Annotated in this window: 34 protein-coding genes; 13 read left to right on the top strand and 21 right to left on the bottom strand. The window is 61.6% G+C overall.

The features are described from left to right. From VJX68_RS00165 to VJX68_RS00100, 14 genes are all read right to left on the bottom strand, one after another. Positions 1 to 234, bottom strand: a 234-nt coding sequence (locus VJX68_RS00165; RefSeq protein ID WP_324093608.1) for an enoyl-CoA hydratase-related protein, incomplete at its 3' end; no start/stop codon positions are given. 32 nt (positions 235 to 266) lie between these two features. Beyond that, entirely contained in the window at positions 267 to 1181 is a 915-nt protein-coding gene (locus tag VJX68_RS00160; RefSeq protein ID WP_324093607.1) for a class I fructose-bisphosphate aldolase, read from the bottom strand. 48 nt (positions 1182 to 1229) lie between these two features. After that, a complete protein-coding gene (gene glk / locus VJX68_RS00155; RefSeq protein WP_324093606.1) occupies positions 1230 to 2216 on the bottom strand; it encodes a glucokinase in 987 nt (328 codons plus the stop codon). A gap of 16 nt (positions 2217 to 2232) precedes the next feature. Continuing rightward, entirely contained in the window at positions 2233 to 3231 is a 999-nt protein-coding gene (locus VJX68_RS00150; protein ID WP_324093605.1) for a class 1 fructose-bisphosphatase, read from the bottom strand. A gap of 10 nt (positions 3232 to 3241) precedes the next feature. Next, a complete protein-coding gene (gene zwf / locus VJX68_RS00145) occupies positions 3242 to 4780 on the bottom strand; it encodes a glucose-6-phosphate dehydrogenase (RefSeq protein WP_324093604.1) in 1539 nt (512 codons plus the stop codon). A gap of 17 nt (positions 4781 to 4797) precedes the next feature. After that, positions 4798 to 5703, bottom strand: a complete 906-nt coding sequence (gene gnd / locus VJX68_RS00140) for a phosphogluconate dehydrogenase (NAD(+)-dependent, decarboxylating) (protein ID WP_324093603.1) — start codon at positions 5701 to 5703, stop codon at positions 4798 to 4800. Between the two features lie 158 nt (positions 5704 to 5861). Further along, complete coding sequence (locus tag VJX68_RS00135) at positions 5862 to 6632, bottom strand: hypothetical protein (RefSeq protein ID WP_324093602.1); 771 nt, start codon at positions 6630 to 6632, stop codon at positions 5862 to 5864. A gap of 16 nt (positions 6633 to 6648) precedes the next feature. Continuing rightward, on the bottom strand, positions 6649 to 7518 hold the full coding sequence (locus tag VJX68_RS00130; protein WP_324093601.1) for an FHA domain-containing protein: 870 nt from the start codon (positions 7516 to 7518) through the stop codon (positions 6649 to 6651). 53 nt (positions 7519 to 7571) lie between these two features. Further along, the gene (locus tag VJX68_RS00125) at positions 7572 to 7958 is read right to left on the bottom strand and encodes a hypothetical protein (RefSeq protein ID WP_324093600.1); all 387 of its coding nucleotides are present in this window, start codon (positions 7956 to 7958) and stop codon (positions 7572 to 7574) included. A gap of 70 nt (positions 7959 to 8028) precedes the next feature. Further along, on the bottom strand, positions 8029 to 10410 hold the full coding sequence (locus VJX68_RS00120) for a protein kinase domain-containing protein (RefSeq protein ID WP_324093599.1): 2382 nt from the start codon (positions 10408 to 10410) through the stop codon (positions 8029 to 8031). A 35-nt stretch (positions 10411 to 10445) separates the two neighbouring features. Continuing rightward, entirely contained in the window at positions 10446 to 12503 is a 2058-nt protein-coding gene (locus tag VJX68_RS00115; RefSeq protein WP_324093598.1) for a Stp1/IreP family PP2C-type Ser/Thr phosphatase, read from the bottom strand. A gap of 6 nt (positions 12504 to 12509) precedes the next feature. Beyond that, entirely contained in the window at positions 12510 to 14240 is a 1731-nt protein-coding gene (locus tag VJX68_RS00110; protein ID WP_324093597.1) for a protein kinase domain-containing protein, read from the bottom strand. A gap of 73 nt (positions 14241 to 14313) precedes the next feature. Then, on the bottom strand, positions 14314 to 14937 hold the full coding sequence (locus tag VJX68_RS00105; protein ID WP_324093596.1) for an FHA domain-containing protein: 624 nt from the start codon (positions 14935 to 14937) through the stop codon (positions 14314 to 14316). A 59-nt stretch (positions 14938 to 14996) separates the two neighbouring features. Further along, entirely contained in the window at positions 14997 to 16307 is a 1311-nt protein-coding gene (locus tag VJX68_RS00100; protein WP_324093595.1) for a vWA domain-containing protein, read from the bottom strand. Positions 16308 to 16476: 169 nt separating this feature from the next. Here VJX68_RS00100 and VJX68_RS00095 point away from each other — a divergent pair, with 169 nt between their 5' ends. Continuing rightward, positions 16477 to 16860, top strand: coding sequence for a VOC family protein (locus tag VJX68_RS00095; protein ID WP_324093594.1), 384 nt, complete (start codon positions 16477 to 16479; stop codon positions 16858 to 16860). Positions 16861 to 16945: 85 nt separating this feature from the next. Here VJX68_RS00095 and VJX68_RS00090 read toward each other — a convergent pair whose 3' ends face one another. After that, the gene (locus VJX68_RS00090; protein ID WP_324093593.1) at positions 16946 to 17770 is read right to left on the bottom strand and encodes a hypothetical protein; all 825 of its coding nucleotides are present in this window, start codon (positions 17768 to 17770) and stop codon (positions 16946 to 16948) included. Positions 17771 to 18027: 257 nt separating this feature from the next. Between VJX68_RS00090 and VJX68_RS00085 the strand changes: the two genes are divergently transcribed. The 5 genes from VJX68_RS00085 to VJX68_RS00070 all read left to right on the top strand — a co-directional run bounded on the left by VJX68_RS00085 (position 18028) and on the right by VJX68_RS00070 (position 31703). After that, positions 18028 to 26766 carry a GH36-type glycosyl hydrolase domain-containing protein gene (locus tag VJX68_RS00085; RefSeq protein WP_324093592.1) on the top strand — a complete coding sequence of 2913 codons (8739 nt, stop codon included), beginning with the start codon at positions 18028 to 18030 and terminating at the stop codon, positions 26764 to 26766. Positions 26767 to 27025: 259 nt separating this feature from the next. Then, positions 27026 to 27157, top strand: coding sequence for a glycine zipper domain-containing protein (locus tag VJX68_RS19435; RefSeq protein ID WP_473965168.1), 132 nt, complete (start codon positions 27026 to 27028; stop codon positions 27155 to 27157). A gap of 32 nt (positions 27158 to 27189) precedes the next feature. Continuing rightward, positions 27190 to 28281 (top strand): hypothetical protein, encoded by a 1092-nt coding sequence (locus tag VJX68_RS00080; protein WP_324093591.1) that lies wholly within the window; start codon positions 27190 to 27192, stop codon positions 28279 to 28281. Positions 28282 to 28386: 105 nt separating this feature from the next. Next, entirely contained in the window at positions 28387 to 29751 is a 1365-nt protein-coding gene (locus VJX68_RS00075) for a VTT domain-containing protein (RefSeq protein ID WP_324093590.1), read from the top strand. Positions 29752 to 30488: 737 nt separating this feature from the next. Continuing rightward, positions 30489 to 31703: a CaiB/BaiF CoA transferase family protein gene (locus VJX68_RS00070; protein WP_324093589.1), complete on the top strand. Its 1215-nt coding sequence runs from the start codon at positions 30489 to 30491 to the stop codon at positions 31701 to 31703. Between the two features lie 2 nt (positions 31704 to 31705). Here VJX68_RS00070 and VJX68_RS00065 read toward each other — a convergent pair whose 3' ends face one another. Further along, complete coding sequence (locus tag VJX68_RS00065; protein ID WP_324093588.1) at positions 31706 to 32572, bottom strand: alpha/beta hydrolase; 867 nt, start codon at positions 32570 to 32572, stop codon at positions 31706 to 31708. A 137-nt stretch (positions 32573 to 32709) separates the two neighbouring features. On the opposite strand from VJX68_RS00065, the gene pcaC reads away from it, so the two are divergent. Genes pcaC through VJX68_RS00040 form a run of 5 tightly spaced genes read left to right on the top strand, consistent with a single transcriptional unit; the run spans position 32710 to position 36867 of the window. Beyond that, entirely contained in the window at positions 32710 to 33099 is a 390-nt protein-coding gene (pcaC, locus tag VJX68_RS00060; RefSeq protein WP_324093587.1) for a 4-carboxymuconolactone decarboxylase, read from the top strand. Beyond that, a complete protein-coding gene (gene pcaH, locus VJX68_RS00055) occupies positions 33096 to 33800 on the top strand; it encodes a protocatechuate 3,4-dioxygenase subunit beta (RefSeq protein ID WP_324093586.1) in 705 nt (234 codons plus the stop codon). Before pcaC ends, pcaH begins: the two co-directional genes overlap by 4 nt. Position 33801: 1 nt before the next feature. After that, positions 33802 to 34365, top strand: a complete 564-nt coding sequence (gene pcaG, locus VJX68_RS00050; protein ID WP_324093585.1) for a protocatechuate 3,4-dioxygenase subunit alpha — start codon at positions 33802 to 33804, stop codon at positions 34363 to 34365. Further along, positions 34362 to 35717 (top strand): 3-carboxy-cis,cis-muconate cycloisomerase, encoded by a 1356-nt coding sequence (gene pcaB / locus VJX68_RS00045; RefSeq protein ID WP_324093584.1) that lies wholly within the window; start codon positions 34362 to 34364, stop codon positions 35715 to 35717. Before pcaG ends, pcaB begins: the two co-directional genes overlap by 4 nt. Positions 35718 to 35733: 16 nt before the next feature. Then, positions 35734 to 36867 (top strand): 5-methyltetrahydropteroyltriglutamate--homocysteine S-methyltransferase, encoded by a 1134-nt coding sequence (locus VJX68_RS00040; protein WP_324093583.1) that lies wholly within the window; start codon positions 35734 to 35736, stop codon positions 36865 to 36867. Between the two features lie 12 nt (positions 36868 to 36879). On the opposite strand, the gene VJX68_RS00035 is transcribed toward VJX68_RS00040, so the two are convergent. Next, positions 36880 to 37611 carry an SDR family NAD(P)-dependent oxidoreductase gene (locus VJX68_RS00035; protein WP_324093582.1) on the bottom strand — a complete coding sequence of 244 codons (732 nt, stop codon included), beginning with the start codon at positions 37609 to 37611 and terminating at the stop codon, positions 36880 to 36882. 230 nt (positions 37612 to 37841) lie between these two features. Between VJX68_RS00035 and VJX68_RS00030 the strand changes: the two genes are divergently transcribed. Next, on the top strand, positions 37842 to 41225 hold the full coding sequence (locus tag VJX68_RS00030) for an ATP-binding protein (protein ID WP_324093581.1): 3384 nt from the start codon (positions 37842 to 37844) through the stop codon (positions 41223 to 41225). 19 nt (positions 41226 to 41244) lie between these two features. Then, positions 41245 to 42246: an NAD-dependent epimerase/dehydratase family protein gene (locus VJX68_RS00025; RefSeq protein WP_324093580.1), complete on the top strand. Its 1002-nt coding sequence runs from the start codon at positions 41245 to 41247 to the stop codon at positions 42244 to 42246. 22 nt (positions 42247 to 42268) lie between these two features. Here the strand turns inward: VJX68_RS00025 and VJX68_RS00020 are convergent, their stop codons facing one another. From VJX68_RS00020 to VJX68_RS00005, 4 genes are read right to left on the bottom strand one after another with little or no spacing between them, the layout of a single operon-like run. Further along, positions 42269 to 44581, bottom strand: coding sequence for a hypothetical protein (locus VJX68_RS00020; RefSeq protein WP_324093579.1), 2313 nt, complete (start codon positions 44579 to 44581; stop codon positions 42269 to 42271). Positions 44582 to 44591: 10 nt separating this feature from the next. Continuing rightward, positions 44592 to 45623 carry a polyprenyl synthetase family protein gene (locus VJX68_RS00015; protein WP_324093578.1) on the bottom strand — a complete coding sequence of 344 codons (1032 nt, stop codon included), beginning with the start codon at positions 45621 to 45623 and terminating at the stop codon, positions 44592 to 44594. Positions 45624 to 45627: 4 nt separating this feature from the next. Continuing rightward, a complete protein-coding gene (locus tag VJX68_RS00010; protein WP_324093577.1) occupies positions 45628 to 46368 on the bottom strand; it encodes a hypothetical protein in 741 nt (246 codons plus the stop codon). Positions 46369 to 46385: 17 nt separating this feature from the next. Further along, on the bottom strand, positions 46386 to 48626 hold the full coding sequence (locus VJX68_RS00005) for an FAD-dependent oxidoreductase (protein WP_324093576.1): 2241 nt from the start codon (positions 48624 to 48626) through the stop codon (positions 46386 to 46388). Positions 48627 to 48884: the final 258 nt, after the last annotated feature.

Below are 48884 nucleotides of genomic sequence, written 5' to 3'. Positions count from 1 at the left end.
CTGCTGGATCATGTCGAGGTCGCCGCCGGCTGAAAACGCGCTCCCCGCGCCGGTCACCACCACGACGTTGGTTGCGTCGTCGTCGGCAATGTCGAGCCACACGCGGCTCAACTCCCAATGGAGGCGGTTGTTGGTGGCGTTGAGAACCTCGGGACGATTAATCGTGATGAGCAGGATGCCGTCGTCCTTCCGCTCGAACAGGAGATGCTGATACTCGCTGTATTTTTTCACCATCCACCCGCATCGTCGTCCATCTGGACGGATTGCTAACTCCTGTAAATGTCGATGACCTTGCCGAGCAGTGCTATTGCTTCGGGCTTCGGGCGCTGAAAGCTGTTGCGGCCGATGATCGAGCCGTAGCCGCCGCCGGCGTGAATGCCGCGGACGGTGCTCAGCAGCGACTCGTCCGTTTCCTTCACGCCGCCCGAGAAAATGACGATTCGCCGGCCGGCGAATGCAGCCTGCATGACATGCTGAATGCGCGCCGAGAGCGGTTCGAGCGGAATCTTTTGGGCGTCGTAAACTTTTTTGGCCTCGGCTTGTTCGATGAAAGCAGTCGGCGGCTTGACCTTGATGATATTCGCGCCGAGCTGCGCCGCGATTTGCGCCGCGTATGCGACCACGTCGAGCGCGGTCTCGCCCTGCTTGCTCACGCCGGAGCCGCGCGGGTACGACCAGATGACAAGCGGCAGGCCGTTGGCCTTGGCCTCTTCGCCAATCGCGCGCGCCTCCTCGTACATCGATTTTTCCTTCGTCGAGCCCGGGTAGATCGTGAGACCAACCCCGGCGGCGCCGAGGCGCAGCGCGTCCTTGACGCTGGCGGTCATCGAAGGCGCGGGATCTTTTTCGTCGTTGAGAACGTCGTGGCTGTTGACCTTCAGGATGAGCGGAATCTGACCGGCATACTCGGCGACTCCCGCCTCGAGCAGTCCGAGCGGCGCTGCGAACGCGTTGCATCCCGCGTCGATTGCGAGCTGAAAGTGATAGCGCGGGTCGTACGCAGGCGGATTCATGGCGAAGCTGCGCGCGGGGCCATGCTCGAAGCCTTGGTCCACGGGCAGGATGACGAATTTGCCGGTGCCCGCGAGTTTGCCGTGGTTGAGCATCCGCGACAGGTTGTTGCGCACGCTGCCGTTGTCGGAATCGTAATAGCTGAGAATCTCTCGAACTCGCTTGGTCATATACCCCTGTCTCCCGTCGGGAGTTTCATTGCAGTTTGCATTCCTATATCACAACATCGCGGCGGCGCAGTGGGCCGCACCGAGCAGTCCGGCGGCGGGATTCAGCGACACGCGGACTTCGATCCGCTTCAAAATTTCGTTCAGCCTGCCCTTGGCCAAAAATCCTTTCACGAACGCACCACTCGTCAGTGTCGGCAAAATCTTCGGCGCGATGCCTCCGCCAAGATAGACACCGCCGAGCGCCAGGACTTTTAGCGCCAGGTTGGCGGCCTCTGAACCGTAAATATCGCAAAACATGGTGAGCGCGTGAACGCATACGGGGTCGCGTCCGGCCAATGCCGCGTCGCTCACGGCGGCGGCGGGGTCGCCCTTGCCAATTTCGTCGCTCAGCCAGGCCGGTTCTTCGGCGCGGCTCTCGCGCCGCAAGAATCGATAAATGTTCCAGAGACCCGGGCCCGAGAGGACGCGCTCGTAGCTGACGTGTCCGAATTCACCGGTGAGAAATCGCAACAACTCGATCTGCTCGGCGCCATGCGGTGCGAAATCGCTGTGCCCGCCCTCGGATGCGACCGCGTAATATTTGTCGCCCTCCCAGACCAGCGCCGACTCGCCGAGCCCCGTCCCCGCGGCGACGACCGCGATGTTGCCGTGCTTGGGTGGATTTTCCGCACGGTGCAGCACCGTGAACTCGGCGGGCTTCAGATAAACCATGCCGTAGGCCGTCGCGGTCAGATCGTTAATCAGTCGAACCGGCACACCATTCAGCGCGCTCGATAGCGAGGCGCTCGAGAGTTGCCATGCGACGTTGCTGGCGTGGGTGCCGCCGTCGATGATTGGACCGGGCACGCCCATGCAGACGGAATTCACCGCCGCGCCTGGGCCAAGGAAATCCGCGCAGACGGCTTCGAGGCTGCCGAAATCCGCGGTCGCGTAGCGACGCTCGCGCACGAGTTCAAGAGTTCCCGCTGAATGCTCGAAGAGCCCGAGATGAGTTTTGGTTCCGCCGACATCGCCGGCCAGGATGAGCCCATCCATAGGAACCCCGCCAGGTTCAGCCTTCGACGTTGAACGATTCGGCCAGCGCGACTTCCTCCGCGCTGCCGATGTAGATCGGATGGCGCTCGTGGATCGCGGTCGCAGCGATGTCGAGGATTCGTTGCTTGCCGGTCGAGCCGCGTCCGCCAGCCTGCTCCGCGAGCATCGAGAGCGGAGCGAGCTCGTACATCAGACGGAGCTTGCCCTTGGCCTTGCCGCCTTCGGCAACCTCGCCGGGGTACATGTATATTCCGCCCTCGAGCAGGCATCGATGGAAATCGGCGGCGAAGGCACCGCAGTATCGAAGTGAATAGCTGGTTCGTTTGTCTTTGCGACTGGTGATATGCGCGAGAAACTTACGCGCGCCGTCGTGCCACTTGCCGGCGTTGGCCTGGTTGACGGCATAGGTACCGCCGTGCGGCGGCATCTTCACGTTCTCTTGCCACAAAATGAACTCGCCGAGCGTGCGGTCGAGCGTGAAGATATCGACACCCGCGCCCGCGCTATATACGAGCTGAGTGGCAGGACCATATAGCACATAGCCCGCGATGACCTGCTGCGTTCCGGGGACGAGTATGTCGTCGATTCCCTTGCTGTGGCCGGGTGCGCGTTTTTTGACGGCGAAGATCGTGCCGAGCGAACCGTTTACGTCGGTGTTGGATGACCCGTCGATCGGATCATAGAGTATGCAGTAGCTATTGTCGCGGCAGTTGACTGAGTAATGATGCGGCTCGTCCATTTCCTCGGAAATGAGACTGCATACCGGGTATCCGTGCTCGAAGGCGTCGAGGAAAACCTGGTTGCCCCACTGGTCGAGCTTCTTGACTTTTTCGCCCTGCACGTTGGTCTCGCCGGTGTAGCCGAGCTCGCCGCTGAGACCCGCCGCCGCGAGCTCGCGCGTGATGCGCTTGGCGATCAGCTCGATGCGCTCCATGATGAGCGCGAGGTCCGCGACCGGAATCGCCGTCGCGGTTTTGGTCATGATATGACGCGTGAGAGTGATGCCGCCGCTCATCTCGCTGCTCCTACAAGGTCCGCCAGGTGCGCCCGTCGGCCGCGATCATCAGAGCGGCCTCGAGTGGTCCCCACGAGCCCGCCGCGTAGATGGGGGGATCCATCGGCGACTGATCCCACGCGTCGAGGATCGGTTGCACGAACGTCCACGCTTCTTCGACCGTGTCGCGGCGCATGAAGAGCGTCTGGTCGCCGACGATCACGTCGTTGAGCAGAGTCTCGTACGCTTCCGGCGTCGAAGTCACATAATGGAAATCGACTTTGACCTGCTGCAGCTTGGTCGCCGAGCCGGGAACCTTGGACATGATGTGCAGCGCGAGGCCTTCGTCGGGTTGAATTCTGATGGTCAGCATATTGGGCGCCAACGGGGCGCGTGGGTTTGCGTTATACAGGATTCGGGGCACGCTGTTGAAGTAGATCGCGATTTCGCTCGAGCGCTTGGGCAATCGCTTGCCGGTGCGCAGGTAGAACGGCACGCCGGCCCATCGCCAGTTGTCGATCCAGCATCGCAGCGCGACAAAGGATTCGACCTGCGAATCGGGTGCGATGTGCTCCTCGTCGCGGTAGGCCTTGACCGGCACGCCGCCGATTAGTCCCTCGCCGTACTGGCCGCGCACGACCCATTTCTCGATGTCCTCGTCGCCGAGCGGACGCAGCGCGCGCAGCACGTCGAGCTTCGCGTCGCGCATCGACTCGGCGCCGGTGGTGTTGGGCGGCTCGGTCGCGATCATGCAAAGCGTTTGCAGCAGGTGGCTCTGCACCATGTCGCGCAGCGCGCCGGCGTGATCGTAGTAGGCGGCGCGGGTGCCGACGCCCTCGGCCTCGGCGACGGTGATCTGCACGTGATCGACGAAGCGCGCGGTCCAAATCGGCTCGAAGATCGCGTTGGCGAAGCGCAACACCATCAGGTTCTCGACGGTTTCCTTGCCCAGGTAGTGGTCGATTCTGAAAATCTGGCTTTCGTCGAAATGGCGCGCAAGCTCGGCATTGATCTCCGACGCGCTGGCGAGATCGGACCCGATCGGCTTTTCGACCACGACGCGCGTGAACGGATGCCCCTTGCCGGGCGGATGAATCATTCCCGCCGCCGTCAATCCTTCCGAGCAGGTGTCGATGAAGGCCGGTGGAATCGCGAAGTAGTAGGCGCGATTGCCCTCGGTGCCGTACTCGGCGTCGATCGCCTCGCATCGCTTGCGCAGGTTCTGGTAGTCGGCGGCCTCGGTGAACGAGCCGCGATTGAAATGGATCAGCGGGGCAAACTTCGCCCAGTGCTCTTTCTCGACTTTGCGGCGCGAGAACTGCTCGATGCCGCTGAGCGCGAACGCACGATACTTGTCGTCGTCGAGATCCTCCATCGAGAAGCCGAGGATCGCGAACTTGTCAGGCAATTCGCCGTCGAGGGAAAGGTTGTACAGCGCGGGAATCAGCTTGCGATGGCTCAAGTCGCCAGCACCGCCGAAAATTACCACGATGCATGGATCGTAGTGATTGCGTTCCTTCACAGGATGCATGTGAGTGAGATCAACAGTCCTATTGGCAGTCACAGCCATAAATGACCCTCTCGCACTTATTCCTTAACGACACCGTGGCCGCCGAACTCGTCGCGAAGCGCGGCGAGCAATTTCTCGCCGAACGTTCCTTCGCCCTTGTCAGCGCGCGAACGAAAGCGCGTGAACAGCGCCATCGTGATCACCGGCATCGAGATGTTTTTGTCGATTGCGTCCTGCACGGCCAAGCGCCCTTCGCCCGAATCCTCGACGTAGCCGCGGATTCGCTTGAGGCCAGGATCTTTCGCGAGCGCGTCGGCCGTCAGCTCCAGCAGCCATGAGCGCACGACGCTGCCCTGCCGCCACAGGTTGGCGATCTTAAGCAGGTCGAGCTTGTAGTCCGACTTGTGCATCGCCTCGAAGCCCTCCGCGTACGCCTGCATCAGCCCGTACTCGATTCCGTTGTGGACCATCTTTACGTAATGGCCCGCGCCGTGGCCGCCGACGTGCTCGTAGCCGTCGGGAGGCGCGAGCGTTTGAAAAATCGGCTCGTAGCGTCTGAAAATTTCCACGTCGCCGCCAATCATCAGGCAGTAACCGAGCTTGAGGCCCCAGATGCCGCCGCTGGTGCCAGCATCGACGAGGTGCAGCTTCTTGCCGGCCAGCACAGCGGCGCGGCGGGCGTCGTCGTGAAAGTTGGTGTTGCCGCCGTCGATGATCGCGTCGCCGGGCTCGAGCAGTTCCGCCAGCTGGTTAATCGTGCTCTCGGTCGGCTCGCCCGCCGGCACCATCACCCACACGCCGCGCGGCGGCGCGAGCTTGGCGACCAGGTCCTTCAGCGAACTGACGCCGTCGGCGCCGAAGGTCGAGACTTCCTTGAGTTTTGCATCGTCGAGGTCGAAGGCCACGATCTGATGGTTGTCGCGGCGCAGCCGCTCGACCATGTTCATGCCCATTTTGCCGAGACCAACGAATCCGATTTCCATCGAGCGTGCTTCCTCTTGGCTGACGACGATGCGATCCGGATTTGCGGCCGCGCGGCGGAGATACGCACCCGCACACGCCTCGGCATTTGACTATCCGGCGCTCGGTCTAGGCTATTCCAACATGCCGTTTGTTCAAAGACCGCGCTGGAACCGCGCGGCTAGTGGGATTTTACATCGTCTTCGAGCATTAGATCGCGCAAGTCCTGGCGCTGGAATATCGCCGCGACCGAGCGCGTCAGCGCGACCGACAGCACCTGCCCCGGCTCGTCGTAGATGCCGGCTTCGTCCTCGGAGCCGAGGCCGAACGACCCCACCGGCGGGTCGAAGTAGGTATCGTTGCTGGTCCCGGTCCAGAACGGGACACTGAACGGCGGCTTATAGATCGAGACGTCGAGAGAGAAATCGGCCATCGTCTTCCAAACGGGACCGTACTGGCCGTTGGCGGCGCGAGCCTTCTTCACCCAGCATAGGCGAATCTTGCTCTCGAGCACGTACTCGGTGTGCCCGACGCCCGGTTTGTAGGCAACACCGGTGGACGACGACGCGCTCATGCCGGCCTCATCTGCAGACCGCCCAATCGCCTGTTGCACGATCGGGCCGAGCGGCGAGCTGTACAGACGTTCGGTAACGCTTCCTGATTGGTCGTCAACGACTCCGATCGCTGGATTGCCGTTGAGCGGCGCCGCGTCGCCAGTCACATCGCGCGCGTCGGCGGGTATCAGGATCTGAATGGTCTTTTTGGGATAACTGTTTTGGTATCCCTTGACCTGGTACGGGTAGTACTCGAGCGTCTGCATCGAGGTCGAAGGCGCCGCGGCCGTACCTCCGCCTTCGTTAACAGTCGAACATCCCGAAAGCGCCGCCATGAACGTCGAAATGATCGTAATGAGGAGCGCGATTCGGATTCTGAAGGTCGGCTGGCTCGCCACGATCCCCGCCAGCCTCCTATCGCTGCGCCGCCTGGGTCCGCTCGCGGAAGAGAAACAGCGTGCCGCCCACCTCGAGCCGATCGCCGCTCTTGAGCGCATAGCGGCCGGCCACCGGCTGCCGATTCACGAATATCTGCCCGCCGGTCGGGCTGATGATGAAATTTTTGCCCTCGCGCCGAATGATCGCATGACTGCCGAGCACCGACTGATCGCCGAACAGCCCGATATCGCTTTCCTCTGCGCGGCCGATGATCGTCACGCCTTTGAGCAGCGGATATTCGCGGCCCTCGCGCGCGTTGCGGCTCTGGCTGCGCACAACCATCAGCCAGCCGCGCTTGAGCAGCTCGCCGACGAGTCCGATGAAAAATCCAATAAGCGCGCCCAGGATGATGATCGCGATGGCTCGTCCGAACGCCTGCGGAAAAGTGGTCGTCAAGCTCTGGTAAAAGAATCCGCCGAGCGCTCCGCCGAGCACACCGCCGATCGCGCCATTGCGCCGCCGCGCCGCCGATCCCGAGGCCGATCCAACTCCGAGTCCGACCGCGATTCCAAGCATGCCCCATCCGAGGATTCGGCCGTTGAGCCCGCCCAGTACGTCGAACGCGAGTTCGCCGACGATCAATCCCAGTGCTCCGCCCGCCGCGCCGATAGCTCCGCCGACCGCGAATCTGCGCGCCGCCTGGCGCACCTGGCCGACGCTCAGCGTTTCGATCGAGGCGAGGAACGCGCTGATTAGCGCGCCGATCAGCGCGCCGAACAGGATATCGCGGCCATAGACCCAGCGGATGCCGAGGATTGGCTCCGAGAGCCCCCACGCGGCAAAGCCGCCGAGCGCCCCGGCAGCGGCATAGAAGAGAAGTTTTTCGCGGGAAACGTTACTCGCCATGTGCAATCCTCAGCATTGCGCGTGCATAGGTCAGGTTCAAGCGCCATTCGGATTCACGGGGTCAGCGCCGCGTCGTCCGGCAGGTTGAGCGGCAGCCCGCAGGTGCCGCATTGCTTCGAGAAGATTCCGAGCGGTCCGTCCCAGAAGTAATCCCCGTCGCACCGCGGGCACTTGAAGGAATACAGCTTCGTGATGTTGAGCGCACTCACGATCAACACCAGGCCGGTGCCCGAGAGCGCCCATTTGACTATGGTGAGAACCAAGTCGTTGTAGCCGATGAAGTAAGCGATCGCCGCGCCCGCGACCATCCCTACAAAAAACGCGAAGACGAAGTAGAACTGGCGTTGCGCGAGCGCCATGCTGGCCAGCGCGGCGCGATCCTCGGCGGTGATGATCGGCGGTTTCGGCGGAGGGATTCCCGCTTCTTCAAGGAGGTCCAACTGTCAGTTCACCCGCCCGCGCCGAAGTCGCGCTCTTTGTCTTAATCACTGGGTGCAGGGGTCACCCCTGCTAGTTCGCTTGGGTGTTCCAGGTGCCGCGCTCGCCCGACGGCGTCGATTCGAAAGTGCCGCTAATCTGATCGGCCCGACGCGCGCCTTCGAAGTAGTACGTCTCGGTGCCGTACGGGACCTGGAATTGTAGATGGTCGCCGCGCACGAATCCTTCGATCGGCGTCATCCCAAAGCCCGACTGATGTATCACGAGCTCGCCGTGCAGGAAGCCGTTGGGTTGCGGCCGCAGTCTCAGCTCCATCTCGGGATTGCCGCCGCTGCGAAGACCGCTGATAGTGCCGGTCGCGATCGTCGGCCCGAGCATGCTCCCCGACGACGTGCCGCCGCTCATCGTGCTGCCGATCGCGCCGCCGGCGCCGGGATAGGTCGCGTAGGGACTGCCACCTGCATCGGCGACTACGTCGAATTTCTTGGCGCCGAAATATTGCCCGTTCAAATAGAAGTTGACCGTGTACGTTCCCGGCAGGAACGCGCCACCGCGCGAGTTGCCGACGCGTCCGCTGAACGTCACCGTCTTCATGCTGGGCGACACCGGTTGAAAGTCGTTAACGCTGCCGAGCGTGCGCCCGTCCGGCCCGATATACGCCGCATCGACGCGATACTGTCCGGGCTCCAGCTTGTAGAGCCGGTTCTCGAAGCTGACCTCCCAGCCGACGAATAGCACCTTGGACACGTTGAAAGAGTCGGTCGTTCCCGACAGCGCGGTCCCGGTCTTGGTGGTGTTGAGAAAGCTGATCGCGCGAAGCTGCAGCGGCTTGGCGCGACGCTCGTCGATCATCGCGAGCCTTTCTGCCTCCTCTTTGCGTTTGCGCTCTTCTGCCTTCGCCTCCGCCGCAGCCGCGGCCTCGGCCGCCGCCGCCGCGTTCTTCGCACTCAGGTCCTGGTTAACGATGAAGCCTTCCTGGGTGAGCAGCTTGTCGTCGGAGTAGAGCGCAACTTTGTAAGTGCCTGGCGGCTTGTCGGTCATCGTCGGCATCAGCGCGACCCCGCTGAAGTCGGCGGTTTTCTGCGCGGGCCCGACAAAAACATTGGTGTCGCTCGACGCGATCTGAAGTCCGTTGGGATCGAAAAAACGCGCTTGGACTTTTTCGTCGCGCCCTTCCAGCCCCGCCAGCAGGTTCTTGAAGGTCGCGGTCCACTTCAGGTAACGCGCGTTGGTCAGATCGGTGTCGTTGAATTGCGCCTGTGGCGGCGCCAGCGCGGTGCCCTCGCGCGTCGAGAGCGCCAGCGTCAGGGCGGAAAATTCGAGCGGATTCTCACGCGCCTTGGCCAGCAACTCTTCATGCTTCCACGGCAGCCCGTCGAACAGCGGCTTGAGGCCGAGCCGCAGTTGAAGGTCAGGGCTTGAATAAAGGTACGTCCCGCCGAATGCCGCTCCCGCCAGCACCATCAGAAAGATCACGAGACTGATCGAGCGGCTGAGCCGGCCGCGCGGCTTGCGATAGGTAATCGGCTCGTCTGCGAACTCGAGTTGTTCCTGGTACTGCGACAGGCCGCCGGTTCCACTGGTCGAGGTCACGCGCCCGCTGTCGAACGAGAGTCCGCGCCCGTAGAGCATCATATCGCGGAATTCCTGGATGCGCCCCGGCCGCCCGTCCATTTCGTAGGCGAGGGCGGCGTCGATAGCACCTGCCAGGTTGCTCGACACGCCCGGGCGAAGGTCGCGCACGGGCGGAAAACTGAACGGCGGAAATTTTTCGGGATCGCGCCCGGTCAGCACGTAATGCAGCGTCGCGCCGAGCGAGTAGATGTCGCTGCGCGGATCGACCAGCCCCTGGTACTGCTCGGGCGGTGCGAAGCCGAGCGTGCCGATCATCGTGCCCTTGCGCGCCGCCTTGAACAGCCGCGCGATTCCGAAGTCCACCAGCACGACCCGCCCGTTCGAATTGAGCATCACGTTGGACGGCTTCATGTCGCGGTAGATTATCGGCGGCATCAGCCCGTGCAGGTACGCGAGCACGTCGCAAAGCTGGCGCGCGATGTCGATCACAAGCCCCTCGGGAAGAGGCTCGCCGCGCGCGGCAAGTTCTTCCTCGAGGTTGCGCCCCTCGACGTACTCCATCACCAGGTAATGGCGATTGGCGAGCTCGAAGCGGTCGGTGATCGCGGGAATCGCCTGATGCTTCAGTTGGGCGAGCGTGTCGGCCTCGCGCGCGAAATATTCGTTGGCCTCGATCCGCTGCGCCTGGTCGATAAAGTGATCGACCATCTCCTTGATCGCGCACGAACGATTCGCCAGGCGCTGGTCGTGCGCTAGGTACACCATCCCCATTCCGCCGCCGCCGAGCAGCCGCTGGATTTGGTAGCGGCCCTGCAGCACAGTGCCCGCGTCGAGCGGTCCCGTGTTCGGCTGCGATGCGTCTTTGGGCGAGGTTGCCATCGTTAATCAGTTAAAAACCGGCGCGGCGGTCGCGGCTAGCTTGCATAGACTACGATCACTGAAATGTTGTCGGTACCGCCGCCGGCGTTGGCCGCGACGATCAATTCGCGCGCCGCGTCGAACGGATCGGCGTTGCGCCCCAGGATGTCGCGGATCTCGTTGTCCATAACGTGCGCCGTCAGCCCGTCGCTGCACAGCATCAACTTGTCTCCGCGCTTCAGCTTGAGCGCGAGTGCCTCCGCGCCCGCCGGTCCACTCTGGCGTGCGCCGAGCGAGCGCGTGATCACGTTCTTGTGCTCGTGCGTATGCGCTTCCTCGGCGGTTATCTGCCCGATTTCGACCAGCCGCTGCACGAGTGAATGATCCTTCGTCACCTGGCGAAGCGTCGAGCCTTCCATAAGATATCCACGGCTGTCTCCAACCCATGCCACTGCGGCGTCCATGGGCGTGACCAATGCGCAGACACCGGTCGAACCCATTCCACGCGACTCCGGATGGCTCGCCACATAGTCAATAATTTTGGAATTCGCTTCCTCGAGCGCGGCTGTCAGCATATCCGCTCCGTTGGCAGCATCTTTACCTGCGGTTTCGAGCCGCGACTCAATGTAACTCCGAATCGTTTCGACGGCAATTGCGGAAGCGACTTCGCCCGCCTCCGCACCGCCCATCCCGTCGGCCACGACGTATAAATGACTCTGCGCCGGCTCGACCAACGACTCGCGGATGTACTCGACCGCCAGCACCGCGTCCTCATTATGCTCGCGCACGCGGCCTAGGTCGGTCATCGCCGCCGCGCGCAGCCGGATAGTCGAGCCGAGCGCAATCAGCTCGGCCTTGAACTCGTCAATCGTCGGCCAGCGGTCGGCGGGACTGAAAGCGATCGCGCGGCGAATCGCTTTCTCCAACCGCGGCGTGACGACGTGCGGCGGATAGAACTGCACCGGTCCCGCTTCTTCGCGCCAGCTCTCGCTCGGAATCCGCGCGCCCGTGAGCCACGTGTAGAGAATCGCGCCGGCCGAAAAAATATCCGCGCGCTTGTCAACTTTTTTGCCGCGATAAATCTCGGGCGCCGTGTAACCGTCGTTGAAGATCGGCTCGGTCTGAAGCTCGTTGTCGTTGCTGACGTAGTCCAGCCCCGTCAGCTTGAGGCGGCCGTCCTTAGCGAAGGCAACCGATTCGGGGCAGATGTCGTTAAGCCGTAACGCCCGGCGATGCACAAACGAAATTGCCTGGCAGACCTGCACGGCGGACGCGATCGCTTCCGGCTCACTCATCTTATGTAAATCGCGGCGCAGCGGCTTAAGTTCCTCGTCGGCGTAAACCAAGTACACGCGCCCGTTCTCGGCGAAACCTTCGGTAGCGCGCTGAAACGCGGGATGACTGATCGTCTGCGACAGCGCGAGCACGCGTCCGAAAACCTCGCCTAGATCTTCGCCGCCCGCCAGCGACTCATTGTCGTGCGCGCCATCGGCACCGTCGGGATTTTGCTGAGTTTCGGCTACGACCGCCGCTTCCGCCGCTTCGCTCTCTTCGTCTGGAGATGCATTCTCCGCAGCCTCGGCCAACACGGCTGCAGTGGGACTAGCTTCGGTCTCGACCGACGACTGTGCCCCTTCCGCCGACGCGTCCGCGCTAGCCGACACCGCCACTGGCGCACTGGATGCGTGCGGCGGCGGCGCCGGCGATGCGGCACCGTTGGTTTGCGCAACCTGCGGTCTCAGCTCGGCAGTCTTCGCGCCCGGTCCGTTAGGATCTTCGACACGAGCAGCTTGCGGCTTCGGCGTCTCGGCGACTGGTGTTTCCTCGACAACCTCCTCTGCCGGCTCCGGTCCCAGCCGCTCGCGCAATGCGATCGATTCCGTCTTGCCGTCGCGGACGCGTTTCGCGCGATAGCGATTTTCAATCGAAGTCTGACTCGTCAGCGCGACTATCTCGATCCCGCCCTTCAACGACGCGCCGGCCACCAGCGGCGTCGGCCGCGTTGGCGTCGACTGCGATACCGATGAAGCCGCGTTGGACAGCCCCCGGCCGCATCGATCGCAGAACTTGGCGCCGTCGGGCGCCTCTTGGCCGCATTCTGGACACGTGATCATGCGCCGCTAGCCTCTCCGAAACTGCAATATAGCACCACCAAGCACCACTTGGTCGCGATCCTTCAATTTGTAGAGTTGGTCGCGACCGAGCTTGCCGCGCCCCGCGACATAGGTGCCGTTAAGACTGCCGAGATCGCGGATGAAATAGTCCGCGCCGCGCAGCACGATCTCCGCATGACGCCGCGACACGCGATCGCCGCCGTGCGCGAGTTTCTTCAGATCGATGTCGAGCTTATCAGAGGCGTCCTGCGATCGTCCGATCACAGTGCGCATCCCGAAAATACCGAACTCGATTTCGTCGCCGCGCGAAACCAGCTTCGCCGGCGCCGCGGATATATCGGCGGCACCGTTCGTGTTGTGCTGGAACAGTCCGGCCGATCCTAAGCCAGTCGAGATCGGCGGCGAATAGCTGGGTGACGAATACGTGCGCGACCCCGTCCGCGATTTCGTGTCCGCATCCCCCGAGTCGCCGGTCGAGCCGAGTCGCGCCCCGTAGGACGACGCGGCCACCGCAGGCTTGAGCTCCTTCGTCTTCGCCGTCGATGACGGATTCGGCGCCACGCTCGACGCCGATGACATCCGCGCTTTGAGCCGTCGTTCGCTGAGGCGCCGCTCGATCATGCTGCGCGCCTTGCCGCCGAGCTCGATCGCCTTCTTGATTTGCGGCCCGACGATTTTCGCTGCCGTGCCTCCGCCCGTTGCGGCACCGCCGCTCTTGATTTTTTCCGCGACCGGCTCGCTCAGCACGATCGTCGGCATCGTGGACGCTGCCGGCTTGGATGACACTGCCAACTTCCACGGCGTCGACGGCCGCGATGGCGCAGGAAGAGGCGCGCTACTCAGCACCACCGTCGATTGCGTGGACATCGGACTTGGCGTGGCCGCAAGTCCCGCGCTTCCACCGAGCTCTCCCGACCGCTTCTCAGGTGGTGGCTCCGGCAGCGCGCGCTTCATCTCTTTTGCCGACGCCGGCCGCCTGGTCGCATCCTGCTCGAGCGCCCGCATCACGGTGTCCGCGGTCTTGATCGAAACTTCGGGCGCGAGCGCGCGCACCGGAGGAAAGCTGAACGGCGGCTCGAGCTGCGGATCGCGGCCGGTCAGCAGATGATGCATCGTGGCGGCAAGCGAATATAAGTCCGAGCGCGGCTCGACCTTGCCCATGTACTGCTCGGGCGGCGCGTAGCCGACCGAACCGATTTGCGTGCCGCGGCCGCCGGGCGGCAGGAAGCGCGCGATCCCGAAATCGATCAGCATCGCGCGGCCGTCCTTGTCGATCATGATATTGCCGGGCTTGAGGTCGCGATAAATTATCGGCGGCTTCTGCCCGTGGAGGAAATCGAGCACGTCGAGCATCTGCCGCACCCATCGCAGCACCTTGTCCTCGGCGACTTTGCCCCTGGGCCCCAGCTTGTCGAGCACGTGCTGCAAATCGCCGCCCGCGACAAACTCCATCACCAGGTAGTGCCGCGAGTTCTCGGCGAAGTGATCGATTAGCGTGGGTATCCCAGGATGAGAAAGGCGCGCGAGCACGTTGGCCTCGCGCGTGAAATCCTCGATTGCTTTTTTCTCCTGGATTCCGTCGCCGACGACCATCTCCTTGACCGCGACCGGACGGTTCGCCAGCCGCGTATCGTTGGACAGGTACACGCGGCCCATCCCGCCGACGCCAAGCACCTTCTTGACGCGGTAACGACCGTCGAGAAGATGGCCCTCGGTGAGTGCCTCACCCGCATTCATGGCTTTGTCTATAACCCCCCTTCAACTTCCGCGCTCGCGCGTACTGCCGGGCGCGAATGGAGGGAAAGGCGGCTCAAGAGATCGGTTCTACCACCAGCTTTAAAAATGTTTTCCCGATGATCACTTCGTCACCCGATTTGATCTCGGCGGGACTGCCCGGCGAGAGGCGCGGCTGACGATTCACATAGGTGCCGTTGAGACTGCCAATGTCCTCGATCGTAATCTTGCCGCCGTCGATTCGAATCAACGCATGCTTGCGTGAGATCTTCGCTTCGGGATCGTCGGCGTCGAGATCGACTTCCGGAAACGAGCCTGTCTCCGGATCCCATCTGCCGATCAGATTGTTGCCGTCTTCGAGCGGGAATTCCTGGCCCTTGCGTCCGCCGCGAACCACAGACAGTTTTGCCTTGAACGGCACGCCTGCCGCAGCCGCCGTCGCGGGCGCGCTCTCAGGAGCCGCTTCCGGTTTGACCTCACCAGTCGGCGCCTCCGACTTGGGTACTTCAGCGCTCGGAGCCTCGGCCGCCGGCGCAGCCTCGGTACTTTCAGCAGGAGCTGCGGCGGGAGCTGCTTCAGGAGCCGCGGCGGCTGGAGCTGCGGCGGGAGCAGAGGTGCCGGCCGCGAGCTTCGCGCCACATCCGTCGCAGTAGTCAAGTCCGTCCATGTTTTCGTAGCCGCATTCGCCGCATTTGATCATGGTCTAAGCCCTCGCAAGTGAGTTCGAAGTGTCGGTCCCGTGCCGTTCACCAAATGAGTTCAATTTCCGTCTTTGTTCTGAAATTCCTTCAACGCTTCCGGATCGAGCATCTGGGTCTTGCGCACGACCGCCTGCGCCTGGAGCAGCGTGGTCTTGGCCGCTTTGGTCTGCAGCGTTTGCGTCTTCTTGATCTGATCGATCAGACCCGACAGCGCCTGCGTCGCCTTGACGTTGCCCATCCGCTGCGTGCCTTGCAGCGCATTGCCGAGCAGGCGCGTCGCGCGATCGACGTTGCCCGCCTTCAGCTCCTCTTCCGCCTTCGCCTGCAGCTTCGCAATCGAGACCTGGTCCACCAGGTTCATCACACGCCCGTTGCGCTTGCTGGTCAGCGTGCGGTCGAGCGTGTAGTCGACGGTCAGATCGCACGCCACGGTGTTTTCAGCACCACCCGGCACTTCATAATGGAAAGTACTCTGCAAAATTCTGACCTGCCCCGGTTTGCGCGGCGGCAGCACCAGCGTCAGCAGCACCGAACCGGGCACGCCGGCCTGGAGGTCGCCAATCTCGTAGCCGATTTTGCGATCCTCGCCGACCAGCGGCGTGCCGAGCACGTAGATTTCCGGCGAGGCGCGAAACGCCTCGCGCACCTGCACGCCTTGCGACAGCGTCACCTCGATTCGCCCGTTGCGCAGGCTGACCGAGCGCAGGCCCTCGAGCTCGTCTTCGAAGATACCGGGAATCTCTGCGGGGTCGCCGATGAAATGATATTTGCCGTTGGAGTCCTGCGCGAGGCGCTGCAGGAGTTTCTCGTTGAACTCGACGCCGACGCCCATCGTCGAGAACGAAATCTCGCCGCGATTTTTCTCGACCAGATCGATACACGCCGTCTCTTCGTAGGTCTGGCCGTCGGTGAGCACCAGCACGCGATTGAGGCGATCGGAACTCAGATTTTTCTTGACCTCGTCGATCGCCGCGCGCATCCCGAGCGCCATCTGTGTGCCGCCGCCGATTTCGAGCAGGTCTATATCGTCGATCGCCCGTTTGACCGCGGACTTGTCGCGCGCCGCCTCGGGCGTAATTATCACCGTCGCCTTGTCGGCGAACGCCACTATCGAGACCTTGTCGTCCGCCGTCAGGTTGTCGGCGAGAAATTTGACCGCGTCGACGACGAATTCCAGGCGCCGCTCATCGTACATCGACCCCGAGCGATCTATCACCACGCCAAGATTGAGCGGCAGCCGGCTGCCGCCGCCAACGCCACCAGCGCCCCGGGCGACAGCCTCGAGCAACACGTAGAGAACGAAGTTTTCCGCGCTGGACAGCACATGTTCGCTGCTCGCCAGCGCCTCGAAGCTAAGCGGATCGGCCATTCGTCAATCTCCCAACAGTAATTGTAGATTCAAGTTGCGCGCGTTGGCAACCGACCTGTTACAATACGAACCGCACACGGGTAAACCAAGCCCCTCGGTAGCGATACCGTAACTATTAGGACGTTGCCCAGTTAATCCAGATACAGCGTTCGGCCGAGAGAGAATGCCCATGCGCAATGCACCCAGCCACATCCGCCATGGCGTCGGCAGCGTCCGCCCCTACCTATACGGCCGCTTGGATATGCTCGAACTGGTCAAGCGGGCCTTCGGCGCGGTGGAACTTGAACATCTCCCGGTTGGTAAGGGCGCCCACGTGGAGGCGAAGATCGGCGATTCGATGGTCGTGATGGAAGTCAGCGACCCACCCCATCCCCACGGAACGACCGCCTCGATCTATGTGTACGTCGAGGACGTCGACGCCGCTTACGCCCGCGCGCTGGCGGCCGGCGCAACACCGATTGCCGTCCCCGAAAACAAGCCCTACCAGGAACGCGCCGCCGGCATTAAGGACTCCTTCGGCAACATTTGGTGGATAGCAACTTATACGGGATGAAAACGCTCCCCCCAACCTCTCCTTGTCCGCCGGACGGGAAGAGATTGGGAGCTGGGCTCTCTCGGCTTCGCTCGTTCTTTTGAAACTACGCGCGGCTCGGAGTGCTTGCGGCGAGGGCGAGCGCATCTTCACGCTGGTCGAGGACGAGTGACTTGTAGGCGAGCGCGGGGCCGGCGAGCGCCGTCGTTGCTAAAGCGACCAGCAGCATATCCACGATTTCCCTGGCGACCGAGGTGAGGCCGGGCGGGCGATATCCCATGAACCACTCGAAAACTCTGCGGACGACGTAGAAGGGCGCGTACGAGAGAACGATGACGGCGGCGAGCCGCTCGAGATTTCCCGCGGTTTGCTTCCATGCGGCGGAAATTCCCGCATACCTGCCGACGACGATCGCGGGAAAAATGAAAGCCAACCTGAAGAACAGGAGCGCGAATAGAAAAAGACCTACTAGTAACAGCGTCGTCGCTTCGATCGTGATTTGGGTGTTGAGAGTACGCTGACCATAGAGCAAGAGCGTCGCCGGAAGGCCGACGCAGATCGTCATCAAGACGAGCATCGCGGTGGTCGCCAACAGGTACAACCACTGCGTTCGCGAGTAGGCGAACGGAGGGTGGTTGGCGATCGCCGGGCGGCCGTAGAGCGCGAGCCTTGTCCAGGCTACGGAAAACGGCGTGAACAGAATGAAATGCGCAAGCGCCATCGCGGAGCCCGTTGCAGATCGTGAGACATCCTCGCGCTCCAACAAAAAGCAAATCGCGTCCGCCGCAAGAATCAGCAGGAATGGTATGCCGCCATACTTCACCAGTTCCGGCAGATACTTGAACGGCAGCAGCAGCGACTGCTTGACTATCGGGAGGACCGGCAGTTCGATCACCGTGAAGCGGCGCTGACTGTTGGTTTGCTCGTTCACGGTTCGCCGCTGCAATATAGATCAATTCAATCGGTTTCGAGTCTGGCAATGAGATGGCCAGGTCGCAAGTGAGCGTTGCAAGTGCCAGGTCCTCATGTGTTTAGCCGAGATTCATGCCGAGTCTCCCGATGCGAATTCTGATACACTGAAAGAAGGGACGACGCACTAACGCGATCGTCCGCCGCATTGCCTGTGCATATTTGCGCAAGCTCTTATTAGTTCATCCCGCAGCCGGCCGTCCGGATCGAGAGGCAAGTTTGAGTCTGGGATTTCTTCGCGCGCCTAAAGCACCGGCACCCGGTTTCGCGCATACAGAAGAGCCAATCCGTGCCGAACTGTTCAGCGTCGAGCGCTTGGAACAGCATGGCGAGACGCTAGCGGTTGCGCAGCGCGTTACGGAATATCCCGGGCGCGGCCGGGAAATAGCCTCGCGCGTGCGCGACAACGGGCGCGTATTGCTCGAGGCGTATCGGAGTATCGCGGGGGCTATCCGCGAGGAGCGCGCGATCACGCCGGCGGCGGAGTGGCTGGTCGACAATTTTCACGTCGTCGAAGAGCAGATTCGCGAGATTCGCGACGACCTGCCGCGCGGATTCTACCGCCAACTGCCCAAGCTCGCCGACGGCCCGCTCGAGGGGTACCCCCGCGTGTTCGGGCTCGCGTGGGCCTACGTCGCGCATACGGACAGCCACTTCGATACGCAGACGCTGACCAGGTTCGTGCAGGCCTACCAGCGCGTGCAGCCGCTGACGATCGGCGAGCTATGGGCGGTGGCAATCACGCTTCGAATCGTGCTGGTCGAAAATTTGCGGCGAGCGGCCGAGCAGATTGGCCAAAGCCGTGCGCAACGCCAGCACGCCGACGCGTTGGCGGACAGGCTGTTGGGCTCGAATGGCCGCGAGGCGGAGCCGGCGGAGGCCGTGTTCAAGGATTTCGACGCGGCGCCGATTGCGGCGGCGTTCGCGGTCGAGTTGGTTCAACGCCTGCGCGATCAGGATCCCAAGGTGACGCCGGCCCTGAATTGGCTTGACCGGCGGCTGGCGGCGGAGGGAACCACGGCCGACGAGATCGTGCGCGAAGTGCATCAGGGGCAGGGCGCGATGAACGTGACGGTGCGCAACGTGATCACGAGCATGCGCCTCATGTCGGCGGTCGACTGGGCGGATTTTTTCGAGAGCGTGAGCCAGGTCGATGCGGTCCTGTGCGCCGACAGCGATTTTGGCGCGATGGATTTTCCTACCCGCGATCGCTATCGGCATGCGATCGAAAAACTTGCACTGGGTTCGGGCCACACTGAGATCGAGGTCGCGCAAAGAGCGATCGATGCCGCGAAAAGTGCGGCGGCCGAATCGCCCGACAACGGCGTGGTGGCGCGGCGCCAGCATCATCCGGGCTACTACCTGATTTTAGAGGGGCGTCACGCGCTCGAAGCGAAACTCGGATTTCGCGCGCCGGTCCGCGACTGGATCGCCCGCGCCAACGCGGCGGCCGGAATCAAGGGATACCTGGGCACGATCGCGGCGGTCACCGCGGTAATCGTCGCGTGCGGCATGCTTGCGATTGAGGATGCGCACCTCGGCGGATGGACCCGGTTCATCCTCGCGATGCTCGCCATAGTGCCGGCGATGGACGCGGCGGTCGCGCTGGTCAATCGCGCCGTTACGACCGTCATCGGTCCCAACACGATTCCCGCGCTCGAGCTTCATGATGGCGTGCTGGCAAGCCTGCGCACGATGGTCGTGATGCCGACTATGTTGACTACGCACGCCGAAATCGACGAGCAGATCGAGCGGCTCGAAGTTCACTACCTGGCGAGTCCGGACGGCGAGCTGTACTTCGCGCTGCTGTCGGACTGGACCGACGCGGCGACCGAAACCGCGCCCGGCGACGACGACCTACTCGCGGCAGCGGCGGCGGGAATCGCGCGGCTGAATCAGCGTCACGCATCGGGGACGGCCGGCGCGAGGTTTTTGCTGCTCCATCGCCGGCGCGTGTGGGACGAAGCCGAAGGCGTGTGGATGGGTTGGGAGCGCAAACGCGGCAAGCTGCACGAGCTGAATCGGTCGCTGCGCGGCGCGACGGACACCACGTTCATCGCGCAGGACGGACGCGCGCCCGCTGTCCCCGACGGCGTGCGCTACGTGATCACGCTCGATGCCGACACGCGCCTGCCGCGCGGCGCCGCCAAGCGCATGGTCGGCAAAATGGCGCATCCGCTGAATGCTCCAAGATTCGATAAGCGACTCGGCCGCGTGATCGAAGGACACGGAGTTCTTCAGCCGCGAATCACGGCGTCACTGCCGACCGGGCGCGACGGCTCGGTGTTCCAGCGCGTCTTCTCGAGCGCCGCCGGAATCGATCCTTACGCGTTCGCCGTTTCCGACGTTTACCAGGATCTCCTCGATGAAGGTTCCTACAGCGGCAAGGGGATTTACGATGTGGACGTGTTCGAGGCGGCGCTGGCGGGCCGCGTCCCCGGCAACACGCTGCTGAGCCACGATCTTTTCGAAGGAACTTTCGCGCGCGCGGGACTGGTCTCTGACGTCGAACTGGTCGAGGAGTTCCCGTCGCGCTATGACGTGGCCGCTGGCCGACAGCATCGATGGGCCCGCGGCGACTGGCAACTGCTGCCGTGGATTTTAGGCCGTCCGCATGATTTCGATGAGGGCGCAACTACGTCGCAAGCGCGCACCGGCCGCTCGTCGATGCCGCCGCTCGGGCGCTGGAAAATGATCGATAACTTGCGCCGCACGCTGTCGGCGCCGATCACTTTGCTTGCGTTTGTCGCGGGCTGGACGCTGCCGTTAGCTGCCGCCGCGACCTGGACCGCGTTCATCGGCGCGACGATCGCGACGGCGCCGATGCTCCCGTTCGTCACCGGAATCATCCCCCGCCGCCGCGACATCTCCAAGCGCAGCCACATCCTCGCCGTCGGCAAGGATTTGCTGGCGGGACTCTCGCAGCTCGCGATGATGCTGACGCTGCTCGCGCATCAGGCGTGGCTGATGTCCGACGCAATTTCGCGCACGCTCTACCGCTTGTACGTGAGTCATCGGCTGCTGCTCGAATGGACCACCGCGGCGCAGGCGAAGGGCGCGACTCGTCCCGACGTGCGCGGGTTTTACGGCATGATGGCTGGAGCCTGGGCGCTGGCGGTCGCCGCGGCAATCGTTGTCGCATGGGCAGGCCGCGGCGGCGCGGCAATCGCGGTTCCGTTCGTGATTTTGTGGATGCTGTCGCCGGACATCGTGCGATGGGCGAGTCTGCCGCCGCCGCTCGAGGGCGCCAAGGTGCTCTCCCCTGCCGACATCAGGGCGCTGCGCCTGACGGCGCGACGCACCTGGCGATTTTTCGAGACCTTCGTGACGGCGGAAGACAACCTGCTGCCGCCCGACAATTTTCAGGAAGACCCCAAGCCCGTGCTGGCTCATCGCACGTCCCCCACCAACATCGGGCTGTACCTGCTGTCGATTGTCGCGGCGCACGACTTCGGCTGGCTCGGAACGCATGAGACCGTCGAGCGGCTGGGCGCGACCTTCGACACGATGAAGCGGATGGAGCTGTTCCGCGGGCATTTCTACAACTGGTACGGCACGCGCGACCTGCGGCCGCTGGATCCGAAGTACGTGTCGTCGGTGGACAGCGGCAACCTGGCGGGGCATCTGATCGCGCTGGGCAACGCGTGCCGCGAGATGATCGCGCGGCCGGTGGCGGACCGGAATTGGCTGAAGGGAATCGAAGACTCGATCGCGCTCGTGCGCGAGTCGCTTGCGGCGCTGGGCACCGACCGGCGCACCTACACCGTCACGCCCAAGCAGCTCGAGGAAGTGCTCGACGCGATGGCGCCGTTGACGCAGTCGGAGCCGCGGACCGTGGTGGAAATGGCGGCGTGGCTGGCGGAGCTCGCGGCTCACAGCGATTCAGCCAGCGACATCGCGCGCGCGTTGACGCTGGAGCGCGCCGACTCCGCGGCCGGTGACGTGCTCGCATGGGCGGAGGCACTGCGATCGTGCATCCGCAGTCATCAACGTGACGTCGAGTTGCTCAAGCCGTGGGCGGTGCGCGCTCGCGTCAAGACGGGCGCGCTCGATATCAGCTCGACGCAGCTCGAATCGATACCGAAGCTGGGCGACTTGCCGGACCTATATAATGATGCGGCGAGCTGGGACTCGACGCTCGATCGAGCCGCACTAGCGCGCGCGGGCGACGCAGCCAGAACGCTCGAGCGGCGCCTGACGGAACTCGCCGCGATCGCGGGCAAGATGTTCGACGCAATGAAGTTCGACTTCCTGCTTGATCCCGCACGCCAACTCCTTTCGATTGGCTACCGCGTCACGGACGGCAGTCTCGATTCCAACTGCTACGACCTGCTTGCTTCGGAGGCGCGGCTGGCGAGTTTCGTCGCAATCGCGAAGGGCGAAATTCCCGCGCGTCACTGGTTCCGGCTCGGGCGCGCGATGACGCCGGTCGATCGAGGCTCGGCGCTGATTTCGTGGTCGGGCTCGATGTTCGAGTACCTGATGCCGTCGCTGGTGATGCGCGCGCCGGCCGGCAGCCTGCTCGAGCAGACCAATCGGCTGGTGGTGCGCCGCCAGATGAAGTACGGCGCCGAGCTTGACCTGCCGTGGGGAATCTCTGAGTCCGCGTACAACGCGCGCGACCTCGAGCTCACTTATCAGTACTCGAACTTCGGCATACCCGGCCTCGGACTGAAGCGCGGGCTGAGCGAAAACGCGGTGATCGCGCCCTATGCGACGGCGCTGGCGGCGATGGTCAATCCGGCGGCCGCGGCGCAAAACTTCTCGCGGTTGTTCGCCGCGGGCGGCCTCGGCCACTTCGGCTGGTACGAGGCGTTGGACTATACGCCGTCGCGCGTGCCCGAAGGCGAGAACGTCGCAGTGGTGCGCGCGTACATGGCGCATCATCAGGGCATGACGCTGGTTGCGATTGGCGACGCGCTGAGCGACGGCGCGATGCGCGCGCGGTTTCACGCCGAGCCGATCATCCAGGCGACCGAGCTGCTGCTCCAGGAGCGGACGCCGCGCGATGTAGCGCTGGCGCGCCCGCGGGCCGAAGAGGTCAAGGCCGAAGCCAATGTTCGCGAGAGCGCTCCGCCGACAATTCGCCGCTTCCATTCGCCGCACGATTTGATCCCGCGCACGCATCTTCTATCCAACGGCAGATATACCGTGATGATCACGGCGGCCGGCTCGGGCTTCAGCCACTGGCGCGACCTGGCGGTCACGCGATGGCGCGAGGACGTCACCTGCGATTCGTGGGGGACGTACATCTTCGTCCGCGATGTGCAGAGCGGCAAGGTCTGGTCGGCGGGGTTTCAGCCGGCGGGCGTCGAGGCGGACAGCTACGAAGTCGAGTTCTCCGAGGACCGCGCGGAAATCGTGCGCCGCGACGGCACCATGACGACCACGCTCGAGGTCGCGGTGTCACCTGAGGACGACGCCGAAGTCCGCCGCGTCTCTATCTCGAATCTCGGCAGCCGCGTGCGCGAGATCGAGGTGACCTCGTACGCGGAAATCGTGCTGGCGACTGCGGCGTCCGACACTGCGCATCCGGCCTTCTCCAAAATGTTCGTGCAGACGGAGTTCGACGCCGAGGTCGGCGCGCTACTGGCGACGCGGCGTCTTCGCTCGCCCACCGACGTGCCGGTGTGGGCGGCGCACCTGGCGGTGGCCGAGGGCGAGTCTATCGGCGAGATACAGTTCGAAACCGACCGCGCGCGATTTCTCGGGCGCGGCCGCGACCTCCGCGACGCCGTTTCGGTTATCGACGGGCGGCCGCTGTCGGATACCGTTGGCGCCGTCCTCGATCCGATCTTCAGCGTCCGCCGCCGACTGCGCATTCCGGCGGGAGCGACCGCGCGCGTCGCGTTCTGGACTATCGTCGCGCCGTCGCGGACCGAAGCACTCGACTTGGTCGACAAGCATCACGACTCCAACGCGTTCGAACGCGCCGTCACGCTGGCGTGGACGCAGGCGCAAGTACAGCTCCATCACCTGCGCGTAGACGCCGACGAAGCGCATCTTTTCCAGCGCATTGCCAATCGCGTGCTCTACTCGGACGCGACGTTGCGGCCTTCGTCCGACCTGCTGCGGCGCGGCGAGGGCGGACAGTCGAAGCTGTGGCCCGCCGGGATTTCCGGCGACCTGCCCATCGTGCTGGTTCGGATCGACGAGACCTCCGATATGGAGATCGTGCGCGAGCTGGTGCGGGCCCATGAATATTGGCGGATGAAGCGGCTGTGCGTCGATTTGGTGATCCTGAACGAGCGGCCCCCGTCATACGATCAGGACCTGCAAATCGCGCTCGAGGCCCTTGTTCGGACTATCCCGGCGCGAGCGCCCGACGGGCAGGGCGCATGCGGCAATGTATTCGTGCTGCGCGCCGACCTGGTTTCGGCCGAGCTGCGAAGCGTGCTGCAGACCGTGGCGCGAGCGGTCTTGCTGAGCCGGCGTGGGACCCTGTCCGAGCAGGTCAAACGGATGGAGATGTTCGAGCCGGCCGCCGGCCCGCCGCCGCGGCGAATCCCCGCGATACGCCGGCCGGAGACCGCGATACCGCGGCGCGAGATCGAATTTTTCAACGGCCTCGGCGGATTTGCCGCGGACGGCCGCGAGTACGTGACGATTCTCGGTGAGGGACAATGGACGCCGGCGCCGTGGCTCAACGTGCTCGCGAATCCGTCGTTCGGCTTCCAGGTCTCGGTCGAAGGCGCCGGCTACACCTGGGCAATCAACAGCCAGCAGCATCAGATTTCGCAATGGTCGAACGACGCGGTGAGCGACCGGCCAGGCGAAGTGCTCTACGTTCACGACCTCGATACCGGCGAGCTGTGGGGGCCGACCGCGCTGCCAATCCGCGAGGACGCCTCGCCCTATCTCGTTCGTCACGGCCACGGCTACACAATCTTCGAGCACACCTCGCACGGAATTTCGCTCGAGCTGACGCAGTACGTGCCGGTGGACGACTCGGTCAAGATTTCACGGTTGATGATTCGCAATCTCTCGCCGCGCGCGCGGCGTTTGTCGGTGACCGCTTACGTGGAATGGGTGCTCGGCACTTTGCGTGGCGCCTCCGCCCCGTACATCGTCACCGAGATCGAGCCCGAAACTCACGCGGTACTCGCGCGCAACTCCTTCAGCGTCGAGTACGGAAGCCGAATCGCATTCGCGGACTTGAGTGGCCAGCAAAGCTCGTGGACAGCGGACAGAACCGAGTTTCTCGGGCGCAACGGCACGCTGGACAATCCAGCGGCGTTCGCAACACCCAAGCCGCTGTCTGGGAGGGCCGGAGCCGCGATGGATCCGTGCGCGGCGCTGCAAACGACCGTGTCGCTCCGGCCCAACGCTGAGACCGAAGTCGTTTTTTTTCTCGGCGAGGCTGCGAGCAGGCCGGAGGCGATTATCTCGATCAAGAAATATCGCGAAGCGGACCTCGACTCGGGGTTGGCCGCGGTCACGCAGTACTGGGACGCCTTGCTCGGCACCGTGCAGGTGAAGACTCCGGACCGCTCGATGGACATCATGCTCAACCGATGGCTGCTCTATCAGACGCTGGCGTGCCGCGTGTGGGCACGCTCGGCCTTCTACCAGGCGGGAGGCGCTTATGGCTTTCGCGATCAGCTCCAGGACGTGATGGCGCTGACGGTGGCGCAGCCGGCTCTTACGCGGGAGCAACTGATTCGGGCGGCGTCGCGCCAGTTTGTCGCCGGCGACGTGCAACATTGGTGGCTGCCGCCCGCGGGACAGGGAGTTCGCACGCGCATCACCGACGATCGCGTCTGGCTGGCGTACGCGGTCGCACATTATATAGAGGTGACCGGCGACCTCGGCATCCTCGATGAAACGGTCCCGTTCCTTGACGGTCTGGAGTTGGATGCCGGTGAGGTTGAGTCGTTCTTTCAGCCGACGGTCTCCGAGCAGCGCGGCACCGTCTTCGAACATTGCGCGCGGGGGCTCGATCAAAGCCTCGCGGTCGGCGTCCACGGTATTCCGCTGTTCGGGTCGGGCGACTGGAATGACGGCATGAACCGCGTCGGCGAGGCGGGCCAGGGCGAGAGCATCTGGCTCGGATGGTTCCTCTACACGACGCTCCAGGCGTTTGCGCCGCTGGCCGATATCCGCCTCGACGCCGCGCGCGCGGCGGCCTGGAGAAATCACGCGACGGCCCTTGCGGCGTCGCTCGAGCGCGACGGATGGGACGGCAATTGGTATCGCCGCGGCTACTTCGATGACGGCACGCCGCTCGGCTCGGCCGGCAACATCGAATGCCGAATCGATTCCATCGCGCAGTCGTGGAGCGTAATCTCCGGCGCCGCGAGTCCGGTCCGCGCCTCGGCCGCGATGGCCGCCGTTGATGAAAACCTGGTCAAGCGCGAGGACGGCCTGGTGCTGCTGTTGACGCCACCATTCGACCGCACCCCGCTCGACCCCGGCTACATCAAGGGCTATCCGCCCGGCATCCGGGAGAACGGCGGCCAATACACGCACGGCGCGCTATGGTCGGTGATCGCGTTTGCGATGCTCGGTGACGGCGACAAGGCGGGCGATCTGTTCTCGATTCTAAACCCGATCAATCACGCGAACACGCGCGCCGGGATCCATCGCTACAAAGTCGAGCCGTACGTCGCGTGCGCCGACGTGTACTCGATGCCGCCGCACATCGGCCGCGGCGGATGGACTTGGTATACGGGCTCCGCGGGATGGATGTATCGCGCGGGCCTCGAGTGGATATTGGGCTTTCGACTGCGCGGCAAAACATTGACTATCGATCCGTGCATCCCGAGCAGGTGGCCGGGCTTCGAGATTGCCTATCGATACGGCGCAACCCGTTACGAAATAGCGGTCGAAAACCCACGCAGCGTTAGTCGCGGAGTGAGCAGCGTAGAACTCGACGGCAAGGCGCTCGCCGGGCGCCCGGCGCAAATCGCCCTCGCCGACGACGGTATTACGCATCGAGTGCGGATTATACTTGGCTAATTAATTGATATTCATCAATAGTAAAATGGGTAATCGCTAATATTTAGTCAATTCGTTCTCAAGGGCACTACATTGATGTTAGTGCGGGTTATTCATTTGACATTCACCAATTACTAAGTATATTATCGACTGGTCGGAATCGATATAGGATTCGAGTCCGACTCTGATCCAGCCCGACAGTGGCCCTTCTGCTCGCCTTTGACCACGTTCTGCTAGACCAACTCTTACTTCCTTCCTCCAAGGCTTGAGTGGAACTCAAATGGCACAGTCTCGTCTCGCTTCGTTTCGGAACAGATTCGTAGCTGCAATCGGCGGAGTTGTCGGCGCGTGCACTGGAATGGCTATCGGCAACAGTATGCAAAACAACGAAAACCAGCGCTACGGCGACTAGTCACTAATGAAAACTGGAGGAATAAGAGCTTTATGAAGCGACAAATCAAGAAGATCATCGCGATGTCCGGCGTAGTCCTGGCGCTCGGGATGGCAGCGCCGTCGTTCGCACAATATGGCCCCGGCTATGACGGCCCGGGCTATTACGGCGGACCCGGAGAAGCCGGATGGGGCGCATACGACAATAATCACCAATGGCACGGCGCGCGATGGTGGCATCAGCACGACATCATGTGGTTCTACCAGAATCATCCGGAATGGGCCGTGATGGACGCGCTGTGGCTCATCCAGGATGGCGACTACGAGAGCAACGGCACCTGGCAAAATGCCTACTGGTGGCATCAGAACGATCCGGATTTTTTCTACGCCAATCATCCGAACTGGATTTCATGGTATCCGGACTGGCGTAACACGGATGGCGCTTACGACGCGCAGCACAACTGGCATTACGGTCAATGGTGGTACAATCAGAATCCGAGCTGGGTTTCCGCCAACCATCCCAACTGGATCAGCCAGCACAGCAACTGGGTGAATCACACTGAACCAAATGATCACCGGGCGGTGATGCGGACCGAGAACGAGGGGACTGCGCAGACTCGCCAGACCGCTTCGAATCAGCAGAAGAATGTGAACGAGAAGGCGGCAGTCAATCAGCGCAACGAGGGGACCCGCAACGAGCAGGCGTCGCACGAGCAGCAGACGCGAGTGAATGAGAAAGCGGCAACCACTCAGCGCAATGAGGCGACCCGCAACGAGCAGGCGTCGCGCGAGCAGCAGACGCGGGTGAACGAGAAGGCGGCAACCACTCAGCGCAACGAGGCGACCCGCAACGAGCAGGCGTCGCGCGAGCAGCAGGCTACTCACAACCAGCAGCAAGCGACTCACAATCAGCAGCGTGCTACTCGCAACGAGCAGCAAGCGACTCATCAGCAGCAGGCCAGCCATCAGCAGGCTACTCAGCAGCAGGCTACTCATCAGCAGCAGGAGCGTCCGCAGCAGGCTGAACATCAGCAGGCGACTCACGCGCAGCATTCGTCTCGCCAGCAGCCTCAACAGCACCAGCAGTCGAGTGCCAGCCATGAAGGCGGTGGGCACGAGAGCGGAGTCCGCGAAGCAAAGAAATAACCACGGACGCGATACGGCCTGAGCAGGCGTATCGCTTCCGGCTCAGATCGAATGGCCCCGCTGGTCCTTATGACGGCGGGGCCGCTTCATGTTTAATTACGATCGATGATCGCCGCCATCGAGAGCTTCCTCGGTCAGTCCGGGCCGTGGTCGCTGGTCGCAATTTTTATCGTTGTCGCGCTGGAGTCGTCAGCCGGATTGGGTTTGATCTTCCCCGGCGAGATGATGGCGGTGATTGCGGGCGCGATGGCCGCCGACGCCTTCTTCTCACCGTGGACAGCGTTCGCAGCGGTAGCCACAGCCGCCATTGCCGGCGACCTGACTGGCTATACGATCGGTCACACCAAAGGACAGGCCGTGCTGGCGCGATGGTCGTTTGCGCGCCGCCAATATGAAAAGCATCGCGCGCGTCTCGAATACTATTTCGAACATTTCGGCGGCGCGACGGTGTTCGTCGGCCGCTTCGTCGCGGTCGGGCGCGCCTTCGTGCCCTTCGCAGCAGGTCTGTCCGGGATGCGAATCCGCAAGTTCGCGCCTATTGCGATAGTCGGGGGACTGGTGTGGGCCGCGGTCGCCGTGGGCCTGGGCTACACGCTGGGTTCCAACTGGAGACTCGTCGAGAAATGGCTCAAGTCGCTCAGCGCCGGAATTATCGCACTCGCGATCCTGACCGCCCTGATGGCCGCGATGTGGCGATCGGTCTCGCAGCGCCAAACCCAAATCGTCGCGGCATGGAACCGGCATCTCACCGGGCGCTACGGCTTCGACCTGACTCCGTTTGTAGATTTTATCCGCGCCCGCTTCTCGCCGCGCAGTTACCTCGGTCTTCATCTGACGGTTGGGTTGATCGCGATCGCTGCGCTGGGCTGGCTGTTCGGCGGGATCGTGGATGTCGTCTCGGAGCAGGGCCCGCTCGGCGGCCTGGACCGGACGATGGCGCTGTTCGTCGCCGCGCAGCGCACGCCGGGGCTCGACTCTGCCGTGAGCGTGATCGCGACCCTCGCCAATCCGCTGTGGCTGACCTTCATCGTCGCCCTTGGAGCCATCAGCTACGCGCGCCGCCGCGAGGCGAGTTTCTCAATCGCAGCCCTGCTGTATCTCGCCGGCGCGTACGCGCTCGCCTTCGGCCTGCAGGCGATGTTTGCGAAGCATGCCGCCCATCAACCCGAACTGGTGCTGGTAAACGGGTTCGCAGGCTTTCCCAGCGCCGCGCTGACCGCGTCAACCGCCGGCTACGGGATGCTCTCCTACATGCTCGCGGCCGAGACCCAAAGCTGGCGGCTGCAAACTCTGAGCGTGATGGGAGCGCTCTATATGATCGCGCTGATTGGGCTGGCGGGCATCTACTCGGGACCGGCGCTGAGCGCGATTGTCGGAGGATTTGCACTGGGCGGATGCTGGCTGGCGATCTGTGTGACAGGAAGCCGCACCTACAATCGATTGCGCAGAGCGGGCATCGTAGTCCGTTGATGACTTGATCGTGGGGCGCGTTTCACGAGCGCCACTCTTTTGTCATCGCGGCGCCCTAGGTGGCAGTATCGTGACACCTAATGCCTTTCTCTCACGGCAAATCGCTACCATCAGGGCCTCATTTGCCAATGCTCTGGGCGGTACGGACCTTGCGTTTACTATGACAAGCGGGCTCACGTCAGCGAGAGGGACTTCGTTCTTGGGGCAGTCGCTCGCCAAGGGATTCGGTATTCAAGCTGAGAAGGTCTATGAGGCGTCCATGAATTGGCATCAGTCGGGAGCATCTGCGACCACTCGAAGACTACGTCCGGAGTTGGAACTCGAGCGATACACGGCGGTGCTTTTCAGTCTGGTGCTAATGGTCCTTCTCGTCGCCGGTACGGCGGGATACGCCGGTACCCGCAGGCTCTTATCGCCCACTAACATGACTGCGAGTGATTCGCGCGTCGTCGGGGATCCTAATCGTGAAGCCGACCCCGACCGGCTCGTGACGCCCGCTGCGGTTGCGCTTGGCCTGATGGCAGTTCTTTCGGTCGTGATTGTTTCGAATCCCATCGCGACTCAAAACCACAGTCGCAACGCGTAGCTAACTCATCACATACTCAGTCTCGACCTTCGGGTGCTCCGATGAAATGACGGAGCACTTTTCTCTCTCGTCTGAAACTCTCCCGGGGATTGCCGAACTCGACCCGCTGTACTAACGACGAGGCTGCAATCTCGTTCGTTGGGGTTTGGCGATGAAAAACGGAATCTTGTCGGGAATCAGGGTGATCGATTGCGGTACGTATATCGCGGGTCCGGCCTCGGCTACGGTGATGTCGGATTTTGGCGCGGAGGTCTTCAAGATCGAACGCCCGGACGGAGGAGATCTGTGGCGCCTCTTTCCGCATCTGCCCGGCACTCCGAAGTCGAAACTGAATTACGCCTGGATACTCACCGGGCGGAACAAAAAAAGCGTCGCCCTCGATCTCGCGAGTCCCGAAGGCCACGACGCGCTCGTCCGGCTCGTCAAGACCGCCGACGTTTTCGTAACCAACTATCAGACTGCACTGCTCGAAAAGTTCCATCTGACCTGGGACGATCTGCGTGCGATCAACGAACGGCTGATTTTCGCCCACCTCACCGGCTACGGTGAAAAAGGTGACGATGCGGACCTTCCCGCGTTCGACGCTTTGGCCTACTGGGCGCGCTCGGGCCTGATGACCAGCGTGACGGGACGCGACGGCTCGCCGTCGGGTCCGCGGCCCGGAATCGGCGACCATCCGACCGCGATGGCGCTCTTCGGCGCGATCATGCTTGGGCTCTTCAACCGCGAACGTACCGGACGCGGCTCGAAAGTCGGCACCTCGCTGATGGCGAGCGGAGCCTGGAGTCATAGCTGCGACTTGCAGGCGCGAATGCTGGGCGCGACGTTTCCCCAATCCACTGGCGGCCCTCATCCAATAAATCCGCTTTCAGCAGCGTACGTCACGCGCGACGCGAAAGTGTTCCTGCTCATCCAGCTCGACCCCGAGCACGAGTTCCCGCGCCTGTGCAAGATGTTCGGTGCGCCCGAACTCGCGACCGATCCGATGTTTGCGACCGACGCGAGCCGAACTGAAAACGCCGCCGAGCTGTTCGCGATTCTACAATCGCAGTTCGAGTCGAGGGATCTTTCGGATTGGCGCATGGAGTTCAAACATTACGACATCAAGTGGTCGCTGCTGCCGATGCTCGAAGACGTCGTCAGCGATCCGCAGATGCGCGCCGCAGGTGCCTTCGTGGAAATCGACTACCCGGGGCACGGTAAGATCGAAACGATAAACAGCCCGGTCTTTGTTGAGGGAACCGATAAGCGAAGGCCCGAACCCGCCCCTGAGCTTGGTGCGGATACGCGCGAAGTCCTGCGTGCGCTCGGCTACGGTGACGGCGCGATCGACGATCTGGTCAAGCGTCGCATCGCGGCCGGCTGACGCTACTTTGCGATCGCCCTCTGCAGCCAGCTCACGAGATCGCGCATCACCTCGTCGCGATTCGTTTCGTTCAGCATCTCGTGCCGGCCGCCCAGATAGTATTTCTCGCTGACGTTCGCGATCCCCGCCGCGCGATACCGCTCGGCCAGCGGCTTCAGCCATTCGAGATCGTGATTAATCGGGTCCTTGTCGCCGGCGAAAATGTAAATCGGCAGGTCCTTGCGAATCTGCGCGAGCGCCGCCGAATCGAACAACCGCGTCTTAGACGCCGCCATCGTCGCCATCGCTTTCTTGTTAATTCCAAATCCGCAAAGCGGATCCGCCTCGTACGCATCGACGGCCGCCGGGTCGCGGCTCAACCAATCGTGTTGGGTCCGCGCGGGCTCGAACGCGCGATTGTACGCGGTAAGATCCGCGTCCTGCGACGGATCGGTTACCAGCCTGTCCACCGCCGCCGATCCCGAGAGCACCAGCCCCGCGATCTGCGCGCTGTCGTCGAGCACGTATTGCTGCGCCGCGAACGATCCCATGCTGTGCCCGAGCAGGATCACCGGCAGTCGGCCTTCCCGTGTGCGCGCGAGCCGAGTCAGCGTCAGCATGTCGCCGACCAATCCGTTCCATCCGCCGGCGCCGAAATCGCCGAGCGACTCGCGGCCCTTCACGCTGCGCCCGTGCCCGCGATGGTCATTGGCGAAAACGTGATAACCGGCCTGGTTGAGAAACTCCGCGACGTGCGCATAACGCAGCGCATGCTCTCCCATGCCGTGTGCGATCTGCACGATTCCCGCCGCCTTCCCGGGCGCGCGCCATCGATAGTAGGCAATCTCGAGTCCGTCCTCGCTGTTGAAAGAAAAATCCTCGCGCCGCATAGGTCCGCACCTCCGCGATTCGTCAAACAGCTACTACAAAGTGAATGCGCCCGTCGATTCCCTTTTGACGTTACAGGCTGCGGCACGATAGCTTTCAACTGGATCGACTCGAACCTCGGCTATCCAGGAGTGACGTCATGAAAGATCCGGCATACGAGGCAGGCTTGGCCGTTCGGCGTCGCATACTGGGCGATGCGCACGTGAAGCGCTCCCTGGAAAACGCGACCACCTTTGATGAGGAGTTTCAGGATCTCGTTACGCGCCACGCATGGGGCGACATCTGGACGCGGCCAGGCCTCGACTATCGCACGCGCAGCCTTATCACGATCGCGCTGCTCGCCGCCGGCGGCCGTCATGAAGAACTCCATCTCCACGTTCGCGCCACCCGCAACACCGGCGCGACCGTCGATGAGGTAAAGGAAGTACTGCTGCAAGTCGCAGTCTATGCCGGCGTGCCCGCCGCAAACTCCGCGTTCCGAATTGCAAAAGCCGTGTTCGAGGAAACGGCTAAAGAGGACGCGCGATGAATCCGCCTCTCGGATACCGGCGTGAAACGCCCGGCGCTCATCCACCATACGATCGTCCTTCTTATACGAGCACCCACAAGCGAGCGCCGCGACATGCGCCGGTGCGACTCGAGCACACGCTATCGGAAATCACGGGACCGCGGTTTGCACACGAGACTCTTGCACCCGGTGATGACGACATGACGCACTTCAACGGCGGTGAGGCCATGGGCGAGCGAATCATCGTGACCGGCCGCGTGCTCGACGAAGACGGCCGCACCATTCCCAACACGATGATCGAGATTTGGCAGGCTAATGCGGCGGGCCGTTACGCTCACGTCGAGGATCGGCACGAAGCGCCGCTCGATCCGCATTTCGCCGGCGTCGGCCGAGTGATCACAGACCAGCGCGGCGCGTATCGCTTCATGACCGTCAAGCCGGGTGCGTATCCGTGGCGCAATCATCACAATGCGTGGCGGCCGAATCACATTCACTTCAGCCTGTTCGGCCCGAGCTTCGCCACTCGCCTCATTACTCAGATGTACTTTCCCGGCGATCCGCTTTTACCTCTCGATCCGATCTACAACAGCGTCCCCGACCGTTCCGCGCGCGAGCGACTGATAGCTACATTCGATATCGAAGTTACTATTCCCGAGTACGCACTCGGTTACCGATTTGACTTTGTACTGCGCGGTCGCGACTCTACCCCAACGCTGAGCTGAAATGAGCCCCCTGCAAACGCCATCGCAGACGGTTGGCCCTTTCTTCAAGCCCGCGCTTATCCGTTCCGGAGATGAATCACTCGTTACGCCCAAATCCCGTGGCGAGCGCATCGCGATCGAAGGGCGCGTTCTCGACGGCGACGCGGCCGGCGTGAGCGACGCCATGATCGAGCTCTGGCAGGCCAACGCCGACGGCCGCTACGACCATCCCGACGACTCGCAGGAGAAACTGCTCGACCTCGATTTTCACGGATTCGGCCGCGCCGCCACGGACGAACGCGGGCGCTTCAGCTTTTGCACGATCAAGCCCGGCGCTGCTCCTGGGGCTGGGATTGCCCTTCAAGCACCGCACATCAACGTATCGATTTTTGCGCGCGGTCTGCTGAAGCGGCTGACTACAAGGATCTACTTTCCTGACGAGCCGCTGAACGCCACCGATGCAGTACTCAACTCCGTCGCTCCGGAGCGACGTTCAACACTCGTTGCGCGAATCGAGAAACCCGCCGTGTTGCGATTCGACATCGTGCTGCAGGGCGAGAACGAGACGGTGTTCTTCGACGTATGAGCATCAATCCTGCCGACTCTCAAATTTTCGGCACGCTCTACGGCACCGACGAAATCCGCGCGCTGTTCTCCGACCAGGCTCACCTGCAGTTCATGCTCGATGTCGAGGCCGCTCTGGCCCGCGCCGAATCCAAGCTGGGTTTGGTTCCCGCGCCTGCCGCCGACGCCATCGGCCGCGCGGCTCGAGTCGAGAACCTGCGGCTCGATTACATCGCGGAGAGCACGCGACGCGTAGGCTATCCTGTCGTCGCACTGGTCAAGGAACTTGGCCGAATCGCCGGCGACGAGGCCGCACGCTACGTCCATCTCGGCGCGACTACTCAGGACATTCTTGACACCGCGCTCGTCCTGCAACTGCGGCGCGCGTTTGCCATCGTGCGCCGCGACTTGGTCGCGCTCGCACGTGTTCTCGCCGATCGCGCTGCCAGGTTTCGCGACACGCCAATTGCCGGCCGCACACATCTGCAGCACGCTGTCCCGACTACGTTCGGCCTCAAGTGCGCGGGATGGGCGTCGCCATTGGTCACTCACGTCGAACGATTGGATCAGGCCACGCCGCGAATTCTAGTCGTTCAGCTCGGTGGTGCAGCGGGAACGCTCGCAGCACTCGGCGCGAATGGGCCTGCGGTCGTCGAAGCCCTCGCGCGCGAACTCGCGCTCGGTGTTCCAGACTTGCCGTGTCACGCTCAGCGTGACCCCTTTGCCGAGACTGCCGCGCTGCTGGGATTGATTTGCGGAAGCCTGTCGAAATTCGCGCTCGATGTATCATTGATGATGCAAACCGAGGTCGGCGAGGTATCCGAGCCGCACGACGACGGCCGTGGCGGATCGTCGACGATGCCGCAGAAGCGCAATCCCATCGCAAGCGAGTACATCCTTGCCGCGACGCGCGCCGTGCATGCTCTGGTGCAGGTGATGCTGGGGTCGATGACTGCGGATCACGAGCGCGCGACCGGACCGTTGCAAAGCGAATCGCTCGCGTTGCCGCAATGCGTAGCTCTAACCGCGGGCGCGTTGATCCACGCCCGTTCAATCGCGGAAGGGATGACAGTCGACACCGAGCGCATGCGGCGCAATCTCGATCTGACTGGCGGACTGATCATGGCTGAAGCGGTTGCGACTGCGCTTGTTGCACCGCTCGGTCGTGCTGCCGCCGAAGCGGCCGTCGCGCGCGCCTGCGACCGGTCGATCGCTGAGGGCGTGCCGCTCGCGGCAATTCTTCGGATCGAGCCAGAGTTGCGGCCGCACCTGACCGACGCCGAGATTGATCGACTCACCAATCCATCGTTGTACCTTGGATCGGCCGGCGCTTTCGTCGATCAACTCGTCGCTCGCGTTGCCGCGCTTCGCTAATAATGAGGAAAGTTCAATGGCGAGCGATTCACCGCACGATCCTCCTTTTCGCGCCGACCACGTCGGCAGCCTGCTGCGCCCGCCCGAATTGCTGAAGGCGCGCGTCGATCGGGCCGCCGGCAAAATTTCCGTCGAGGAATTGCGCACGGTTGAAGACTCATCGATTCGCGAGGCCGTCGCGTTTCAGGAGAGCGTTGGACTCCAGTCAATCACCGACGGCGAATACCGCCGCGAGATTTTCTATTCGGACTTTTATTTCCGCGGCCTGGGCGGCGGCACGGTTGCATACGATCCATCGTCGATCGATGAAGTTTATTTCATCGACCGCGAAGGTCATAAACTTCCTCTGTTGGTTCCGCACGTGCAGGCGCGGATGCGCTGGCACGGTCCGATCCACCTAGACGATTTCAAATTTCTTCGTGCGGCAACCTCGCGGACTCCGAAAATTACGATTCCATCGCCGACCATCATCCATTTCCGCGCCGGCCGCGAAAATATAAGTAAGGATGCGTATCCTGACGTTGATCTTTTCTGGGACGATATCGTCGATGCGTTCCACCGGGAATTCAAGGTACTTGCCGACGCCGGTTGCACCTACGTGCAGATCGACGAAACCACGCTCGCATCATTGAGCGACCCGCGAATCTGGGAGCCGATGCGAAAGCGTGGCGACGACGCGCGAACGCTGTTGCTCGATACCTATCCGAACGTGATGAACCGTGCGTTTGCTGGACGTCCAGCCACTTTGCATCTCGCGATGCACATTTGCCGGGGCAACAATCAGAGTCATTGGAGCGCCGAAGGCGGCTACGACCTGGTCGCCGATACCCTGTTCAACAGGATCGACGTCGACTCCTACTTTCTGGAGTACGACACTCCGCGTGCTGGAACTTTCGAACCTCTGCGGCTGGTGCCAAAAAACAAAACCGTGGTGCTCGGACTCGTCTCCAGTAAGTTCCCCGAACTCGAATCGAAGGATTCGCTCAAGCGACGAATCGACGAGGCCTCCAAATTCATCGCACTCGATCAGCTCTCGATCAGCCCGCAATGCGGATTTGCGAGCACTGCGCCCGGTAATCGCATTTCTGCTTCGGACCAGCGCGCCAAGCTGGAGCTGGTGTTCGAGGTCGCCAGGGAAATTTGGGGTTAGTCTTAGAATGGTTCAGAACAGATGGCGGCCGCCGTCGACCCGTATGAACTCGCCGGTCACGAAATCTGTCTCTACAAAGAACATCACCGTCTTCGCGATCTCCTCCGCGCCACCCCATCGCGCCAGCGGCGTCGCCTCGATCACCTGCGCAATTTCTTCGGCCGTCAGATTGGGTGGCGCTAGAATCGGACCGGGCGCGATCGCGTTGACGAGAATTTCGGGCGCGAGTTGCAGCGCCAACGCCTCGGTCAGCGCGGCGACTGAGGCCTTCGATACATAATACGGAACGTAATCCTTGTAGTGGGGACGGCCGGTTACCGGTAGCCAGTCCGAGAAGTTTACTATTCGCCCGGCGCCGTTTTGTTTCATGACCGGTGCTGAATGAAGCGAATACAGGAAAGCGCTCTTCGCGTTAGCGTCCTGGATAGCGGACCAGACTGCGCCGTTCGGATTCGGCGTCTTTTCATATATGGCCGCCATGTTGATCAGAATGTCGAGACGTCCCAGCATCTTCACCGTTGCGCTGACCGCCGCGACGATCTCTGTCTCGTTGGTCGCGTCCGCGCGAAGTACCGATGCCTTGACGCCCGCTGCTCTTGCCGCCGATGCGGTCGTTTCGGCGGCGGCGCGCGAATCGCGGTAGGTCAACGCCAGCGAGCATCCACGTCTTGCCAGGGCGTCCGCAACGACTTGTCCGATTCGCGCGCCGCCGGTGATTAACGCCACCCTTCCCTTGGGGTCCATAGTTCCTCGTGGCGATGTTCCTTCGACGTGGAAATGCGCCGCTAGCGATACCTCCGCGCGCTTTCGCCGCTACTTCGAAAATACCTTTTGCACCGCCGGATTTACACTAGTGTGAACGGGTGGTAGCGTCGCCCTAGGTTTGTCGTCGGGGGGCGGCATCGACGCGCATTTTCATATTCGTCTCAAACTTGAATCAGGAGCGATGCGGCCAGTCGATCGAGGGGATTTGAGTGGCACAGAATGATGGCGGCTCAGCCCAGCGTCGCAGCCATCCCGGGTCGCAGAAAGTTGCCGTCGCAAAGAAGGGTGTATTCGTCTGCAACGGCGAGTATTGGACCATCGGTTACGCCGACGCCAACTTCTCGCTGAAGGACATCAAGGGACTCGGGTACCTCCAGCGCCTGTTGCAACATCCTGGTGAAGAATTCCATTCCCTGGATCTGCTGAACGGTCCAGGTGCGGCCGGAGCCTTGGAGCTCGATGGCCCGGACAAGGCTTCGCTGCTTGGCGGTGCCACCGTCAGCGTCGGTGGACTCGGTGACGCGGGCGAGATGCTCGACGCCAAGGCCAAACAGGATTACCAGCGCAGACTTATCGAACTCCGCGAGGAACTCGAGGACCTGCACGAGCGCGGTGACGAGAGGCGCGCCGCCCAGGTTGAATCCGAGATTGATTTTCTCCACCGCGAGATCGCTCGCGCGGTCGGTCTAGGCGGCCGCGATCGGCGCGCAGGATCCGCGGCCGAGCGTGCACGGCTCAACGTCACCCGCGCAATCAAGTCAGCGCTGCAGAAAATTTCCGAGCACAACAACCAACTGGGCGAGCTGTTGGATCGATCGATCAGGACCGGATCGTTCAGCTGCTATCTTGCGAATCCCCAAGCCCCGATCGCCTGGCAATTCTCCGTCGAGGGCATCCAGAGTGCCGTAGGCGCAAAAGTAACAGCCCCGGTTTTTTCCCGGCCCCAAAACAGTCTCGTGCAGTCGCTTGGCGATCGCACCGCATTCGTCGGCAGAGAAGAGGAAAGCGCCGTACTTCGTCGCCTGCTCGAGCGCGCGCTTGGCGGCGAGGGTGGAGTAGCAATGATTGGAGGCGCGCTTGGCGTGGGGAAGACACGAATCTCCGCCGAGTTCGCAGCCGAGGCTTCGCAGCGAGGGTTCATCACGCTGGTCGGCAGTTGCTACGATCGCGAGAATTCCCTTCCTTTCAACCCGTTCGTTGAAATTCTCGAATCCGCGATGGCTCAATCGCCGAGCCAGGATGCTTTCCGAGCCGCTCTGGGTGACGACGCGGGCGAGATGGCCCGCCTGATGCCTCAGCTACGCCACCTCTTTCCAGACATTCCGCCGCCTCTGGAGATTTCTCCGGAGCAATCGCGAAGGATCCTCTTCAACGCGGTTGTGGAACTTCTCGCCCGGACCGCCACAACCGGTCCGATACTTCTGTTATTCGAAGATCTGCATTGGGCCGACGAAGGAACCCTTTCGCTGCTGAATCACATTGCACGGTCGATCTCAAAGATGCCGGTGCTCATGGTAGGCACTTTTCGCGACAACGAGATCAATTCCTCCGGTCCTTTCGCGCAGACCCTCGACGAATTGCTGCGCATACATATGCTCAAGCGGATCAGTCTGCGGGGCCTGCCGCTGGATGCGGTGGCCGAGATGATTCGCGCGCTCAGCGGAAAACAGCCGCCGCCGCCGGTGGTGAGCCTTATCTACTCGGGAACTGAAGGCAATCCTTTCTTCGTCGAAGAGCTTTTCCGCCATCTTGTCGAACGCGGCAGGCTTCTGGATGCCGCCGGGGAGTTTCGCCGGGATCTCAATCTTGCGGAGTTCGACCTCCCGCAAAGCCTGCGCCTTGTTATAGGACGGCGGCTGGCCCGGCTAAGCGAAGATGCGCGAAAAATCCTGGGTCCCGCCGCGGTCATTAGACGATCGTTCACCTTCGAGCTTCTTGAAGCCTCGACCAATATCGACGCGGATTCACTGCTGGACTACGTCGAAGAAGCAGAAAAGGCGGGGCTGATATACTCGACCTTGGGTTACCCGGAGGCGAGCTTTCAGTTCTCTCATGAACTTATTCGGCAAGCGGTCCTCAGTGACTTGTCCGCACCGCGTCGTCAGCGCCTTCATCTCAATGTGGTCAACGGAATCGAACGTGTCCACGCCAACGCGCTCGAGGATCAGGCCGGCGATCTAGCGCATCACCTGTGGCAGGCTGGCCGCGCTGCCGATGCGGACAAGACCCTTCAGTACCTTGCGCTTGCGGCGGCACAGGCACTCAAGCAGAGTGCCTACGAGGGAGCGCTTCGTTATTTCCACAATGCCTTGGAGCTGCTAAAAGGCCTGCCCTACTCAGAACAGCGCGCGCGCCGCGAGCTGGAGATACAAATTGATTACGGAGTTGCGCTGCTGGCCACAAAGGGCTGGTATGCGCCTGAGATGGGAAGTGCCTACAGGCGAGCTCGTGAGTTGTGCCAGAGTCTCGACGATGATCTAAGGCTCTTTTCAGTGTTATCCGGTTTATGGAGTTTCCATCTCGTGCGCGGTGAGCACACGATGGCCTGCGGTTACGCGGACGAAATGGTGCGCCTTGCTCCACGACTGCATAATGACGGAATGTTGGTTCAAGCGGATTGGGCTTCGGGTTGCAGTCGATTTTTCAAAGGTCAATTTGCTGAAGCGCGGGCGAGCCTCGAACGGGGCATCGGGTTATACGATCGGCAAAAGCACCGGCTGCTCGCGTTTCAATTTGGCCAGGATCCCTGCGTGAGTTGTCTCTGCTTCGACGCGATGACTCTCTGGATACTTGGTTATCCCGATCAAGCTGAAAGACAGGCGCAACAGGCCATAACTCTCGCGCGTGAGCTGGGCTATCCGTTCACCCTGACTTGGTGCCTCTCGATGTTCGGCAAGTACTATACGATGCGGCGCGATTATTTTTCGGCGAATGTCGTCATTGAGGAAGGTCTGGAGCTCACCAAAGAATACGGATTTGCGTTCTTTGAAGCGTCATTGATTGCTTATCGGATAATTGGTTCAGCGGCTCAGGGGAAAATAGACGAGATGACCGCGGGAGGCGGCGTGCCTGCTGGTTTTTCCGGTGCCGGCTACGAGTTGGCGCATACTTGGGCTCGCTCCGCGATTGCGGAAGCACTGGGGAGTCTTGGGCAAGTTGAGATCGGAATTGCTACGCTTGCCGAAGCTCGCGAAGTGATGGACCGCAACGATGAGCGGTACGTCGAATCCGAAATACACAGGATTCGCGGCGATTTGAAGCTGAATCAGGTGTCTCTCTCGTCCTCCACCCCGAGTGATGTTCGCGCAGCTCAGTCAGAGGCCGAGCAAAGCTTTCTCAGGGCTATCGAAATCGCCCACCAGCGTGACGCCAGGTCGCTCGAATTGCGAGCAGCCATCAGCTTGAGCCGTATGTACATCGATTCCGGTAAAGATGCGCAGGCGCTGGCGATTCTGCAGCCGATTCACGATTGGTTCACTGAAGGATTCGATTGGCCGGAGCTCAAAACCGCCAACGGCATTTTGGTTGATCTTAAATCTGCTTCGACGTCCGCCGCCAATCCGAAACGTGCGACTCCTTCGCTCGCTCGCTAAGCTGACTCTCTCTTAAGTCGTGCCTCGACGTTCAATCACGAAGGCCCTGGTCATTGGCGCATCCGGGCACCTCGGAAACGCAATCGTGCGCGACCTGCTGGATCGTAAGTACCAGGTCACCGCGTGCGGGCGACGAAGTGTTGTGCCCGCGAATCTATCCGATCTGCCGCTCCACTACGCATCGGGTGATACAGATACATCCGGTCAGTTTAACGAATGGATCGCAGGTCAGGACTTGGTCGTCGACGCCGCGGCTCCTTATCCGCTCAATGTGTTCTCTCCCGTTAACGAAGCCGGGAACGATCCTATCGCCCATGCCGAGCGACGAACGCGACGCCTGCTCGATGCGGTGCTCCGGCACAAAGCGCGCCTTGTTTACGTCGGTTCCTTCGTAACTCATGTCCGTCCTCGCACCAGTGCTCAGCGTTTCCAGCATCAGATGATGCGCCTGGCTCATCCGTACTTCGAAGTTAAGGAATTGATCGAATCGCAACTGCTCGACGCGAGCCGGCGCGGCTTATCCGTAGTCATCGCGAATCCCACCTACTGCCTGGGCCCCTGGGACCTGCGCGACCGCCAGTTATGCACGATTCCACTACTGCTGCGTCGTGAGATACCTTCTTCCATCAGCCAAATGCTGAATGTGATCGACGTCCGCGATGTAGCCGCCGGAATCGTCGCTGCCCTCGATGCGGAGCGCTACGGCGAGCCGATTCAGATGAGTGGTCACGATCTCTATACCGGCGATTTGTACTCGATGATTTGCGAGCTTGGCGGTGTGCCGCGGCCCAGGATCTCCACGTCAGCCAGTTTTGCGCTTGCGGGAGCATACGCTGTGGAACTGATGCTGGGAACGATCGGTGAAAAAACGCCGCTACCAGCCGGCGGAATGATGATGGCCACTTTGTTCGATTACATGGTCCGCGGGCGAGAGCTAGAGAAACTTGGTGTCACGCCCCGCCCTCTTTCCGAAACCATAATTGATGCTATCAAATGGTATCGTCAGATTGGCTATTGCTGAAACCCTTACCCTAACCTTCCAGTCAATCTTTCTTTCGTCTTCGAGGCGCCGGTTTCCTCCCCATCGCGCGGTTGACCTTAGCTAGGGTCGTATCAAACGTCGGATCGCGGCGCCAAGCGGTACCCACACGCGAACACATCTCGAGGCCCGCATCGCCAATCATCACGCCCGAGATCCAGAATGGATCGATTGGCTTCAACGTATATACAGGGTATGGTCCGGTGCTATCGCATTTTTCCGGTATCAATCCCAGCGTCCCGACGATCGGGAAAGTCGGGTAGTCGAAGACGCTGATCGACAGCGGCCCGAGCATACCCGTCGTCGGATTTCCCGCCGGGTCTTTGATTCCCGTGAATTGGCGCAGGAGTGCTACAAGCGACTGGTAGTCCGCCAGCGTACAGTCCTTCGCGTCCATGACTTGCTTCAGTGAGATGCTATGGAACTCGTTTCCGGTCAGGAAGTGACCCAGCCCCAATTTTTCCAGGTAAGTTGCGCTTGAACCGCGAGATGGCGCTCCTTGCTTGGATAAGATTTCGAGCACCGTCATTTCCCGGGCTTCCTGACTCTTGCCAAGTTCGGGGAACAGCTCGGTCTTGACCGCTACGAGGGATTCGGGTTCACGCGGTCGCGTAGGATCGACGAGCCACGAACTATCCGGATTAGTCAAGCTCGACTTGACGGATAGTTGGCCATATACCTCGTACGACGTCACGGCATTCCAATCGGCACCTGCGAATATGTACAGTGGAATCAATGCTGGCCTCTTATCGCCGGGGTTGCTCTTATCCCACCACAATACCGGCGCGGCGAACGCCAGTTCTCGATCTGAATAGTTAGTGTCTGGATCGTCAGCTGCGGTCATCTTCTCAAAATTAGCGCCTATAAGGCATACAACCGAGTGCTCCCCATTCTGGTCTTTGATCTCGCCGGTCGCCTCGAATTTAAAGAAATCGTTTTCGAGGTAGTTATCAAGCAGCTCCTGCAATTTATCTCTGTCCGCTCTAAGCGGTATGACGCGAAGCGTAATCTGCGGAAAATGGTAGGGGCCGCTGACTTCCTCGCTCGCACCGCTTCCCAAGTTCAGATATGGAATCTCTCTGTGCGGTATTTGCTTGAGCGTGTCGCCCGTGGTCCACTCGGTAGTGTTAGTGCGCCAGCATTGCGAGTCCGCCAACCCATAGCCCAGGTCCATCTTAAGCCAGAACGGCATCATGGGCCGCAAAGTCGATGCGGGCTTGCCTCCAACCGTCGAGCGTTCAGAAGTCTCGAGTCCCAACGTCTGCGCGATCGGCTGAATCCCGGTATCGAGCAGGTTAATGTAAATCCCGCCAGAGGTGTCACCCGAGACAAGATCGAAAAGGTAGCCGCCATCGATGGTTCTTTCGATTTGCATCCTTGATCCGACTATTGCCTGAAAGCACGCAGCCGATGAACTGTGCACGTCGCGGAATTGCTTCATAGTGACGATGTTGAAAGGAGCGATTCCGGACCCCCGGTTCGAAGGCTGCTCCTGAGCCGGTGCTCGAAACGACCGAGGGGCATTCGAGTTCACCAAGCCGTAAAAGCGCGACAACATCTCCTGCAGCGACTGTAGATCGCGATCGGAGTAGCCGGCTGGGAAGAGTCCTGTCGTTTCGAATATGCTATATGCGGCTGTTATCGAACTGGCTATTGCCCGCGGAATTACGCTGAACAGATCGGTAACCGCCGAGCTGGCCGACACGAAAGGCCGGCGTTGAAAGATCTGAAGAAACTCCTCGGTGCCCGATCGTTCACCATAGTTAGTGCCTGCGGTCACGAGGCTGATGCTCGCGATTCGGCGCGCGTTACCCGCCTCGAAAATTGACGGAGTAGCGTCGGTCTTGATCCCGGACTTTGACCAGCCGTAGATCTTGCGGCCGGCGGACAAGGACAGCGGGTTGTCCACAAAAATAAACGGAAAGACCATCGCCCAGTCGACGAATACCCACTCACCCTTCTCTTTCTTGTAGCATCGAAGCGGAACGCCAAATGCCAGCTCGTGCTGCGAAAACCATCCTACATTCCTCGATATCGCCGCCATCTGCCCGTAGTCTACTACCTGCATCAAGACCCACGGCACCGCCGGCTTGAAGCGGAGCGGCAGGTGCTCGTCGATGTTGAGGTAGCTGTCGCAAAATTCCTGGAGGCGGTTCATGTTGGCCTTCAGCGGAAATATTTGCGTGACTACGTCGCTGTATTTCTGTTCGAGATGCGCTGGCAGCGCAAGGAACTCGCCGAGAGCCAGGTTGAATTGCGGCGGGATGACACCGGCAGGTCCTCGATCACCACCCGGCTGGCTCTTCTTCTTTGCCATGAGATTCCCCCTAGTTCCGTTCAATTACCCACGTCACCATTTGTTCGAGAAAACTCTTGTCGCGCGAGTCAGGCAGCCCCGCGCTGAGCAGTGAGTATTCGTGTAGCGCGGCTCCCGCCAATCCATGCGCTATCTTGCGCGCATACTCGGTGCATCGATACTTTTGCATCAGTTTGCGCATCCAGGTGACTTCGGCAAGCGTTCGTGCTTCTCTAGGTCTGCCCAGTAGTGTCGATAAGCGGGCGCGCTCCTCTACCGTCGATTCCCGAATAGCGTGAATAAGCATTAGCGTTCGCTTGCCCTCCCACAGATCGCCGTTGATCTCCTTGCCGTAACCGTCGTCGCCCACTAGGTTGAGCAGGTCATCCTGGATCTGGAATGCAGCTCCGAGAAAAAAGCCGTAGCGCACGAACGGATCCAAATCCACCGAGTCGCGGCTCCCGATCAACGCACCGACGCGGACCGGATAAATTGTCGCAAGCCAGCAAGTCTTCTTGAGGACCATTTCCAGGTAGTCCGCGTCGCCGATGTCGGTCGCGTTGTATCGGCGCCATCCGAGTTCCATAGCCTGGCCTTCGGCACACTCACGAGCCATTCGCTCGGTCTCTTCGATGATCCTCAGCGTAAGCCGTTCACCTATACGGCTCCGATTATCGATCAAAGGCCTGAGGCTCATAAGTGTGAGTGTATCGCCGGCGTTGAGCGCTAGCGGAACCCCATGCAGAACATGCAGCGTTGGAAGGCCGCGGCGCTTCTCGCTTGCGTCTTCGATATCGTCATGTATGAGCAGCGCGTTATGCAGCAGCTCGATCGCGACCGCCGTGTGCATGGCATCCTCGAGTGACGCGCCGTACAGGCGCGTGGCCGCGATACACATGCTGGGACGCATCATTTTGCCGCCGCGCTGCGGATAGTCACTGAGCAGATCGTAAAGGTAGCGGCGCGGTTCTCTGGACGGCAGGTACTTTGTAAGAGCCGCTCGAGTGACGTCTCCGTATTCGCGCAGCATCGAGGGTACCAGGGTGGACGTGGTGCCGCTCATAGTCCTATCGCCAGTTCTTTGACGAGTTCGCGATTCGAATACTGAGTGTTCCGCGAGTCTCGCCGCTATCGCGGTGAACAATCACCCCGGAGTAGGTACCGGGGGGCTGACTCTCCGGTATTCGGATACGTAGCTTAACCCTTCCCCGAGCTTCGTCAGGTACGAAACTTATGTCTGTCAGGGCCGGCTTCCTGGAGTCCACGGCGTTCAAACTCAGTGCGACAAGTGACTGATCTTTGGTATTCGGCCTAAGTTCAACCGACACCTGTACCGGTCGAAGCGAAACTACTTCGATGGATGCCGCCATCGTTTCCGTATTCTGCCCGCCGTTGGCGCGAGGCCACGCGTCTGCCACCGCGGCAAAACCGTTGCGCGACGGATCGACCCTTACCAATGTGGCGAGCGTCTCGATCCAGAGTGGAAGTATTTCGGCCTGGAACCGTAACACCCGTTCCAGAATGTCCTGCAGGTTGTCGGTCGCCGCGCGAGTCGTATAGGGCTGGTTGCTAATTCCTTCGGCCGTTCGCCGTCCTTCGGCGATATATTTTTCGATGACGCTGTAGGCCAGTTCGACGCCCTCTGCCAATGGCCCACCGATGCGGTCTTTGCGCGGCGCATCGGGCCGGACCGGCTTGGCGGGATTAGTGCCGTTCACAGAATCGGGCCGGCGGTAGAGTTTCGAGAAATCGCGGAGGGGCCCAACCCGCGCTGGCTCATCGCGATGAAGACGTTTGCGCTCGCTCATGTTCCCCCCGCCGGCTCTCAAGGATGGTCGTACGCAACTATATCTTCAAGCGCGGGCGAAGATGAAATCGCATGCGCCGCCAGTCTGCCCGAAATCACTGCCGCCTCGACGCATCCTGCATCCAATCCGCACGTCGTCCAGTCGCCCGCAATTGTCAGGTTGTCATAGGTGTTGTCGAGTGGCGAGATCCGGTACTTCTGTGTGCCCGGCAGCGAAAGAACGTACCGTTCGGTCGGGTTCACATTCGCTCGCCAATACTGGGAATCAAAACGAGCTTCGTTGTTGCGACGACCTTTTCGGTTAGACGCCTTTTCAGTCGGGTCAATCAACAGGTCCCACTTGAACTCGCCGCGACGCCTTACCGCATTGGGCCATAACTGTACGATGTCATTATTGAGATAGCGAATTCCGTTCTCGCGAACTTCCATGCGCCGGCGTTTGGGATAATTGGTATCGGAAAGTTCTCGCGGCGACACTTGATCCTTCAGTGCGCTGCAGAAGTACGCGATCGCCCCCGGCCTGACCTTCCATCTTTCTTCACCTATCAGGTGACTCATGTCGGCCCACGTCTCGAAAGGCTGAACGAACGCGGACAGGGCCAGCGGGGGGTCGCTCCAGCCTAGCTGTTCCATGTCCGCACTGAGCCAGATCTGAAATGCCTGGGTATTGACGGTCTTGAGATGCGCAACCATATCGCGCCAACGCTGATCTCGTTGAATCAGGTCCTGGCACATGTGTGGGATAGCGCCCAGGCCGACGCCCAGCACGACGAAATCGAAATCGTCGACCACGCGCAAGGTCTTAGTATCGGCTTTTCTCTTGTCCCAATGCGATTCGAAGTCCCATTCTTCGCGCTCGAACCGGCTTCCGTCGATAAGTTGCGAACAGTCCGGCTTCGAAGGCCAGCAAGGCAGGCCCCCAACATCTATCAATGGCTCATAGGCCTTTCCATTCTTGACCTTCGCCTGCACGTCGAATTCAAGTGCCTTGACATAAGCGCGCTCTCCTTCGGCAAGCTCATCGGGAGCTGCCAGTGTTACTCTTTCCAGGCGATGGAAAAATCTGAAAGCTACTCCGCGCTTCTTAAGCACCTCGTACATCGGCGCAAAGACTGTATCTCCCATACCGGCATTCATTTTCCAGAAGATCGCGCCGCGCGAACTGAACAGCATCCGCAACGCGCCGCGCAGCGCGACTCCCGCCCCATGCCTGGGACGCTGATAGTCCCCGTCTTCGTATGCGAACACGAGGTCGTAAGCGCCTCGGATCAGGGGTGACTGGATCGATCGCTCCGACGCGCCGTTGATTCGCAGCCACTCGCGGAAGTCATAGTCGTTGATAGCATCGAAGCCCCGCGGGTCCGAAACCAGTCCGAAGCGAAGAATTCCGCGCATCGACGCCATCGCCAAATCGATGCCTTGCCACAGCACCAGCAACTCCGGATCGTTCTCAACGATAGCCTCGAGTTGACGGCGAGCGCTCGCCGCAATCACTTCGAGCAGTTCTACTATCCCGTTGACCGGGTATATCGAGCGCGGCGCAAAAACTATCTCGAGCATCTCGACCGCTTCGATAAGACCAGCCGTCGTCGCAATCCAGCCTAAGCCCAGGAGCCTCGCGAAACGCTGCGAAGGATCGCTGGATGCTTCATTGTTATCAGGCTCTCGCTGATGAGTGCGCCGCAGATTGGGATGTTCTCTTCCTGCGCGCGGTGAAGTCCGGCGGCTCCGTCCCGCCTGCACCGCAAGCAGCAGCGTTCGCAGTATGCTGGCGGTGCGCGCCAGATAGGAGGTGACGGTGAAAGGATCGTTTTCGCCAAGAGGATCCCCCGGAAGGCCATCGCCCGGCGGAAAGTACGACAGGAAGTTCCAATAACTGCCGTCCCGGGTTCGCTCCGCCAGGCCGATGAAAGGCGCGGGAGAGAATGCATCCCGCCAGTCCGCTATCCTGCACTTGCGCCGATCCCGCTTGAGCTCCGCGTAGCATTCGCGTATCAGCCGAAACGCGTTCTCGTAGGATCCCATCCATAGATGGAGGCCGTGTTCTTCAATTCGATCGGCTGGACCGCGGCCCGACGCTCCTTTCCCGCCGAGGCGCCAGCCGAGCTGATAAACTGTCACCCGGTATTTGCCTTTGTGCTCGGGCCGGCTCAGCTCGAAAGCCGCTGCCATCGACGCGCACCCACCGCCAATAACCGCAACTCTAATCGGGTCCTGTTCAGGCAAGTCATCTCCTCGCTCGGTCGGTTTTTTTCGCACCGCGCGGCCGAACGAAACATCCAATATGCGCGGGACTACGTCAACTGCGTACGCCGCAAGCAAGCTCCCGGCAACTGGACTTTAGTCCCAGCGCGAAGGGTTACAAAAGTTACACGTTCGAGGAAGGGGATGGTGCCGGCAGGGAGCGGGGGCGATGGGGAGGTGTCGCGGCGGCGCCTTGCTATAACAACCGATTTTGTAAGCTCCATTGGAGCCACCCGTCGGATTCGAACCGACGACCTGCTGATTACGAATCAG

It is taken from the genome of Binatus sp. (SeqCode) (assembly GCF_035272065.1).
GTDB lineage: Bacteria > Desulfobacterota > Binatia > Binatales > Binataceae > Binatus.
This window is presented reverse-complemented; position numbering and strand designations above follow the sequence as displayed.

Coding starts and splice junctions, on each gene's coding strand:
- VJX68_RS00160 (WP_324093607.1), bottom strand. CDS start 1,181: ATGACCAAGCGAGTTCGAGAGATTCTCAGCTATTACGATTCCGACAAC.
- glk (WP_324093606.1), bottom strand. CDS start 2,216: ATGGATGGGCTCATCCTGGCCGGCGATGTCGGCGGAACCAAAACTCAT.
- VJX68_RS00150 (WP_324093605.1), bottom strand. CDS start 3,231: ATGAGCGGCGGCATCACTCTCACGCGTCATATCATGACCAAAACCGCG.
- zwf (WP_324093604.1), bottom strand. CDS start 4,780: ATGGCTGTGACTGCCAATAGGACTGTTGATCTCACTCACATGCATCCT.
- gnd (WP_324093603.1), bottom strand. CDS start 5,703: ATGGAAATCGGATTCGTTGGTCTCGGCAAAATGGGCATGAACATGGTC.
- VJX68_RS00130 (WP_324093601.1), bottom strand. CDS start 7,518: ATGGCGAGTAACGTTTCCCGCGAAAAACTTCTCTTCTATGCCGCTGCC.
- VJX68_RS00120 (WP_324093599.1), bottom strand. CDS start 10,410: ATGGCAACCTCGCCCAAAGACGCATCGCAGCCGAACACGGGACCGCTC.
- VJX68_RS00115 (WP_324093598.1), bottom strand. CDS start 12,503: ATGATCACGTGTCCAGAATGCGGCCAAGAGGCGCCCGACGGCGCCAAG.
- VJX68_RS00110 (WP_324093597.1), bottom strand. CDS start 14,240: ATGAATGCGGGTGAGGCACTCACCGAGGGCCATCTTCTCGACGGTCGT.
- VJX68_RS00105 (WP_324093596.1), bottom strand. CDS start 14,937: ATGATCAAATGCGGCGAATGCGGCTACGAAAACATGGACGGACTTGAC.
- VJX68_RS00100 (WP_324093595.1), bottom strand. CDS start 16,307: ATGGCCGATCCGCTTAGCTTCGAGGCGCTGGCGAGCAGCGAACATGTG.
- VJX68_RS00095 (WP_324093594.1), top strand. CDS start 16,477: ATGCGCAATGCACCCAGCCACATCCGCCATGGCGTCGGCAGCGTCCGC.
- VJX68_RS19435 (WP_473965168.1), top strand. CDS start 27,026: ATGGCACAGTCTCGTCTCGCTTCGTTTCGGAACAGATTCGTAGCTGCA.
- VJX68_RS00080 (WP_324093591.1), top strand. CDS start 27,190: ATGAAGCGACAAATCAAGAAGATCATCGCGATGTCCGGCGTAGTCCTG.
- VJX68_RS00075 (WP_324093590.1), top strand. CDS start 28,387: ATGATCGCCGCCATCGAGAGCTTCCTCGGTCAGTCCGGGCCGTGGTCG.
- VJX68_RS00070 (WP_324093589.1), top strand. CDS start 30,489: ATGAAAAACGGAATCTTGTCGGGAATCAGGGTGATCGATTGCGGTACG.
- VJX68_RS00065 (WP_324093588.1), bottom strand. CDS start 32,572: ATGCGGCGCGAGGATTTTTCTTTCAACAGCGAGGACGGACTCGAGATT.
- pcaC (WP_324093587.1), top strand. CDS start 32,710: ATGAAAGATCCGGCATACGAGGCAGGCTTGGCCGTTCGGCGTCGCATA.
- pcaH (WP_324093586.1), top strand. CDS start 33,096: ATGAATCCGCCTCTCGGATACCGGCGTGAAACGCCCGGCGCTCATCCA.
- pcaG (WP_324093585.1), top strand. CDS start 33,802: ATGAGCCCCCTGCAAACGCCATCGCAGACGGTTGGCCCTTTCTTCAAG.
- pcaB (WP_324093584.1), top strand. CDS start 34,362: ATGAGCATCAATCCTGCCGACTCTCAAATTTTCGGCACGCTCTACGGC.
- VJX68_RS00040 (WP_324093583.1), top strand. CDS start 35,734: ATGGCGAGCGATTCACCGCACGATCCTCCTTTTCGCGCCGACCACGTC.
- VJX68_RS00035 (WP_324093582.1), bottom strand. CDS start 37,611: ATGGACCCCAAGGGAAGGGTGGCGTTAATCACCGGCGGCGCGCGAATC.
- VJX68_RS00020 (WP_324093579.1), bottom strand. CDS start 44,581: ATGGCAAAGAAGAAGAGCCAGCCGGGTGGTGATCGAGGACCTGCCGGT.
- VJX68_RS00015 (WP_324093578.1), bottom strand. CDS start 45,623: ATGAGCGGCACCACGTCCACCCTGGTACCCTCGATGCTGCGCGAATAC.
- VJX68_RS00010 (WP_324093577.1), bottom strand. CDS start 46,368: ATGAGCGAGCGCAAACGTCTTCATCGCGATGAGCCAGCGCGGGTTGGG.